This is a genomic window from Cellulomonas sp. IC4_254, assembly GCF_011603975.1.
Lineage (GTDB): Bacteria > Actinomycetota > Actinomycetes > Actinomycetales > Cellulomonadaceae > Cellulomonas.
On the sequence record NZ_JAANNB010000008.1, the window covers coordinates 1 to 43,091 of the forward strand.

Annotated in this window: 37 protein-coding genes, 3 tRNA genes and 2 pseudogenes; 25 read left to right on the plus strand and 17 right to left on the minus strand. The window is 73.5% G+C overall.

The features are described 5' to 3' along the window. The 5 genes and pseudogenes from G6556_RS01705 to G6556_RS01725 form a co-directional block, all read left to right on the plus strand. A pseudogene (locus G6556_RS01705) lies at positions 1 to 757 on the plus strand (hypothetical protein); the annotation flags it as partial. 85 nt (positions 758 to 842) lie between these two features. Next, a complete protein-coding gene (gene trxB / locus G6556_RS01710; RefSeq protein WP_166938034.1) occupies positions 843 to 1,904 on the plus strand; it encodes a thioredoxin-disulfide reductase in 1,062 nt (353 codons plus the stop codon). An 8-nt stretch (positions 1,905 to 1,912) separates the two neighbouring features. Next, the gene (gene trxA / locus G6556_RS01715) at positions 1,913 to 2,254 is read left to right on the plus strand and encodes a thioredoxin (protein ID WP_166938036.1); all 342 of its coding nucleotides are present in this window, start codon (positions 1,913 to 1,915) and stop codon (positions 2,252 to 2,254) included. A 125-nt stretch (positions 2,255 to 2,379) separates the two neighbouring features. Next, complete coding sequence (locus tag G6556_RS01720; protein ID WP_166938038.1) at positions 2,380 to 3,720, plus strand: PLP-dependent aminotransferase family protein; 1,341 nt, start codon at positions 2,380 to 2,382, stop codon at positions 3,718 to 3,720. A 143-nt stretch (positions 3,721 to 3,863) separates the two neighbouring features. Next, positions 3,864 to 4,826 (plus strand): D-alanine--D-alanine ligase, encoded by a 963-nt coding sequence (locus tag G6556_RS01725; protein WP_166938041.1) that lies wholly within the window; start codon positions 3,864 to 3,866, stop codon positions 4,824 to 4,826. Between the two features lie 123 nt (positions 4,827 to 4,949). Here G6556_RS01725 and G6556_RS01730 read toward each other — a convergent pair whose 3' ends face one another. The 8 genes from G6556_RS01730 to rpmH all read right to left on the minus strand — a co-directional run bounded on the left by G6556_RS01730 (position 4,950) and on the right by rpmH (position 12,952). Then, positions 4,950 to 6,176, minus strand: a complete 1,227-nt coding sequence (locus G6556_RS01730; protein ID WP_166938043.1) for a ParB/RepB/Spo0J family partition protein — start codon at positions 6,174 to 6,176, stop codon at positions 4,950 to 4,952. After that, entirely contained in the window at positions 6,173 to 7,162 is a 990-nt protein-coding gene (locus G6556_RS01735) for an AAA family ATPase (RefSeq protein WP_346774662.1), read from the minus strand. The genes G6556_RS01730 and G6556_RS01735 overlap by 4 nt, the downstream gene beginning before the upstream one ends. Then, the gene (gene rsmG / locus G6556_RS01740; RefSeq protein ID WP_166938045.1) at positions 7,159 to 7,935 is read right to left on the minus strand and encodes a 16S rRNA (guanine(527)-N(7))-methyltransferase RsmG; all 777 of its coding nucleotides are present in this window, start codon (positions 7,933 to 7,935) and stop codon (positions 7,159 to 7,161) included. The genes G6556_RS01735 and rsmG overlap by 4 nt, the downstream gene beginning before the upstream one ends. 2,280 nt (positions 7,936 to 10,215) lie before the next feature. Next, complete coding sequence (locus G6556_RS01745; RefSeq protein WP_166938047.1) at positions 10,216 to 10,728, minus strand: R3H domain-containing nucleic acid-binding protein; 513 nt, start codon at positions 10,726 to 10,728, stop codon at positions 10,216 to 10,218. A 51-nt stretch (positions 10,729 to 10,779) separates the two neighbouring features. Further along, positions 10,780 to 12,081, minus strand: a complete 1,302-nt coding sequence (yidC, locus tag G6556_RS01750) for a membrane protein insertase YidC (RefSeq protein WP_166938049.1) — start codon at positions 12,079 to 12,081, stop codon at positions 10,780 to 10,782. Positions 12,082 to 12,100: 19 nt separating this feature from the next. Continuing rightward, complete coding sequence (gene yidD, locus G6556_RS01755; protein WP_166938051.1) at positions 12,101 to 12,424, minus strand: membrane protein insertion efficiency factor YidD; 324 nt, start codon at positions 12,422 to 12,424, stop codon at positions 12,101 to 12,103. Beyond that, the gene (rnpA, locus tag G6556_RS01760) at positions 12,421 to 12,801 is read right to left on the minus strand and encodes a ribonuclease P protein component (RefSeq protein ID WP_166938053.1); all 381 of its coding nucleotides are present in this window, start codon (positions 12,799 to 12,801) and stop codon (positions 12,421 to 12,423) included. The genes yidD and rnpA overlap by 4 nt, the downstream gene beginning before the upstream one ends. Positions 12,802 to 12,814: 13 nt before the next feature. Next, complete coding sequence (rpmH, locus tag G6556_RS01765; RefSeq protein WP_010849920.1) at positions 12,815 to 12,952, minus strand: 50S ribosomal protein L34; 138 nt, start codon at positions 12,950 to 12,952, stop codon at positions 12,815 to 12,817. A gap of 497 nt (positions 12,953 to 13,449) precedes the next feature. On the opposite strand from rpmH, the gene dnaA reads away from it, so the two are divergent. The 12 genes and pseudogenes from dnaA (at position 13,450) to G6556_RS01820 (ending at position 26,619) form a co-directional block, all read left to right on the plus strand. Further along, complete coding sequence (gene dnaA / locus G6556_RS01770) at positions 13,450 to 14,886, plus strand: chromosomal replication initiator protein DnaA (RefSeq protein ID WP_205692882.1); 1,437 nt, start codon at positions 13,450 to 13,452, stop codon at positions 14,884 to 14,886. 747 nt (positions 14,887 to 15,633) lie between these two features. Then, positions 15,634 to 16,764, plus strand: a complete 1,131-nt coding sequence (dnaN, locus tag G6556_RS01775) for a DNA polymerase III subunit beta (protein WP_166938057.1) — start codon at positions 15,634 to 15,636, stop codon at positions 16,762 to 16,764. 133 nt (positions 16,765 to 16,897) lie between these two features. Then, positions 16,898 to 17,860: pseudogene (gene gnd, locus G6556_RS01780) on the plus strand (phosphogluconate dehydrogenase (NAD(+)-dependent, decarboxylating)); the annotation flags it as partial. A gap of 10 nt (positions 17,861 to 17,870) precedes the next feature. Continuing rightward, positions 17,871 to 19,133 carry a DNA replication/repair protein RecF gene (gene recF, locus G6556_RS01785; RefSeq protein ID WP_166938062.1) on the plus strand — a complete coding sequence of 421 codons (1,263 nt, stop codon included), beginning with the start codon at positions 17,871 to 17,873 and terminating at the stop codon, positions 19,131 to 19,133. Beyond that, a complete protein-coding gene (locus G6556_RS01790; RefSeq protein WP_346774663.1) occupies positions 19,123 to 19,758 on the plus strand; it encodes a DciA family protein in 636 nt (211 codons plus the stop codon). Before recF ends, G6556_RS01790 begins: the two co-directional genes overlap by 11 nt. Positions 19,759 to 20,036: 278 nt before the next feature. Continuing rightward, positions 20,037 to 22,037 carry a DNA topoisomerase (ATP-hydrolyzing) subunit B gene (gyrB, locus tag G6556_RS01795; protein ID WP_346774664.1) on the plus strand — a complete coding sequence of 667 codons (2,001 nt, stop codon included), beginning with the start codon at positions 20,037 to 20,039 and terminating at the stop codon, positions 22,035 to 22,037. A gap of 74 nt (positions 22,038 to 22,111) precedes the next feature. Further along, complete coding sequence (gene gyrA, locus G6556_RS01800) at positions 22,112 to 24,727, plus strand: DNA gyrase subunit A (protein WP_166938066.1); 2,616 nt, start codon at positions 22,112 to 22,114, stop codon at positions 24,725 to 24,727. Beyond that, on the plus strand, positions 24,724 to 25,458 hold the full coding sequence (locus tag G6556_RS20100; RefSeq protein ID WP_346774665.1) for a DUF3566 domain-containing protein: 735 nt from the start codon (positions 24,724 to 24,726) through the stop codon (positions 25,456 to 25,458). Before gyrA ends, G6556_RS20100 begins: the two co-directional genes overlap by 4 nt. A 70-nt stretch (positions 25,459 to 25,528) precedes the next feature. Continuing rightward, positions 25,529 to 25,602: transfer RNA gene (locus tag G6556_RS01810), tRNA-Ile, on the plus strand. Between the two features lie 25 nt (positions 25,603 to 25,627). After that, complete coding sequence (locus G6556_RS19290; protein WP_240933499.1) at positions 25,628 to 25,747, plus strand: DLW-39 family protein; 120 nt, start codon at positions 25,628 to 25,630, stop codon at positions 25,745 to 25,747. Between the two features lie 69 nt (positions 25,748 to 25,816). Further along, positions 25,817 to 25,892: transfer RNA gene (locus G6556_RS01815), tRNA-Ala, on the plus strand. 169 nt (positions 25,893 to 26,061) lie between these two features. Next, positions 26,062 to 26,619, plus strand: coding sequence for a hypothetical protein (locus tag G6556_RS01820; protein ID WP_166938068.1), 558 nt, complete (start codon positions 26,062 to 26,064; stop codon positions 26,617 to 26,619). Between the two features lie 75 nt (positions 26,620 to 26,694). Here the strand turns inward: G6556_RS01820 and G6556_RS01825 are convergent, their stop codons facing one another. Next, positions 26,695 to 27,627, minus strand: a complete 933-nt coding sequence (locus G6556_RS01825) for a hypothetical protein (RefSeq protein WP_166938069.1) — start codon at positions 27,625 to 27,627, stop codon at positions 26,695 to 26,697. 149 nt (positions 27,628 to 27,776) lie between these two features. Between G6556_RS01825 and G6556_RS01830 the strand changes: the two genes are divergently transcribed. Both G6556_RS01830 and G6556_RS01835 read left to right on the plus strand, forming a co-directional pair. Then, the gene (locus G6556_RS01830) at positions 27,777 to 28,319 is read left to right on the plus strand and encodes a peptidylprolyl isomerase (protein ID WP_166938071.1); all 543 of its coding nucleotides are present in this window, start codon (positions 27,777 to 27,779) and stop codon (positions 28,317 to 28,319) included. Positions 28,320 to 28,482: 163 nt separating this feature from the next. Further along, positions 28,483 to 29,178 carry a rhomboid family intramembrane serine protease gene (locus G6556_RS01835; protein WP_346774666.1) on the plus strand — a complete coding sequence of 232 codons (696 nt, stop codon included), beginning with the start codon at positions 28,483 to 28,485 and terminating at the stop codon, positions 29,176 to 29,178. A 246-nt stretch (positions 29,179 to 29,424) separates the two neighbouring features. Here the strand turns inward: G6556_RS01835 and G6556_RS01840 are convergent, their stop codons facing one another. Continuing rightward, positions 29,425 to 29,673, minus strand: coding sequence for a cell division protein CrgA (locus G6556_RS01840; protein WP_166938074.1), 249 nt, complete (start codon positions 29,671 to 29,673; stop codon positions 29,425 to 29,427). Between the two features lie 121 nt (positions 29,674 to 29,794). Between G6556_RS01840 and G6556_RS01845 the strand changes: the two genes are divergently transcribed. From G6556_RS01845 to G6556_RS01865, 5 genes are all read left to right on the plus strand, one after another. Beyond that, a complete protein-coding gene (locus G6556_RS01845; RefSeq protein WP_346774667.1) occupies positions 29,795 to 30,763 on the plus strand; it encodes a DUF881 domain-containing protein in 969 nt (322 codons plus the stop codon). Then, positions 30,760 to 31,539 carry a class E sortase gene (locus tag G6556_RS01850; protein WP_166938075.1) on the plus strand — a complete coding sequence of 260 codons (780 nt, stop codon included), beginning with the start codon at positions 30,760 to 30,762 and terminating at the stop codon, positions 31,537 to 31,539. The genes G6556_RS01845 and G6556_RS01850 overlap by 4 nt, the downstream gene beginning before the upstream one ends. Beyond that, positions 31,539 to 31,700, plus strand: a complete 162-nt coding sequence (locus G6556_RS01855) for a hypothetical protein (protein ID WP_166938077.1) — start codon at positions 31,539 to 31,541, stop codon at positions 31,698 to 31,700. Before G6556_RS01850 ends, G6556_RS01855 begins: the two co-directional genes overlap by 1 nt. A gap of 2 nt (positions 31,701 to 31,702) precedes the next feature. Beyond that, a complete protein-coding gene (locus tag G6556_RS01860) occupies positions 31,703 to 32,326 on the plus strand; it encodes an aminodeoxychorismate/anthranilate synthase component II (protein ID WP_166938079.1) in 624 nt (207 codons plus the stop codon). 306 nt (positions 32,327 to 32,632) lie between these two features. Beyond that, positions 32,633 to 33,553 carry a hypothetical protein gene (locus G6556_RS01865; protein WP_166938080.1) on the plus strand — a complete coding sequence of 307 codons (921 nt, stop codon included), beginning with the start codon at positions 32,633 to 32,635 and terminating at the stop codon, positions 33,551 to 33,553. A 180-nt stretch (positions 33,554 to 33,733) separates the two neighbouring features. Here G6556_RS01865 and pknB read toward each other — a convergent pair whose 3' ends face one another. From pknB to G6556_RS01900, 7 genes are read right to left on the minus strand one after another with little or no spacing between them, the layout of a single operon-like run. After that, positions 33,734 to 35,731: a Stk1 family PASTA domain-containing Ser/Thr kinase gene (pknB, locus tag G6556_RS01870; RefSeq protein WP_346774668.1), complete on the minus strand. Its 1,998-nt coding sequence runs from the start codon at positions 35,729 to 35,731 to the stop codon at positions 33,734 to 33,736. A gap of 2 nt (positions 35,732 to 35,733) precedes the next feature. After that, a complete protein-coding gene (locus G6556_RS01875; RefSeq protein ID WP_166938083.1) occupies positions 35,734 to 37,134 on the minus strand; it encodes a serine/threonine-protein kinase in 1,401 nt (466 codons plus the stop codon). Continuing rightward, complete coding sequence (locus G6556_RS01880; RefSeq protein WP_166938085.1) at positions 37,131 to 38,588, minus strand: penicillin-binding protein 2; 1,458 nt, start codon at positions 38,586 to 38,588, stop codon at positions 37,131 to 37,133. The genes G6556_RS01875 and G6556_RS01880 overlap by 4 nt, the downstream gene beginning before the upstream one ends. After that, positions 38,585 to 40,060 carry an FtsW/RodA/SpoVE family cell cycle protein gene (locus tag G6556_RS01885; RefSeq protein ID WP_166938086.1) on the minus strand — a complete coding sequence of 492 codons (1,476 nt, stop codon included), beginning with the start codon at positions 40,058 to 40,060 and terminating at the stop codon, positions 38,585 to 38,587. The genes G6556_RS01880 and G6556_RS01885 overlap by 4 nt, the downstream gene beginning before the upstream one ends. Then, positions 40,060 to 41,391 carry a Stp1/IreP family PP2C-type Ser/Thr phosphatase gene (locus tag G6556_RS01890; RefSeq protein ID WP_166938088.1) on the minus strand — a complete coding sequence of 444 codons (1,332 nt, stop codon included), beginning with the start codon at positions 41,389 to 41,391 and terminating at the stop codon, positions 40,060 to 40,062. Before G6556_RS01890 ends, G6556_RS01885 begins: the two co-directional genes overlap by 1 nt. Before the next feature lie 8 nt (positions 41,392 to 41,399). Next, complete coding sequence (locus G6556_RS01895; RefSeq protein WP_166938090.1) at positions 41,400 to 41,900, minus strand: FHA domain-containing protein; 501 nt, start codon at positions 41,898 to 41,900, stop codon at positions 41,400 to 41,402. A 21-nt stretch (positions 41,901 to 41,921) separates the two neighbouring features. After that, positions 41,922 to 42,635: a DUF3662 and FHA domain-containing protein gene (locus G6556_RS01900; RefSeq protein WP_158370984.1), complete on the minus strand. Its 714-nt coding sequence runs from the start codon at positions 42,633 to 42,635 to the stop codon at positions 41,922 to 41,924. Positions 42,636 to 42,893: 258 nt separating this feature from the next. Here G6556_RS01900 and G6556_RS01905 point away from each other — a divergent pair. Next, positions 42,894 to 42,976 (plus strand) — tRNA-Leu (locus tag G6556_RS01905). Positions 42,977 to 43,091: the final 115 nt, after the last annotated feature.

Here is a 43,091-nt window from a genome sequence, read left to right on the forward strand (position 1 = left end):
GCCCGTCCTCCCGCTGTTCGGCTCCGAGGCCCCGCCCGCGACCGACGCGCCGGCGGACCGCCCGGACTGGGACCTGCCGTTCCCGGCGGAGGAGCGCCCCGTGCCCGTCTCCCAGCGCCGGATCGACCCGACGCGCTGGGTGCTCGGCGGCGTCGCGCTCGCCGTCGTGATCGGCGTGATCATCGCGATCGGCAACGTGCTCGCGCCGTTCCGGTCGTCCGACGACGCCGGTGCCGACGCCGCGCCCGCACCGGCCACCTCCGCCCCTGCCACCGAGGCGCCCGCCGCCGAGGGTGAGGCGCCCGCCGAGGAGCAGGCGCCGGCCGCCGCACCGCCAGTGATCGCCGCGGTGAACAGCATCGACCCGTCCGACGGCGACGGGGAGCACGAGGAGCTGGTGGGCCGCCTGACCGACGGCGACCCGGCGACCTCCTGGTACACCCACACCTACAACCGGCCGGACTACGCCGGGTTCAAGGACGCGGTGGGCCTCGTGATCACGCTGCAGGCACCCGCGACGGTCACCGCGATCACGCTGGACGTCAACGGCTCGGGCGGCGCGGTGGAGGTGCGCTCGACCGACGCCGCGAACCCGACGGCGGGCGACGTGCTGGCCTCGGGGGCGCTCGCCCCGCAGACCGTCCTGACCCTCGCGCAGCCGACCGAGACGCAGAGCATCGTGCTCTGGTTCCCGTCGCTCGCGCAGACCCCGGACGGTCAGAACCGCATCGAGATCTCCAACCTCGCGGTCTCCTGACCGCACCCCGCCGGGCACGGAACAGACCGCGCCCCGGATCTGTTCTCCGCTGCAACAGCTCGTTCCCCGACCTCGAGGAAGCATCGTGACCGAGACCCCCGTCCGCGACATCGTCATCGTCGGCTCCGGCCCCGCCGGGTACACCGCCGCGATCTACGCGGCGCGCGCGGGCCTGGCCCCCTACGTGGTGGCCGGGTCGGTGACCGCCGGCGGCGCTCTCATGAACACCACGGACGTCGAGAACTTCCCGGGCTTCCCCGACGGCATCCTGGGCCCCGACCTCATGGACAACCTGCAGAAGCAGGCCGAGCGGTTCGGCGCCGAGGTGCTGTGGGACGACGCCGTCGAGCTGGACCTCGCCGGCCCGGTCAAGACCATCGTCACCGGCGGCGGCGAGACCATCCGCGCCCGCGCCGTCATCCTGTCCACCGGCTCCGCGTACCGCGAGCTCGGCCTGGACGACGAGAAGCGGCTGTCCGGCCGGGGCGTGTCCTGGTGCGCGACCTGCGACGGGTTCTTCTTCCGCGACCAGGACATCATCGTGGTCGGCGGCGGGGACTCCGCGGTCGAGGAGGCCACCTTCCTCACCCGGTTCGGCAAGTCGGTGACGATCGTGCACCGCCGCGACGAGCTCCGGGCGTCGAAGATCATGGCCGACCGCGCCAAGAACGACCCGAAGATCCAGTTCGCGTGGAACTCCGAGGTCGTCGGCATCCACGGCGACGACAAGGTCACCGGCGTCACGCTGCGCGACACCGTCACGGGCGAGACCCGCGAGCACGGCGCGACCGGCGTGTTCGTCGCGATCGGCCACGTGCCGCGCACCGAGCTGCTGGCGGGCCAGGTCGACCTGGACGAGAACGGCTACATCGTCGTCGAGGGCCGGTCGACCCGGACCAACCTGCCGGGCGTGTTCGCGGCCGGCGACGCCGTGGACCACACGTACCGCCAGGCGATCACGGCGGCCGGCTCCGGCTGCTCCGCCGCGCTGGACGCGCAGCACTACCTCGCCGCGCTCGGCGACGTGGACCCGGCCTCCCCGGCCGAGATCCCCGCCGCCGTCGAGCAGGCCGACGTCGACGCCGCGGACGCGCTCGAGGCGCAGGGCGCCGACACCGCCTCGGCCGCGGCCGCCGCCGGGCACTGAGCACCGGCGTGGCCGCCGCTCCCGCGGTGACCGCGGCCACCTTCGAGCAGGAGGTGCTGCGGTCCGAGCTGCCCGTCGTCGTCGACTTCTGGGCGGGCTGGTGCGTGCCGTGCCGCATGGTGACCCCGGTGCTCGCGGAGCTCGCGCGCACCTACGCGGGCCGGCTGCGGTTCGTCGCCGTCGACACCGAGGCGGAGCAGGACCTGGCCGCCCGGTACAACGTGGTGTCGATCCCGACGCTCTACGTGTTCCACCAGGGCGACCTGGTCCGGACGCTGGTGGGGGCGCGCGAGAAGCGCGCGTACGCCGCCGAGCTGGACGCCGCCCTCGCGGAGATCGCCACCTGGTGACGCCGGCGCGCGGCGCCGGCTGACCCCGGAGCCTCCCCGTCCCCGCGGACGGGCTTCGTGCGCGTGCGGCGCGCCCGTCGTGGACGGGACGCCGGGCGGCGGGAGTGGCGTGGCACACTCGGGAGATGACCGCTCTCGAGCGGCCCGACGGCACGGCGTCGGGCCCCCACCCGACCCCGGCCGCCGGCACGCGGCTCGACCGCTGGCTCGGCTCCTACGCCGAGCGCACGCACGGCATGCGCGCCTCGGAGATCCGCGCGCTGTTCGCCGTCGCGAACCGCCCCGAGGTGGTGTCGCTCGCGGGCGGCATGCCGTACCTCGAGGGCCTGCCCCTCGACGTGATCGGCGACCTCGCCCAGCGGGTCGTCGCCACCCGCGGCACCACGGCCCTGCAGTACGGCTCCGGCCAGGGCGACGAGACGCTGCGCGAGCAGATCCTCGAGGTGATGCGCCTGGAGGGCATCGAGGCGCACCCCGACGACGTCGTGGTGACGACCGGCTCGCAGCAGGCGCTGGACCTCGTGACCCGGCTGTTCGTCGACCCGGGCGACGTCGTGGTCGCGGAGGCCCCGTCCTACGTCGGCGCGCTCGGCGTGTTCCGCGCGTACCAGGCCGACGTGGTGCACGTGCCGCTCGACGCGGACGGGCTGATCCCCGAGGCGCTGGAGACGACGCTCGCCGACCTCGCGCGGCAGGGCCGCCGGGTCAAGCTCCTCTACACGGTCCCGAACTTCCACAACCCCGCGGGCGTCACGCTCTCGGCCGAGCGCCGGCCCCGGATCCTCGAGATCGCCGCCCGGTACGGCGTGCTCGTCCTCGAGGACAACCCGTACGGCCTGCTCGGCTTCGACCGCGAGCCGCTGCCCGCCATGCGCTCGATGAGCGACGAGGGCGTCATCTACCTCGGGTCGTTCTCCAAGACGTTCGCCCCCGGCTACCGCGTCGGCTGGGCCGTCGCCCCGCACGCCGTGCGGGAGAAGCTGGTGCTCGCGTCCGAGTCGGCGATCCTGTCGCCCTCCAACGCGTCGCAGCTCGCCATCAGCGCCTACCTCGCGACCTGCGACTGGAAGGGCCAGGTCAAGGCCTTCCGGGAGCTGTACCGCGAGCGGCGGGACGCGATGGTCGGCGCCCTGTCCGAGCACCTGCCCGACGCGTCGTGGACGGTGCCCGACGGCGGCTTCTACACCTGGGTCCGGCTGCCCGACGGCCTGGACGCCAAGGCGATGCTGCCCCGTGCGGTGACCGCCCGCGTCGCGTACGTGCCCGGCACCGCCTTCTACTTCGACGGCCAGGGCTCGGACCACATGCGGCTGTCGTTCTGCTTCCCGACCCCCGAGCGCATCCGCGAGGGCGTGCGCCGCCTCGCCGGCGTCGTGTCGGCGGAGAGCGAGCTCGTGTCGCTGTTCGGCACCGGCGGCGCCGCAGCGCGCGGCGACGTGCAGTCGCCCGGTCCCGACCTGGCCTGACCCGCCCGGGCCGGGCACCGCGCGCGCCCGGCCGCAGGCCACGACCCGGTACGGTCGAGGCGGCGCCTGCTGCCCGCGCACCTCGGCGCCACCCCGCCCGTCGACGACCGGCCGCCCGCGGCCGCACCTGGAGGACCCGAACCGTGCCGCACGACCCCGTCCCCGCCACCCCGCGCGTCGTCGTCCTGGCGGGAGGGCTGTCGCACGAGCGGGACGTCTCGCTGCGCTCGGGCCGCCGGGTCGCGGAGGCCCTGCGCTCGGCCGGGGTCGACGTGTCCGTGCACGACGTCGACGCCGACCTGGTGCCCGCCCTCGCGGAGACCCGCCCGGACCTGGTCTGGCCGCTGCTGCACGGCGCGAGCGGGGAGGACGGCTCCGTGCGCGACGTCCTGGAGCTGCTGGACGTCCCGAGCCTGGGCACCGGCCCGCGCGCGAGCCGGGTCGCCTGGAGCAAGCCCATCGCCAAGACGACCGTCACCCGCGCCGGCATCGCCACCCCCGAGTTCGTCACGCTCCCGCAGAGCCTGTTCCGCGAGCTCGGCGCCGGGCGCGTCATGGACGCCGTCGTCGCGAAGCTCGGTCTGCCGCTCGTCGTGAAGCCCTCCCGGGGCGGCTCCGCCCTCGGCGTCACGCTCGTGCGCAGCGCCGAGGAGCTGCCCGGCGCGATGGTGGCCTGCTTCGCCTACGGCGACACCGCGCTGATCGAGCGCGCCGTCGAGGGCGTCGAGGTCGCGGTCGGGGTCGTCGAGCTCGACGGCACGCCCGTGGCGCTGCCCGCCGTCGAGGTGGTCACCGACGGACCGTACGACTACGACGCCCGGTACAACCCCGGGCGCACCGAGTACTTCGCCCCGGCGCGGCTGCCGGACGACCTCGCGGCGCGCGCCGCCGAGACCGCCGTCGCCGCGCACCAGGTGCTCGGCCTGCGGCACCTGTCCCGCACCGACCTGATCATCGACGCCGACGGGCAGCCCTGGTTCCTCGAGGTGAACGTCGCGCCGGGCATGACGGAGACGTCGCTGTTCCCGCAGGGCGCGGAGGCCGGCGGCCACCACCTCCCGACGCTGTACCGGCGGCTGGTGGAGGCGGGTCTCTCGGACCGCTGAGCGCGCCGAGGGCGCACGCGACGAGGCGCCGGCTCCCCTGCCCGGGGTGCCGGCGCCTCGTGGCTGCTGAGGGGCGTGCGGCGTGGGCCCGTCGGCCCTCGCGCGGCGCCCGCCGCGGGTCGGTCAGGAGCGCAGGATGCCCGGGTCGTCCGGCGCCAGGCTCGACAGGATCCGGTTGAGGTCCTGCACCGAGGCGAACTCCACCGTGAGCTTGCCGCGCTGCTTCCCGAGGTCGACCTTCACGCGCGTCTCGAACCGGTCGGAGAGCCGGCTCGCCAGGTCGTCCAGTGCCTCGTTGCGGAGCCCGGCACGGGGACGACGCTGCTTGGGCGTGCCGTCCTCGACGCCGAGCGCCACGATCTCCTCGACCGCGCGGACCGACAGGCCCTCGGCCACGATCCGCTGCGCCAGCCGCTCGATCGCCGCGCCGTCGCTCAGGCCCAGCAGCGCGCGGGCGTGACCCGCCGACAGCACCCCCGCCGCGACCCGTCGCTGCACGAGCGGGGGCAGCCGGAGCAGCCGCAGCGTGTTGGAGATCTGCGGGCGGGACCGGTGGATCCGCTGCGCGAGCTCGTCGTGCGTGCAACCGAAGTCATCCAGCAGCTGCTGATACGCCGCCGCCTCCTCCAGCGGGTTGAGCTGCGAGCGGTGCAGGTTCTCCAGCAGCGCGTCGCGCAGCAGGTCGGCGTCCTCGGTCTGCCGGACGATCGCCGGGATCGTCTCCAGCCCGGCCGCCTGGGTCGCGCGCCAGCGCCGCTCCCCCATGATCAGCTCGTAGCCGTCGTCCACGGCGCGCACGACGACGGGCTGCAGCACGCCGATCTCCTGGATGGACCCGACCAGCTCGTCGAGCGCGTCCTCGTCGAACACCGACCGGGGCTGCCGGGGGTTCGGCCGGATCGAGCCGACCGGGAGCTCGGCGAACACCGCTCCCGGCACCGGCACGAGGTCGTCGACCTCGGCCGTCGGGGGCATCGGGGGGACCTCGGCGGCCGCAGCGGGCTCCGCCGCGGTCTGCGACCGGGTCCGCGACGGCTGCCGCACGGTGAGGGACGGGACGCCCTTGCGGCCGTTGGAGCGCGTGGCCGGCGTCGCGGGGGCCGGGGCCGCGGCGGCCGCGGTCGCCTCGGCGGCGGTCGTCACGCCGCGAGCGGCGCCGTCGACCTCGGGGTCCGCCACGCCGTTCCGCGCGTTTCTGCTGGTCAGGGCGTCGGCACGCCCCTCGCGGGCGTCCGGGGTCGTCCGGTCGGGGAAGAAGACGTCGACGGGCCGGTCCCCCTCGCGGGGCTCCGCCCCGGTGGGGATGAGCGCGCCCAGGCCGCGCCCGAGCCCTCGTCGCTTCTCGCTCACGCGTCCTCCTTCTGCCGGCCGGCCGTGGTGCCGCGCTCGGCGAGCTCTCGCGCCGCCTCCAGGTAGGCCAGCGCACCGCTCGAGCCGGGATCGTACGTCAGGACCGTCTGGCCGTAGGACGGCGCCTCCGACACGCGCACCGAGCGCGGCACGGTGGTCCGGAGCGTCTTGTCCGGGAAGTGCTCCCGGACCTCCTGCGCGACCTGCTGCGCCAGGTTGGTGCGGCCGTCGTACATCGTCAGCAGGATCGTCGACACGTGCAGGCCGCGGTTCAGGTGCGCCTGGATCAGCTCGATGGACTTCAGCAGCTGGCTCAGCCCCTCCAGCGCGTAGTACTCGCACTGGATCGGGATGAGCACCTCGTCACCGACGACGAACGCGTTGACCGTCAGCAGGCCGAGGCTCGGCGGGCAGTCCACGAGCACGTAGTCGATCCGGGGCTCTCCCCGGGCCTCGCGCTCCTCCAGGTAGGCGTGCACCGCGTTCCGGAGCCGGGTCTCGCGGGCCACCATCGAGACCAGCTCGATCTCGGCGCCCGACAGGTCGATCGTCGCCGGCGCGCACCAGAGGTTGGGCACGTCCGGGCTCGGGTACACCGCCTCCGAGAGCGGCGTCCCGTCGACGAGCACGTCGTAGACCGAGGTCACGCCCGCGCGGTGGTCCACCCCGAGCGCCGTCGAGGCGTTGCCCTGCGGGTCGTTGTCGATCACGAGGACATGCAGGCCGGACTGCGCCAGCGCGGCCGCCAGGTTCACCGTGGTCGTGGTCTTGCCGACCCCACCCTTCTGGTTGGCGACCGTGATCACGCGCGTCCGGTCCGGGCGCGGGAACGTGCGCCCCCGCAGCTCGATCCGGCGACGGGCGTCCTGGCGCAGCTCCGCCATCAGCGGGGTGTCGTCGTCTGCGGGCGGGAGGCTCTCGACGAGCGCGGCACGGCGTCGCTCGTCGGGGTCCTCGACCTCCCAGCGGCTGGGGTCCGTCGTCACGCGCCCTGTCCCTTCGTCGCGCGGCGCGGTCGTCGCGACCGGCCCTCCGTTCCACGTGAAACACGGTTGGCTGCCGGCGCCGGAGCGGTGCCCGGGCCCGTCCGCGTCACGAGCACCACGCTGGTCGACTCGAGCCCCGGCAGCGTGGGCGCGACCTCGATCGACGCGGGGCCGCCGCCGAACCGCTCCCCCACCGCGACAGCCGCCTCCGCCTCGTCCTGCGCCCGACCGCCCTTGAGAGCGACCAGCCGACCGCCGACCGCGAGCAGCGGCAGCGTCCACCCGTAGAGCTTGTCCAGCGCGGCGACGGCTCGTGCCGTGACCGCGTCCGCCCGCAGCGTGCCGATCTGGTCCTCGGCGCGGCCCCGCAGCACCCGGGCGTTCGACAGTCCGAGCGTGTCGACCACCTCGGACAGCCAGTCCGTGCGGCGCTCCATGGGCTCCAGCAGCACGACCTCTGCGTTCGGCCGCATCGCCGCGACGACGATGCCGGGCAGCCCCGCGCCGCTGCCGACGTCGACGATCGTCCCGGTCGCCGGGAGGAACGGCACCACCGCAGCCGAGTTCACGATGTGCCGCTCCCATAGCCGGGCGACCTCCCGCGGACCGACCAGCCCACGGAGAACGCCCTGGTCACGCAGCATGGCGTGGTACCCCTCGACCGCCGGCCACGCCGCACCGAAATGCTCGGGCAGGCGAGGGTCGCCGTCCAACGGGTCGACGGGCGCGTCGCGCTGCTCGTCGTCGCGCGCGGGGGCCGACTCAGGCCGCACAGGACTCCCCTGGTCTCGGGATCGGGTGGTGCGCCGGGCCGGTTCGGACCGGTGCGCACGTGAGGTCCTACGGTACCGCGCGGCTCCGACGCTCCCTTCGTGCGGGGCGGGTGTCGAGAGGGCGTGTTCCACGTGGAACGCGCTCGGATCGGCGGCTGTCGAGGAGGTTCGTCGAGCCCCCGACGCGGCACCGGTTCACTCTGGCCGCCGTCACGGCACCTGACGTGCGCCAGGTGGCCCGTCTCGCCTCCTGCCCCGAGCGCCTGCCGATGCGTGCCATCCGGACGCCTCCCGGTGGCGTTCCACGTGGAACCGATGACCGACGTCGAGTCGCAGGTCCACGCGGCCTTGAGCAACGGTCGACGCGACTCGCGTGCCGCACCCCCACGGGCCCGCCTACGGCGCCGGACGGCGCGGTCGGCTACGCGTGCGGTGCAAACCTTGCGGAGGTCGGCGCGGACGATGGCTCGAGGTACCCGTACCCGCCCGCGTTGACAGCGAAGGCCGCACGCATGACGCCGTTCGGCGAGCCGGTTCTCCGGCGTCGCGCTCGGTCGCCGACCGCCCGCGTTCCACGTGAAGCAGGACTCGGACCATGTGGCACCCCCGCGAGTCCCTTCCGCGCTCTGGCTTCGACGGGCGTCGTCCGACGGTTCGACCGGGGGTAGAGCACCGGGCACCGCTCGGGGGCGCATCGCCACCGTTCCCGAGTCCGGCTGATACGCCTGGGCTGCAGCCGGGACGTCGACTGGGTACCCGAGCGTCGGTCCCGCGGCCGGTCCGCGCGCCTTCTGCATCGGGGTGGTCGCTGTGGTCAACGTTTCACGTGCAACAGGGGCATCCGCCCTTTGTGCAGTCCACTGCGTATCGCCACGCCGCTCTCACCCGTGCGCCGAAGTCACGTACAGGTCGGTCGGTCGCATGCATTCCCCCGATCCAGTCGTCGGCGGTGCCGCCCCGAGGGCGCTGCGGGCCGCCTTCGTCGTCGGTGCCGCCCCGAGGGCGCTGCGGGCCGCCTTCGTCGTCGGCTCGCCCCTGCCGCCCCCGGCCGCAGGCGGCCCCTTCACGGCCCGACCCCACTCTCCTGCCCGTCCGCGGCGAACCAGCCCGCCGCCTGCGGGGCGCGGCTGCCGAGCCAGAATCGCGGCTGCCGAGCCAGACGTCCCCGTGCACAAAGCAGACGGCAGCACCTCATGGGACCGCCTGTCGTGGGACCCAGGGGGGTTCCACGTGAAACGTCTTTCCGGTGACCAGGAACACGCGGGGCTCGATGAACACCCGAGCGCTTGCCCGCTTCCCGGATGCTCTCTGCCACCGCGTGCGTCGCCGCGAGCTGAACCCGACCGAACCACCTCCCGCGGGTGACTCTCCCGGGACCGCGCAGGTCAAGACCAGCTGGGGACGTCCGTCGCATGGCCGGGCGAGCCGGCCAGCGGTCCCCTCGCAGTCGGCCCTATCTCTCTCGCCTACAGCACCGGGCACGAACTTCCGACTGCCACGCGGCTGCGCCGACATAGGGCCCCCGGGCCGGCGTAGGACCGTCGGCGGCCCTATCTCGGCCCCCGGAACCTACCTCGGTGCATTTGTCGCTCGGGTTCGCACGCCGCCCGGGGGTGTACACGCACCATGCCGCCGCGGCAGTTCTCGGGACCTCGTGCCACTGCCCTCGGACCCGGAGATCCGGCCGCGCATCCGCGATGCAGCCGGCGCTCGGAGACGACCGGACGGGACGCAAGGCCACGTGGGTGGACGCGCTGGTGCACCCGCAGCCACCGATCGACAGGCCAGCGCTCCGCCGGAAGCGACCCGCGGCTCGCGCCATCCCGCCACCACGTGGCCAGCACATCCCGCACTCCACCGGCGTCGGCACGTCACGCGCTCCAACGGGGTCGGCTCATCCTGCACCCCTACCGCACGGTGCGACCGGCACCCCAACCGTGTCCGGCACACCGCCCGCTCCGACCGCGTCCGGTGCGTCCCGCAGTCCAACCGTGTCCTGTCCCGCCCGCGCTTCACCCGGGCCGGGGAGGCTCCCGACGACGCGCCACTGCCGGTCGGCCATCTCGCGTCCCGAGCCGGTCGGCGCGGCCGCCGACCGCTGCTCGATCCGTGCCGTCAGCCCACGTGGCACTTTCCGCACGCCCACGCACATCGTGCCGTTCCTTCGCGCAGAAACGACTTCGCCCAAAGCCACCGAGAGGCGCGCGGCCGGAAGCGCGAGAGGCCGGTCCCTCCCGGGACCGGCCTCTCGTCGGCTCCTGCCGAAGCGTCGAACGAGCCTCAGCTCGCCGGCTTCACCACCACGTACCGCGCGGGCTCGACGCCCTCGGAGTCGGAGGTGAGCCCGGCGGCGGCCACGGCGTCGTGGACGACCTTGCGCTCGAACGGGTTCATCGCGTCGAGCGAGACCTCGGCGCCGGACGACCGCACCTCCGCGATCGCCTGCTCGGCGACGGCGACGAGCTCGGTCTTGCGCCCGGCCCGGTACCCGGCGATGTCGAGCATCAGCCGGCTGCGGTCGCCGGTCTTCGCCTGGACGGCGAGCCGGGTCAGCTCCTGCAGCGCGTCGAGCACTTCGCCGTCCTCGCCGACCAGCTTGCGGAGGGCGCGCTCGGTGCCCTCCTCCGCGACGATCTCCACGGCGGCGCGACCGTGGTCGACGTCGATGTCGATGTCACCGTCCAGGTCGGCGATGTCGAGCAGCTCCTCGAGGTAGTCGGCCGCGATCTCGCCCTCCTCCTCGAGGCGGGTCACGGCGCCGGCTTCACCGGATGCGTCGGTGGGAGTGGTCATGTGGGGCTCTCCTTGCTGGGAGGGTCGGGGTCGCGCCGGGGCGCGGAGGTCTCAGTCGTCGGTCGCGCTGCCCGACGGGGTGGAGCCGGGCCGGCTCTGCGCCGAGCCGCCGGCGCCCTGGCCGGAGCCGCTCCGCTTCTTCTTGCCCGAGGAGGGCTGACCCGAGCCGGCGCCGCCGGCGGGCTTGCCGCCCTGCGCGCTGCCCGAGCCGGACGCGCCGGTGCCGGAGGCCTTCGGCGAACCGCCCTTGACACCTGCCGCGGGGGTCGTGCCGGACCCGGCCTTCGTCGCGCCCACCGACCCCGTCTTCGCCGCACCGGCCGCACCAGCCGCGGACGTCCCAGTGGCGGCACCCGTGGCCGCACCCGGCGCACCGGCCGGGCGCTGCTTCTTCGCGCGGGCCTTGCCGACCGGCTGCTGCCGCTGACCGCTGACCGGCTTCTCCTCGATGGTGAGGGTGTCGGACTCCTCGATCGACAGGCCCTTGTGCGAGGCCTTCTTGGCCTGGCGCGCCTTGAGCGCGGCCTCGGCCTGGGACCCGGGGGCCGGCATCCGGCGGATCGTGTAGAACTGCTGGCCCATCGACCACAGGTTGGTGGTGGTCCAGTAGATGAGGACACCGATCGGGAAGTTCACGCCGGAGAAGGCGAAGATCAGCGGGAAGACGTACATGAGCATCTTCTGCTGCTGCGCCATCGGGCCCTCGAGGGCGGCCGGCGGCATGTTCTTCATCGTGAGCTGGCGCTGCGTCGTGAACGTGGTCAGCGACATCGCGACGACGAGGATGATCGTGACGACGCGCACGTTCGCGGCGGCGTCGCCGAACTGCGCGGCATTCATGAACGTCGCCGACAGCGGGGCGCCGAGGATCGTGGCGCTCTCGGCCTGGGCGGCGAGGTCCTGGGTGAGCGGGCCGAGGTTCGGGCGCGGGTAGTCCCCGCTCGCCAGCTGCGGGAGCGAGTTGAGCACCCGGAACAGCGCGAAGAAGATCGGCGACTGGGCCAGGATCGGCAGGCAGGACGAGAACGGGTTCGTGCCGTGCTTGCGGTAGAGCTCCATGGTCTCGCGGCTCATGGCCTCGCGGGACGCCGGGTCGGTCTTGCCCTTGTACTTCGCCTGGATCTTCTTCATGTCCGGCGCGAGCATCTGCATGCCGCGGGACGCCTTGATCTGCTTGAAGAACAGCGGGATCAGGATGATCCGCATCACGATCACGAGGCCGACGATGGAGAAGCCCCACGCGGCGCCGCCGGCCGGGTCGAGGCCCAGCCACGTCAGCAGCGAGTGGAACTGGACCATGATCCAGGCGACAGCGACCATGATCGGGTACAGCAGGCCGTCGAACCAGCTCATCGGGGAACTCTCCAGGTGATCAGTGCGCGGAGGCGACCGCGCCGTGCGGGTGTCGACGGTGCGACCCCGCCGGTGGAACGTCGTCGACGCCGCCCGGGTTCCACGGGTTGCAACGCAGGATCCGCCAGACGGCCAGCCGCGTGCCCCGGATCACGCCGTGCCGCTCGAGGGCGATCACGGCGTACGCGGAGCACGACGGGTAGAACCGGCACGTCGGCGGGGTGAGCGGGGACAGGAAACGCTGGTACCCGCGGATCAGCAGGACGAGCAGCCGGCGCGGCAGCCGCACCGCCGCGCGCAGGACGCGGACGACGGCGCCCGGCTCCTCCCGCACGGTGCTCATCGCGGCCCGCCCGAGGCGGGAGCGGCCCGCTCGGCACGCCGCCGGGACGCCGTCCGCAGCGCCCCGTCGAGCTCGCGCCCGAGGGTGGCGTAGTCGGCCTGGGCCGCTGGCGCGAGCGCGCGCACGACGAGGTCCGCGTCGGCCGGCAGCGAGCCCACCCGCTCGGTGGCCAGGGCGCGGAGCCGCCGCTTGACCCGGTTGCGGGTCACAGCGTTGCCCACGCCCTTGGACACGACGAAACCGACCGCCGGACCAGGTCCGGGGTCGGTTCGCGTCACGAGGTGCACCACCAGCGTGTTCCGCCCGGCGCGCGCACCGCCGCGCACGGCCCGCTCGAAGTCGGCGGACCGGCGCATCCGGTGCGCGGCGGGCAGCACCGCGTCGGGTGGGTCAGGCCGACAGCTCGGCGCGACCCTTGCGCCGACGGGCGGCGAGGATCGCGCGGCCGGCACGCGTCCGCATGCGCAGACGGAAGCCGTGGGTCTTGGCGCGACGCCGGTTGTTCGGCTGGAAGGTCCGCTTGCTCACGATGGTCTCCAAGTACTTCGGTACATCGGCCGACGTCCGGCCAGGTCTCGGTGCCCGTTGCTCGACTGCTCCGGTACCCACGTCGTCGGACGCGGCCGACGTCAGGGCACGCCAGCAGGAGCCATCTCAAGGCTGGTCAACGTTACGTCGCCCGCGCGCAGGGGTCAAACCGCGAGGCCCGCGGCCCGGCGTCGGGAGGGCGACCCTCTCCCGCGCGGTCCGGTCGGCCACTAGCATCGTCCCCCGACGCGTCCCGCAGCAACCCGGTCCCCACCCCGTGGACAGAGCCGGCCGAGCCTGTGGACGACGCCGCACAAGGGGACCGGACACGCCACGGCGAGCCCGACATCCAGCGTGATCCACCGTCACGCACAGGTGTGGACAAGTCTGTGGACACGTCACCGGGGCGTGCGACACTCGACCACGCGACTCACGACGGCAGCGAGGTACAGGTGTCAGGACAGGACGATCAGCTCACGCAGGTCTGGTCGGCCGCGATGGCGCAGCTCGAGGTGAGCCCCGACATCACGCCGCGCCAGCTCGCCTTCGTGCGCCTGGCCAAGCCGCTGGGCCTGCTCGACGGCACGATGCTGCTCGCGGTCGGCAACGACCTCACGAAGGACTACCTGGAGACCCGGGTCCGCCAGGAGGTGTCGGACGCCCTGGCGGCCGCGCTGGGCCGCGAGGCCCGGTTCGCGATCACGGTGGACCCGTCGATCGAGACCGGGGACGCCGGGCTGGCGACCGCTCCCCCCGCCCGCGGCCCGGAGTCCGGGCCGACGCCCGTCGTCGCGCACGCCGCGACCGGCCACCCGAGCACCGGCGACTCCGCGCAGGTCGAGCCGGCGCGCGCCGAGCCGTTCCGCCGCGAGCCCGCCGGGCCGACCCCGAGCGTCGAGCCGGCGCGGCTGAACCCGAAGTACCTGTTCGAGACGTTCGTCATCGGCTCGTCCAACCGGTTCGCCCACGCCGCGGCGGTGGCGGTCGCCGAGGCGCCGGCGAAGGCCTACAACCCGCTGTTCATCTACGGCGACTCGGGTCTGGGCAAGACCCACCTGCTGCACGCGATCGGGCACTACGCCCGCAACCTGTACCCCTCGGTGCGCGTGCGCTACGTGAACTCCGAGGAGTTCACCAACGACTTCATCAACTCCATCTCGGAGGGCAAGGCGGGCGCGTTCCAGCGCCGCTACCGCGAGGTGGACGTGCTCCTCATCGACGACATCCAGTTCCTGCAGGGCAAGGAGCAGACGATGGAGGAGTTCTTCCACACGTTCAACACCCTGCACAACGCGAACAAGCAGATCGTCCTGACGTCCGACCTGCCGCCCAAGCAGCTCAACGGCTTCGAGGACCGGATGCGCTCCCGCTTCGAGTGGGGCCTCATCACGGACGTCCAGCCGCCGGACCTCGAGACCCGCATCGCGATCCTGCGGAAGAAGTCGGCGAACGACAAGCTCCAGGCGCCCGACGACGTGCACGAGTACATCGCGTCCAAGATCTCGACGAACATCCGCGAGCTCGAGGGCGCGCTCATCCGCGTCACGGCCTTCGCGAACCTCAACCGGCAGCAGGTCGATCTGTCGCTGGCCGAGATCGTGCTCAAGGACCTCATCACCGACGACGACCAGGCGGACATCACCGCGACCGCCGTCATCGGCCAGACCGCGGCGTACTTCGGCCTCACCATCGAGGACCTGTGCGGCTCCTCGCGGTCCCGCGTGCTGGTGACCGCCCGGCAGATCGCGATGTACCTGTGCCGCGAGCTGACCGACCTGTCGCTGCCGAAGATCGGCCAGGCGTTCGGCGGCCGCGACCACACCACCGTCATGCACGCGAACCGCAAGATCCGCGAGCTCATGGCGGAGCGCCGCTCGATCTTCAACCAGGTGACGGAGCTGACCAACCGGATCAAGCAGGAGAGCCGCGGCTGACCGCCGCCGCGCCCGGCGCCCGAGCGCCCGGCGCCCGCAGCAGCACCCCGACGACCCGCCCCGGCACCGGCCGGCGGCGGGTCGTCGCGTTCTGGTGCCCGCAGGGCGCACGAATCAGGCCTGGGACGAATGTGCACACCTGTGGACACGTCTGTGGAAACCGGTGGATGACCCCCAGGATTCGTGTGGACGGATCCTGGGGTCGTCGTGGACGGAGAAGGACGCCTGGAGCACTGTCCACGTCCGGCCGCGTCGTCCCCAGCCGGTCCACAGCCGTCGTGCACACGCCCTCCGACACGCTGACCAGCGCGAAGACCCGCAATCCCCAGAGTGCACAGAAGCGACGATGACGACGACTGATCCCTAGGAAGAAGATCCACAGCCCGTCAAGGCTCTGCGAGCCGGCTGCTGGACGACCGGCCGGCCGTGCCGGTGCCCGGCTCGCAGACGAGGCCCGGGACGACAGCGGCTGTGCACGACCTCCGAGGCCCCGAATCGTTCGCCCAGCGTCCTCGTGCGCCGGCGGCGCCACGCACGCCCCGCCCGGGCGGCCGCTCCCGGCACCCTCTCGTCGCGTCCTGACGAACGTTCCGGCCCCTCGGAGCGCATCCACAGCCCACCCCCGGTTCGGTACCGGACCCCTGGTCACTCGCGTAGTGTTCGGGGCGACCCCTGCCCTCCCACGGCCGGGGTCGTTCAGCACCGCGCACGGGATCCCCGCGATCCCCCAGATCGAGAGGGTGGGGCATGAAGTTCCGCGTCGAACGTGACGTCCTCGCAGAAGCCGTCACGTGGATCGCTCGCAGCCTGCCCACCCGCCCGCCGGTCCCGGTCCTGGCCGGTGTCCGCATCGAGGCCGAGGCCGACGGCACGCTCCGCCTGGCCTCCTTCGACTACGAGGTGTCGGCGCGCTCCGAGATCCCCGCGGACGTCAGCGAGCCCGGCACCGTCCTGGTCTCCGGCCGCCTGCTCGCCGAGATCTCCCGCGCCCTGCCGAACAAGCCGGTCGACGTGCAGCTCGACGGCACCAAGGTGTCCGTCACCTGCGGCGCGAGCCGGTTCACGCTCCTCACCATGCCGGTCGAGGACTACCCGCAGCTGCCGGCCATGCCGGCGCTCACCGGCACCGTCGACGGCGACGAGCTGACCCGCGCGGTCGCCCAGGTCACCGTCGCCGCGAGCCGCGACGACACCCTCCCGCTGCTCACCGGCGTCCGCGTCGAGATCGAGGGCGAGAAGGTCACGCTGCTCGCCACCGACCGGTACCGCCTGGCGCTGCGCGAGCTCACCTGGCACCCGTCCGACCCGGGCCTCTCCGAGGTCGCGCTGGTCCGCGCCCGCACGCTCTCGGACGCCGCGAAGTCGCTCGGCGCCTCCGGCTCGGTCAACGTCGGCCTCGCGACCGGCCAGGGCGTCGACCTCATCGGCTTCGAGGCCGGCGGCCGGCACACCACGTCGCTGCTGGTCGACGGCGACTACCCGGCCGTGCGCCGGCTGTTCCCGGACGAGTCGCCGATCCACGCCGTCGTCAACACGCAGCTGCTGGCGGACGCCGCCAAGCGCGTCGCGCTCGTCGCCGAGCGGAACACCCCGATCCGGCTGACGTTCACCGACGGCCAGGTCGTCCTCGACGCCGGCCAGGGCGACGACGCGCAGGCCTCCGAGGCGCTCGAGGCCACCCTCGTCGGCGAGGACATCGCCGTGGCGTTCAACCCGCAGTTCCTGCTCGACGGCCTGGGCGCCCTGACGACGTCGTTCGTGCGGCTGTCGTTCACGCACCCGAACAAGCCGGTCGAGTTCACCGGCCAGGAGTCGCTGGAGGGCGAGGACCTCAAGGAGTACCGCTACCTCCTGGTCCCCATCCGCTTCGCGTCCTGAGGCCGGGGCGCGCCGGTCCCGGCCGGCGCGCACCCGGGTGTGACCTGCGAGACGGGCCCACCGGTCGTCAGCACCCGCGTCGCAGCAGGAGAATGGCGGGCGACAAGGACGCCGCGGGACGCGAAGCCGTCCCCGCGGCGGTCGGGCGAGGAGAGGTGGAGCGATGCAGATCGGCCTGGTGGGTCTCGGCAGGATGGGCGCGAACATGCGCGACCGGATGCGGAACGCGGGGATCGAGGTCACCGGCTACGACCGGAACCCCGAGGTCACCGACGTCGCGTCGCTCGCCGACCTGGTCGCGGCGCTCCCCGCCGGCGAGCGCGTCGTGTGGGTCATGGTCCCGGCCGGTGCCGTCACCCACGCGGTGGTCGAGGAGCTCGGCGGCCTGCTGACCGAGGGCGACCTCGTCATCGACGGCGGCAACTCGTACTTCGGCGACGACAAGGGCCACGCCGAGCAGCTGGGCGCCAAGGGCATCCACTTCCTCGACGTCGGCGTCTCCGGCGGCGTCTGGGGCCTCGCCAACGGCTACGGCCTGATGGTCGGCGGCGACGCCGCGCAGGTCGAGCGGGTCATGCCGGTGTTCGACGCGCTGCGCCCCGAGGGCCCGCGCGAGGAGGGCTTCGTGCACGCCGGCGACGTCGGCGCCGGGCACTACGCCAAGATGGTGCACAACGGCATCGAGTACGGCCTCATGCAGGCGTACGCCGAGGGCTACGAGCTCCTGGCCGCCAAGGACATCGTCACCGACGTCGCCGGCACCATGAAGGCCTGGCAGCGCGGCACCGTCGTGCGCTCCTGGCTGCTCGAGCTGCTGGTCAAGGCGCTCGAGGAGGACCAGGCGTTCGAGGCGATCGACGACTGGGTCGCGGACTCGGGCGAGGGCCGCTGGACCGTGGACGAGGCGATCGAGGCCGCCGTGCCGCTGCCGGTCATCACGGCCGCGCTGTTCGCCCGGTTCCAGTCCCGCCAGGAGCAGTCCCCCGCGATGAAGGCGGTCGCCGCGCTGCGCCAGCAGTTCGGCGGGCACGCGGTGAAGGCCGCGGGTGCCCCCATCTCCGGCGACGCCCCCGCGGGCGTGCGCTCGGAGGGCTGACGCCCCGCCGATGTACGTCTCGCACCTGTCCCTGACGGACTTCCGGTCGTACCACCAGGTCGACCTCACCTTCGAGCCGGGGATCACCGCGCTCGTCGGTCCGAACGGGCAGGGCAAGACCAACCTGGTCGAGGCGATCGGCTACGTCTCCACGTTCAGCAGCCACCGTGTGCCGACCGACGCCCCGCTCGTGCGAGCCGGGGCGTCGGCGGCCGTGGTGCGCTCGCGCATCGTCCGGGCGCAGGACGACGGCTCCGAGCGGGCGCTCGTCATCGAGGCGCAGCTCGGCTCCGGCCGGTCGAACCGCGTGAAGCTCAACGGCGCCCCGTCCCGGGCCCGCGACGTGGTGGGCGCGCTGCGCTCCGTGCTGTTCGCGCCCGAAGACCTGGCGCTGGTGAAGGGCGACCCGGACGGCCGCCGGCGGTTCGTGGACGAGCTCGCCGTGCAGGTGACGCCCCGGCTCGCCGGGGTGTTCTCCGAGTACGACCGCGTCGTGAAGCAGCGCACCGCCCTGCTGAAGTCCGCGGCCGGGTTCCGGGGCTCCCGCTCGAACCTCGACCTCAGCACCCTGGACGTCTGGGACGCGAAGCTGGCCGAGCTCGGCGCGCACGTGATCGTCGCCCGGCAGGCGGTCGTCGCGGCCCTGGACCCGTACGTCGGCGACGCGTACGAGCGGGTCAGCGACGGCCAGGGCGCCGCGCAGGTGGGCTACCGGTCCTCGCTCGCGGCGGCGCTGGCCGGTGCGGACGCCGATCGCGACACGCTCCCGCCCGCGCCCGGTCCGGCCCAGCCCGGTGCGGACTCCGCGACTCCCGCCCGAGCCGTCGAGGCGCAGATGCTCGAGGCGCTGGCCCGGGTGCGGCCCAAGGAGCTCGAGCGCGGCGTCTGCCTGGTCGGGCCGCACCGGGACGACCTGGTGCTGACGCTCGGCGACCTGCCCGCCAAGGGCTACGCGAGCCACGGCGAGTCCTGGTCGGTCGCCCTGGCGCTGCGCCTCGCGTCCTACGAGCTGCTCACGAACGGCCCGCAGGCCGGCACCACCGAGGACGCCGCGCAGCTCTGGGTCGCCGACTCCGGGCCGGACGGCGAGCCGGTGCTGATGCTCGACGACGTGTTTGCCGAGCTCGACGCGAAGCGGCGGGAGCGGCTGGCCGAGATGGTCGCCGGGGCGCGCCAGGTGTTCGTCACGGCGGCGGTCCCGGGCGACGTGCCCGAGCGGCTGGCCGGCTCGCGCTACGACGTGCTGGCGTCGGAGGTCGCCCGTGTCGCCTGACGACCCCACCTCCCCCGGGCGCGCCGGCGCGGCCGGTCCGGCCCCGGACCCCGCGCCGACCGCCGCTCCCGAGGCCGACGACGCCCCGACGTTCGACCCCGCCGTCCCGGTCTCCGAGCAGCTCGACGTCACCCCGGCCGCGCAGATGGCCCGCCTGTCCCTCGCCCGGTTCCGCTCCGTCGCCCGGTCCAAGGGCTACCGCCCCGGCCAGGCGCCCCGCGGCCGGTCACCGCTCTCCCCCGCCGAGCTCGGCGGCGCCGGTGTGCACCCGCGCGACCCGCTGACCGTGTCCGCGACGATGGCGTCGCTGTTCCGGGACCGCGGCTGGGTGCAGGAGGTGTCGGTCGGCGGCGTGGTGGGACGGTGGCGCGAGGTCGTCGGGGACCAGATCGCCGACCACTGCACGCCCGAGACGTTCGCCGAGGGGGTCCTCGTGGTGCGGACGGACTCCTCCGCGTGGGCGCAGCAGCTCAAGATGCTGGCGCCGCAGCTGGTCCGCCGGATGGCCGAGGACGTCGGCGAGGGCGTGGTCAAGGACGTGCGGGTGCTCGGTCCGCAGGGGCCCGGGTTCGGCAAGGGCCGGCGCTCGGTCAAGGGCCGGGGGCCCCGGGACACCTGGGGCTGACGGGACCGCTCCCTCCGCCGCGGCACCACGCGGCCGGACGCGTCCGCAGCACGGCCCGTTGACAGGGGTTTCCGGCGCGGGTCCGGGTACACTGGGAATCGACAGCTCTGGCGCGTCTGCGCCGGTCCAGGACGCACGATCTCCGTCGTCGTGGAGTGATCCGCCCTCCCGCCCGGAGGACGGGCGCCTCCGCCGCGTGTGAGAACTGAGGAGCACCACCGCCCGTGGCTGACTTGAGCCCCTCCACCGGACCTGACTCCTCCGCACCCGGGGGGACGGTGAACGGGACTCCCGCCTACGACGCGTCCGCGATCACCGTGCTCGAGGGTCTCGAGGCGGTCCGCAAGCGTCCCGGCATGTACATCGGCTCCACCGGTGAGCGCGGCCTGCACCACCTCGTCTACGAGGTCGTCGACAACTCCGTCGACGAGGCCCTCGCCGGCTACTGCGACCACATCGAGGTCACCCTGCTGGCCGACGGCGGCGTGCGCGTGGTCGACAACGGCCGCGGCATCCCCGTCGCGATCCACCCCACCGAGGGCAGGCCGACCGTCGAGGTCGTCATGACGATCCTGCACGCCGGCGGCAAGTTCGGCGGTGGCGGCTACGCGGTGTCAGGCGGCCTGCACGGCGTCGGCATCTCCGTGGTGAACGCGCTGTCCACGCGGGTGCAGACCGTCGTCAAGCGCGACGGCTTCGCCTGGGAGATGGACTTCGCGGACGGCGGCAAGCCGGCGAGCGAGCTCCGCAAGGGCGAGGCGACCACGGAGACCGGCACGTCGCAGACGTTCTGGGCGGACCCCAGCATCTTCGAGACGGTCGAGTTCGACTTCGAGACGCTGCGCTCCCGGTTCCAGCAGATGGCCTTCCTCAACAAGGGCCTGCAGATCTCGCTGACGGACGAGCGCCCGCAGCACGGCGACACCGAGGACGAGGTCGCCGGCGACGACACCCCGGCCGTGGACGTGCCCGCCGCGCGCACCGTCACCTACAAGTACGACGGCGGCCTGGTCGACTACGTGAAGCACGTGAACTCGGCCAAGAAGGTCGACCTGGTGCACCCGGACGTCATCGACTTCGAGGCCGAGGACACCGAGCGCAAGATCTCGGTCGAGGTCGCGATGCAGTGGACCAGCGCCTACTCCGAGTCGGTGCACACGTACGCGAACACCATCTCCACCACCGAGGGCGGCACGCACGAGGAGGGCTTCCGCGCGGCGATGACCTCGCTGGTCAACCGCTACGCGCGCGACAAGGGCATCCTCAAGGAGAAGGACGACAACCTCACCGGCGACGACATCCGCGAGGGCCTGACCGCCGTCGTGTCGATCAAGCTCGGCGAGCCGCAGTTCGAGGGCCAGACCAAGACCAAGCTCGGTAACACGGAGGCGAAGACCTTCGTGCAGCGGGTGGTCAACGAGCAGTTCGGCGACTGGCTCGACTCGCACCCGAACGAGGCCAAGGACGTCATCCGCAAGGCGATCCAGGCGTCCCAGGCCCGGCTCGCCGCCCGCAAGGCGCGCGAGGCAACCCGGCGCAAGGGCCTGCTCGAGTCCAACTCGATGCCCGGCAAGCTCAAGGACTGCCAGTCGAACAACCCCGCCGAGTGCGAGGTGTTCATCGTCGAGGGCGACTCCGCCGGCGGCTCCGCCGTCCGCGGCCGCAACCCGCAGACGCAGGCGATCCTGCCGATCCGCGGCAAGATCCTCAACGTCGAGCGGGCGCGCCTCGACCGCGCGCTCGGCAACGCCGAGGTCCAGGCGCTGATCACCGCGTTCGGCACCGGCATCGGCGAGGACTTCGACCTCTCGAAGCTCCGCTACCACAAGATCGTGCTCATGGCCGACGCCGACGTCGACGGCCAGCACATCCGGACGCTGCTGCTCACGCTGCTCTACCGGTACATGCCGGAGCTGATCCTCAAGGGCCACGTCTACATGGCGCAGCCGCCGCTGTTCCGCATCAAGTGGTCCAACGCCCCGCACGACTACGTGTACTCGGACCGGGAGCGGGACGCCGTGCTCGCCGACGGCCAGGCCAACGGCAAGCGGATCCCGAAGGACAACGGCATCCAGCGGTACAAGGGTCTGGGCGAGATGGACTACTCCGAGCTGTGGGAGACCACCATGGCGCCGGAGCACCGCACGCTGCTGCAGGTCACGCTCGACGAGGCGGCCGCGGCGGACGAGATCTTCTCGGTGCTCATGGGCGAGGACGTCGAGTCCCGCCGCTCGTTCATCCAGCGCAACGCGCGCGACGTGCGGTTCCTGGACATCTGACCGAGCCCCGACCCCTCCGCACGACCCCGGCGCACGCCGCGCGCCGGGTCCGTCCCACCGAAGGACCCTGACCTGTGACTGAGCTGACCGGCGACAACATCGAGCACGGCCGCATCGACCAGGTGGACCTGCAGCTCGAGATGCAGCGGTCCTACCTGGACTACGCGATGGCCGTCATCGTGGGCCGCGCGCTCCCGGACGTCCGCGACGGCCTCAAGCCCGTGCACCGCCGCGTCCTGTACGCCATGTACGACGGCGGCTACCGGCCCGACCGGCAGTTCTCCAAGTGCTCCCGCGTCGTCGGCGACGTCATGGGCAAGTACCACCCGCACGGCGACACGGCGATCTACGACGCCCTGGTCCGCCTGGTGCAGGACTGGTCGCTGCGCTACCCGCTGGTCGCCGGCCAGGGCAACTTCGGCTCCCCCGGCGACGACCCCGCCGCCGCCCCGCGGTACACCGAGTGCAAGATGGCGCCGCTGGCCATGGAGATGGTCCGGGACATCGACGAGGACACCGTCGACTTCCAGGACAACTACGACGGCCGCACCCAGGAGCCGTCGATCCTCCCGTCGCGGTTCCCGAACCTGCTGGTGAACGGCTCCGCCGGCATCGCGGTCGGCATGGCGACCAACATCCCGCCGCACAACCTGCGGGAGGTCGCCGAGGGCGTCCGCTGGCACCTGGACAACCCGGAGGCGTCGAAGGAGGAGCTGCTCGCCGCGCTGCTCACCCGCGTCAAGGGCCCCGACTTCCCCACCGGCGCGACGATCCTCGGCCACCGGGGCATCGAGGAGGCGTACCGCACCGGCCGCGGCTCGATCACGATGCGCGCGGTCGTGGAGGTCGAGGAGATCCAGGGCCGGATCTGCCTCGTCGTCACCGAGCTGCCGTACCAGGTCAACCCGGACACGCTGGCCAAGAAGATCGCTGACCTGGTCCGCGAGAACCGCGTCCAGGGCATCGCGGACATCCGCGACGAGACCTCGGGCCGCACCGGCCAGCGCCTGGTCATCGTGCTCAAGCGCGACGCGGTCGCCAAGGTCGTGCTGAACAACCTCTACAAGCACACCCAGCTGCAGGACACGTTCGGCGCCAACATGCTCGCGCTGGTCGACGGCGTGCCGCGCACGCTCAGCCTCGACGCGTTCATCCGGCACTGGACGACCCACCAGCTCGACGTCATCGTCCGGCGGACCAACTTCCGGCTGCGCAAGGCCGAGGAGCAGATCCACATCTACCGCGGCTACCTCAAGGCGCTGGACGCGCTGGACGAGGTCATCGCGCTCATCCGCCGCTCCCCCGACGCCGACGAGGCCCGCACCGGCCTGATGGCCCTCCTCGACATCGACGAGGTCCAGGCGAACGCGATCCTCACCCTCCAGCTGCGCCGGCTGGCCGCGCTCGAGCGCCAGAAGATCCTCGACGACTACGCCAAGCTCGAGCAGGAGATCCTTGGCTACCGCGCGATCCTCGAGTCCCCCGAGCGCCAGCGCGGCATCGTCCGCGAGGAGATGGACGAGATCGTCGACAGGTACGGCGACGAGCGCCGCACGACGATCCTGCCGTTCGACGGCGAGGTGTCCGTCGAGGACCTCATCGCCGAGGAGGAGATGGTCGTCACCATCACCCGCGGCGGCTACGCCAAGCGGACCCGGTCGGACAACTACCGGGCACAGCGCCGTGGCGGCAAGGGCGTGCGCGGCGCGCAGCTGCGCGAGGACGACATCGTCGACCACTTCTTCGTGACGACGACGCACCACTGGCTGCTGTTCTTCACCAACCTCGGCCGGGTGTACCGCGCCAAGGCGTACGAGCTGCCCGAGGGCGGCCGCGACGCCAAGGGCCAGCACGTCGCCAACCTGCTGGCGTTCCAGCCGGGCGAGAAGATCGCCCAGGTCCTGGACCTGCGCGACTACGAGCAGGCCGAGTTCCTGGTGCTCGCGACCAAGCGCGGCCTGGTCAAGAAGACCCGGCTGGCGGAGTACGACTCCAACCGCTCCGGCGGCGTCATCGCGATCAACCTGCGCGAGGACGAGGACGGCCTGCCCGACGAGCTCGTGTCGGCCCGCATCGTCGACTCCGTGAACGACTTGATCCTCGTCTCCCGCAAGGGCCAGTCGCTGCGGTTCACCGCGACCGACGAGGCGCTGCGCCCGATGGGCCGCGCCACCTCCGGCGTCACGGGCATGAAGTTCCGCGCCGACGACGAGCTGCTCGCGATGGACGTCGTCCGCGAGGAGGCGTTCCTGTTCACGGTGACCCAGGGCGGCATCGCCAAGCGCACCGCGCTCACCGTCGAGAACTACCGCGTCCAGGGCCGCGGCGGCCTCGGCATCAAGGTCGCCAACCTCCCCGAGGCGAACGGCGACCTGGTCGGCGCGCTGGTGACGGACGCCGACGACGAGGTGCTCGTCATCATGGAGCGCGGCAAGATCGTGCGCTCCGCCACCTCCGAGGTGAACGCGACCGGCCGCACGACGCAGGGCGTCATCTTCGCCAAGCCCGACAACGGGGACCGGATCATCGCGGTCGCTCGCAACATCGAGCGTCACCTCGGTGACGAGGCGGGTACCGTGGGTGAGTCGGGCGAGCCGGACGTGACCACGTCCGCGGCCCTCGAGGACACCAGCGCCACCACAGCTCCGGACGCCCCGGTGGCTGACGAGACCTCCGAGGAGGACGCGTGACCGACACGCCTCCGTCGATCCCGCCCCGCAAGGGCGACGCCGGCGACAAGCCGGCCGGCCGCACCGCCACCGAGCAGGCCGAGCGCGCCACCGCGCCCGCCGCCAAGGCTCCGGCCGCCACGAGCCCCGCGACCAAGGCCACCCCGGCCGCCGCCAAGAGCGGCTCCGGGCGCACCTCCGCCCCCGCCGCGGCGACCACCACGACGCAGGAGCCGGTCCGCCCGGCCGCGTCGGGCGGGTCGGCCGCGACCGGCGCCGGTGCGGGTGCGGCGGCCGGTGCCGCCGCCGGCGCGGCGACGGGCAAGACGGGCTCCGGCACGGCGACCGCCACCGCGGCGCGCCCCTCCGGCACCTCGGCGCTCGGCGGCTCCGGCCCGCGCCGCGTGCGGCTCGCGATCTCGCGCGTCGACCCGTGGTCGGTCATGAAGCTGTCGTTCCTCATGTCCGTCGCGATCGGCATCATGATCGTCGTCGCGACCGCCGTCGTGTGGATCACGCTGGACTCGCTGCACGTGTTCGCGACGATCAACGACCTCGTCACCGAGATCCTGGCCGACTCGGACATCAACCTCATGCGGTACGTCGAGTTCGACCGCGTGCTGTCGATCGCCACCCTGGTCGCCGTCGTCGACATCTTCCTCATCACGGCGCTCGCCACCATCGGCGCGTTCCTGTACAACATCACCGCCGCGCTGGTCGGTGGCGTGCACGTCACGATGACGGACGAGTGACCCCCGGTTTGGGCGGGACGCCCCGGCTGGGGTAGTCTCGTCCGGCACGCCAGCGCGCCTGGTGTGCGGAGGGCCTATAGCTCAGACGGTTAGAGCGCTTCCCTGATAAGGAAGAGGTCAGAGGTTCAAGTCCTCTTAGGCCCACTCCCGAAGCCCCGTGGAGGAATCCATGAAGAAGCTGCTGCTCCTCACGGCGGTCGCCGCCGCGGGTTACGTCCTCTGGACGCGGTACGCCGCCGAGCGCGACGACCGCGACCTGTGGGCCGAGGTCACCGACTCGGTCGAGTAGACCACCGCTCCTCTCCTCCGCCGCCAGCTGCGCGGCCGGAACCCGCCGCTGCGCACCGCGCGGTCGCACGGGGCCATGGCGCAATTGGTAGCGCACCTGCTTTGCAAGCAGGGGGTTAGGGGTTCGAGTCCCCTTGGCTCCACCACGCACGAACCACGACGGCCCGGCACCCTGGTGCCGGGCCGTCGTCGTCGGCGCGGTCACCGTCACCCGGATGCGCGCGCGAAGCCGCACGGTCGGGGCGTCGCCGCTGCTACGTTCCCGCTCACGGCCCGTGCGTCCGGCGCCGCCACCTGCCGATCCTGAGGACACCCGTGACCGCTCCGACGCCGTACCCGCCCACCGAGGCCCGGCTGCGCCGGCGGCAGGACGCGCAGGACGCGTGGGGCGTCGTCGTGCGGTGCGAGGTGATCCTGGCCGGGCTGGCGGTGGTCGCGGCGGTGGTCGTGGTCGTGGCGCAGCCCGGTGAGCTCGGCGGTGCGCTCGCGATCGTGGGCCTGGCCTGGGCGGTGCACGCGCTGCTCACGGTCACCGTCGGTTACGCGGTCGGCGTGGTCGTGACGCACCGGCTGCCGTCCCGGCCGGCCCGCGGGACAGCAGGCGCGGCCTACGCGGTCGCGGGCGGGGCGACGGCGGCGTTGCTCGTGCTCCTCGGCGGGATGGGCCTCGCGGCCGTCGCCTGGGCCGTGCTCGGTGCGGTGACCGCCGGCTCCGCACGCGTGTGGGCGGACAGGCCGATCCGGTCCCGGGCGCTGCGCCGGGAGGCCGCGGCCCTCGTGGGGCTCGCGGTGCCGACCGGGTCCCCGTGGCCGACCGCCGCCGGCGCGCCGCCGCCGCACCCCGGCGACCCGGGCGCTCCCGGACGGCCGTAGCCCGGGCCCGGGCACGACGACGGCCCGGCACCCCCGCAGGGGTGACCGGGCCGTTGTCGGCTGGTCCGGGGCCGCTCAGGCGCCGGTGCTGCCCTCGTCGGTGCTCGGCGCGCCCTCGGTGCCCTCGGTCGGCGCCGCGTCCGGCTTCTTCGGCGCCGCGCGGCGCGGGGTCGCCTTCTTCGCCGCCTCGGTGACCTTCTCGGTCGCCTCGGCCACGCGCTCCTCGGCGGCCTCGCGGACCTCCGCGACGCGCTCGGCGGCCTTGTGGGTGGCCTCGCGGCCGCGGGCCACGGCCTCGCCGGCCGCCTGGCCGACCGCGTCGGCGGCGTCGCCCGCGCGGGCGCGGAGCTGGTCGCCGGTCGGGGCCTCGGGCTCCCACGGCTCGGCCCACGGGTCGGTGGTCGTGCGCGAGCGGGTCCAGGCGAACACCGCGGCGCCGGCACCGAGGATCGTGGCGAACAGAAAGAACCGCTTGGCACCCTTGTGCTGCTTCTTCTCGGCCTTCTTGGCGGCGGCGGCCGCAGCGGCAGCAGCGGCGGCGGCGCGGGCCTTCTTCTTGCCCGCCTCCTTGTCCGCGACGTGCTCGACGGCGGAGCCGGCGCGCTCGGCGGCCTCGTTCACGGCCTGCACGAGCTTGGGCAGCAGGTCGTCGACGAGCTTGTCGTGCGCGGTGTCGATGACCGGGCTCGCCTTCTCGGCGGCCTTCTCCACGCGCGGGGCCGCGGCCTTGACGCTCTCCTTGTAGAGGTGGTCGATGCGCGGGATCAGCCACTCGACGGCCGCCTCCACGCGGGGCTGCGTCCACTCGACCGCCTGGCCGGCGGCGCCCTTGGCGAGGACGGCGGCCTCGCCGGCCTGGACCTTGGCGGTCGCCGCGAGCTTGCCGGCGCCCTCGGCGGCCTTGCTGCCCGCGTCCGCGAGGGCTGCGGCGGCCTGGCCCTTGAGGCGCTCGGACGTCAGGTGGTCGGTGACGGCTTCGATCTTGCTCCGTCGGGTCAGGAAGGCCATGTCCACACTCTCCTGCTCGGGCTGGTCAGGTGGCTCCCCACTCTGCCACCGTCCGGCCTCCCGCGCAGGTGGCAGCGGTGTGTTCGTCCGGGGAGAACACCGGTTCCTCACCCGGCCGACCCACACGTCCGCGTGACAGGATGGCGGGCATGCACGCGACCCTGCACACGAACCGTGGCGACATCCGCCTGGAGCTCTTCGAGAACCACGCCCCGAAGACCGTGGAGAACTTCCGCGGCCTCGCGACCGGTGAGAAGGAGTGGACCGACCCGGCGACGGGCGAGAAGCGCACCGGCGCCCCGCTGTACGACGGCGTCATCTTCCACCGCGTCATCGACGGCTTCATGATCCAGGGCGGCGACCCGCTCGGGCGTGGGACCGGCGGCCCCGGCTACACCTTCGACGACGAGATCCACCCCGAGCTGCGGTTCTCCGAGCCGTACCTGCTCGCGATGGCGAACGCCGGTCTGCGCCGCGACCCGATCACCGGCCAGGTCGGCGGCACGAACGGCTCGCAGTTCTTCATCACCGTGACCGAGACGCCGCACCTCAACGGCAAGCACACGATCTTCGGCAAGGTCGTCGACGCGGAGAGCCGCGCCGTCGTGGACGCGATCGCGACCACCCGCACCCGCCCGGGCGACCGCCCGGTCGAGGACGTGGTGATCGAGTCGATCTCGTTCGAGTCCTGACGCCTCGATGACCCAACCGCAGCCGGGCCCTGCGCCCACACCTCCGCCCGTCTGCCCGCGGCACCCCGACCGCATCGCCTACGTGCGGTGCCAGCGGTGCGGCCGGCCGACCTGCCCGGAGTGCCAGCGCCCGGCTGCGGTGGGCATCCAGTGCGTCGACTGCGTGCGTGAGGGGCAGCGCCAGCAGCGCCCCGCGCGGACCGCGTTCGGCGGCCGCGTGACCGGCGGCCGGCCGGTCGTCACGCTCACCCTCATCGGCCTGTGCGTGGTCAGCTACGTGCTCCAGCTCACGAGCGCCACCTGGACCCGGGACCTGGCGTTCGCGCCGTTCATCGGCGAGACCGAGCCGTGGCGATTCCTCACGGCCGCGTTCCTGCACTCCACGGGCAACATCGCGCACATCGCGTTCAACATGATCGCGCTGTGGTCGGTCGGCCCGTTCCTCGAGGCCTCGCTCGGTCGCTGGCGCTTCCTCGCGCTGTACCTGCTGAGCGCCATCGGGGGCTCCGTCATGGTGCTGCTGCCGGCCTCGCCCCTGGAGCTGTCCTGGGTGACCGGGGTCGTGGGTGCCTCGGGCGCCGTCTTCGGCCTGTTCGGGGCGGTGCTGGTCGTGCTGCGGCGCGTGGGGCGGTCCGCGGGCGGCATCGTCGCCGTCATCGCGATCAACGCCGTCCTGGGCTTCGTGCTCCCCGGCGTGGCCTGGCAGGCGCACCTCGGCGGCCTGGTCGTCGGCGCCGCGCTGGGCGCCGCCTTCGCGTACGCGCCGCGGGAGCGGCGCACGCTGGTCGCCGTCGGGTCCTGCGTGGCGGTCGCCGTGCTGCTCGTCGGGGCAGCCGTGGTGACCTACTCCGGGGTCTGAGGCCGATCCCCAGCGTTGCTCACAGGTGTGGAATTACACCGGTGTAGTTATCCACAGGGTTGTGCACCGCTGGGGACACGGCGCCCGATCGCCCGGATCTTCCGCGAGATCATCGGGGGACGGGCTGGGGACAACCGGCGCCGACCTGGGGACGACGCGCCTGCGAGGCACGCGGGCCGGTGGTCCCGGGCACGGACGGGTGCCGGGCCGGGTGACGTCGACGTCGACCCGGCCGCGGCGCTCCGGTCACTTCCAGCGGGTGGCCATCCCGAGCCCGACGAGCGCGAACGCGAAGCCGATCGCGAGGTTCCACGACCCGATGCCGGGGATCGGGAAGTCGAAGTTCGTCAGGTAGGTGACGACGATCCACAGCAGACCGGCGACGAGCAGGCCGCCCAGCACGGGCACGAACCACGGCGGGTTGACCGTGGGGCCGGCCGAGCGCTCGGCGGGCGCGGTGTAGTGCGACTTCTGCCGCGTCCTGGACTTGGGCACGGGATGCTCCTGACGTCGACCGTCTGGCTCGGCGGATCCGGACCGCGCCGCGCTGCGGACGCACGCACGGACCCGCGTGGACGTGGCCTAGCGTAGTGGCGGAGAACCGAGGGGGATGAGCGTGCCCGAGCAGCACCCAGAGCACCGGCCCCACGGGGCCCACGCGGCGCCGGCCGCGCCGGACGGCCCGGGCGCGCCCGCGGCACCCTCCTCCGCCGAGCCGTCCGCCCGGCTGCGCGCCGCCCGCGAGCACGCCCAGCACCGGATCCAGCGGCACCGCCGCGGCCGCGCGCTGCGCGGGACGCTGTCGATCGGCCTGGTGATGGCCCTCGCCGGCGCCCTGTTCACCGCGAACGCCCGGCTCGCCAGCGGCACCGACACCCGGCAGCCGCAGGACCTCGCCGGGCTGCAGTCCAACGAGGACGCCCGACGGGAGCGCCTGGCGGACCAGGTGGCCGCGCTGCGCTCCGAGGTGGACGCGCTGACCCAGGCCCAGACCGACACGGTCGGTCTGGAGTGGCAGTCCGCGGGGGAGGCGTTCGACATCGCCTCGGGCAAGGTCGCCGTCACCGGGACCGGGATCACGGTGAGCCTCGACGACGCCCCCGCCGACGGGCCGCGCGTCGCCGGCGCCGGCCCCGACGACCTCGTCGTGCACCAGCAGGACCTCCAGGCGGTCATCAACGCGCTGTGGGCCGGGGGAGCGGAGGCGATGGCCCTCATGGACCAGCGCGTCATCTCCACCAGCGCGTTCCAGTGCATCGGCAACGTGCTGTCGCTCCAGGGTCGCCGGTACTCCCCGCCGTACGTCGTCACCGCCGTCGGGGACCCCGAGGAGCTGCTCGACGCGCTCGCTGCCGACCCGGCCGTGCGCGCGTACCGGTCCTGGGTCGACGCCGTCGGGCTCGGTTACCAGGTCACCCGTCCGGACCAGGGCGTCCGGGTGCCCGCCTACGATGGCTCGGTCGACATGCGGTACGCGAGCGTGCCGGCCGGCACGGAGGTCCTCCCGGGTCTCGTCGCCGACGAGAGCACCGCCACGAGCACCGGGACGAGCAGCGCCGCGCGCCAGGAGGACACCGAGCGATGAGCGGGACCGAGGTGACCCGGACGCGGCGCCGGTCGCGCGACCGCGAGCCCGCCCGCGGCGGCGGTGCCGTGTTCGGCGCCGTCGGCGTGCTCGGCGAGCTGCTCATCACCGCCGGCGTGCTGCTCCTGGCGTTCCTCGCCTGGCAGCTCTGGTGGACCGACGTGGAGTCCAACCGCGAGCAGGCGCAGCTCGTCCAGGAGCAGGGCTGGGACGAGCCGCTGGCGCCGCTGGAGGAGCCCGACGGCCCGGCGATCGTCACCCCGCGGTACGACGAGCCGCCCGTGCTGGCCGAGCCCGACTACCTCACGACGTTCGCCTCGATGCGGGTCCCGCGCTGGGACGGCGAGCCCACCCGGACCATCACGCAGGGCACCGACCGGCCGAACGTGCTCAACCCGCTCGGCGTCGGGCACTACGAGGGCACCGCGATGCCCGGCGGCGTCGGGAACTTCGCGCTCGCCGCGCACCGCACCACGTACGGCAAGCCGTTCAACCGGATCGCGGAGCTCCAGGAGGGCGACCCGATCGTCGTCTGGACCGCCGACACCTGGTACGTCTACCGCGTGACGTCGTCGCAGATCGTCATGCCCGACGACGTGCAGGTGATCGCGCCCGTGCCCGACCAGCCGGGCGTCGAGCCGACCGAGCGCGTCATCACCCTGACCACCTGCCACCCGATGTTCTCCGCGAGGGAGCGGTACATCGTGCACGGCGTCCTGGACTACTGGGCCCCCGTCTCCGAGGGCGTGCCCGCCGAGCTCGCGGAGGTCTCCTGATGTACGGGTGGCTGTGGCGGCACCTGCCCGGGCCGGCCCTGGTGCGGGTCCTGATCCTGCTTGTCCTCGCCGTGGCCGTCCTGGCCGCGTGCTTCGTGTGGGTGTTCCCCTGGCTCGCCCCGTACATGCCGTTCAACGACACCACCGTGGGGGAGGGCTGACGATGAGCCGCATCCTGGTCGTCGACAACTACGACTCGTTCGTCTACACGATCGTCGGGTACCTGGACCAGCTCGGCGCCGAGACCGTCGTCGTGCGCAACGACGCCGTGCCGCCGGTGTCCGAGCGGTCGGAGTTCGACGGGGTCCTCGTGTCGCCCGGCCCCGGCACGCCGTCCGAGGCGGGCGCGTCGATGCAGGTCATCCGCGACTGCGCCGAGTCGGGCACGCCCATGCTCGGGGTCTGCCTCGGGCACCAGGCGCTCGGCGAGGTCTTCGGCGGCACCGTCACGCACGCGCCGGAGCTCATGCACGGCAAGACGAGCCTCGTGGCGCACGAGGGGCACGGCGTGTTCGAGGGGCTGCCGACGCCGTTCACCGCGACCCGGTACCACTCGCTGGCCGTCGTCGACGGCACCGTCCCCGACGAGCTCGAGGTCACCGCCCGCGCGAACGGGATCATCATGGGCCTGCAGCACCGCACGCTGCCCCTGCACGGGGTCCAGTTCCACCCGGAGAGCGTGCTGACCGAGGGTGGCCACCGGCTGTTGGCCAACTGGCTGGCCCTGACCGGCGAGCCGGACGCGGTCGCCCGCTCCGCGGACCTGCACCCCCTGGTCCGGCCGTAGCCGCCGCACCGAGTTCGGTGCTCACCGCCGAGTTCGGTGGCGGGACGCACCGAACTCGGCTCTGACCACCGAACTCGGCGCGTCGACTCCTCCACAGGCGGTCGAGCGTGCGGATGCCGCCCGTTCTGGGGACCGCGGCGGCGCTCTCCGGGGCCGAGCGGGGAACGTGGGCGGATGAACGATCCGCGCCGACCCGACCAGGACGATCGATCCGCTCACCTCCCCTCGACCCGGTCGAACGCATCAACCGGACCGTCGCCCTCCCGTCGTCGTCTCGACCTGCCGCCGGGACGGGCGTGGGTCCCGGTGGTCAGACCGGCCGTCCCCGACCTCGTGCACGCGTCCACGACGCCGCCCGAGGAGCTCCAGCGACGGGTGCGCCGGGGCGAGCTGGTGCGGGTCGGACGAGGGTCCTACGTCGTCCCGGTGGCGGGGCTCGAGCCGTGGGCGATCGACCAGCAGGTGCTCCTCAGCCGTGCCGCGGCGCTGCACCACCGACGCAGCGGGCCGCACTGGTTCAGCCATGCCACCGCCGCCGTGCTGTGGGGTTGTCCGCCCGGGACCGTGCCGCGGACCGTGGACGTCACCGCTCCCGTGCGCCGCCGGACGACGCCCGGCGAGCGCGACGGTGCCGTACGGGAGCACTACTCGCCCGCGTCGGACGGCGACGTGTGCGATGTGCTCGCGCTGCCGACGACGTCACTGGAGCGCACGGCGGTGGACTGCGCGGCCGTGCTTCCCGGATCCGAGGGTCTCGCGGTCGCCGACTCCGCCCTGCGCGCGGGAGCCGACCCGGCCGAGCTGGACCGGGTCCTGGGACGACGGGCGGGCCGTCCCGGGGTCCGGCGAGCGCGCGCGGTGCTCGGGATGGCCGACCCGCGGGCCGAGTCGGTGGGCGAGTCCCGGCTCCGCTGGCTCCTGCGCACATCGGGGCTGCCGGGTCCCGAGCTGCAGGTGCCCGTGCGGACTGCCGCGGGGTGGCGGTGGCTCGACCTCGGCTGGCCGGACGAGCGCGTGGCCGTCGAGTTCGACGGGAGGCTGAAGTACGGCCGGGACGGGCGAGAGGCGGCGGACGCGATCTTCGCCGAGAAGCGCCGGCAGGACGCCATCGAGGACGAGGGCTGGACGGTGGTCAGGGTGACGTGGCGGGACCTCGACCGCCCCGCCGAGACCGTCGCGCGGATCCGTCGGGCCCTGCGTGCCGCCGGTCGTCGACGACGACGCTGACCGGGTCGCGGCGCCGGTTCGGTGCGTACAGCCGAGTTCGGTGCCTACAGCCACCGAACTCGGCCCGAGGCACCGAACCCGAGAGCGCTCGGCGGCGGCGTACGGGAAGCCGGCGGCTCGGGGACGGGAACGGGCCCCGCCCCCCGGGAGGGGACGGGGCCCGCGCGGGCTGGCGGCGGGTCAGTCGCCGCCGTTGCCGTTGCCGTTCCCGTTGCCCTCGTTGCCGCCCGTCGGGTTGGGGCCCGAGGACAGGGTCAGGGTCACGGTGCTGCCGATGGGGACGGTCTGACCGACGCGCGGGTCGGACGAGATGACCGTGCCGGCCGGCTGGCTGGACGGGTCGTCCGAGGACACCGCGTCGACGACGAGCCCGAGGCCCTGGAGCTGGGCGGTGGCGTCCGCCTCGCTCTTGCCCACGATGTCGTTCGGGATGGTCACCGTGGTCGGCGCCTTGGCGACCGTCAGCGTCACCTGGGTGCCCTGCGGCACGACGCCGGGGGAACGATCCTGCCGGATCACGATCCCCGGGGCGACGTCCGCGCTCTCCTCCTGCACGACGTTCGACGTGAGCTTGAGGTCGTTGAGCGCCTTCACGGCGGCGTCCTGGGGCTGGCCGGCCAGGTCGGGGAGCGACACCAGTCCGGAGGAGATCACCAGCGCGACGGGGGTGCCCTCGGCGACGGACTGGGCCCCGGCCGGGTCGGTCCGCAGGACACGACCCTCCGGCTGGGTCGCGTCGTCCTCCTCGGTCACCGTGGACACGGTCAACCCGGCGGCCTCGAGCTGCGACCGCGCCTGGTCCTGGGTGAGCCCGGACACGTCCGGCACGGTGACGGCGTTCGGCCCGGTGGACACCCACATCGTGACCGTGGAGCCGTCCTCGGCCTCCTCGCCGCCGGCGGGGTCGGTGCGCGTGACGGAGCCTTCGGGGACGTCCGGACTGGCCTCCGCCTGCCGGGACACCTCGAAGCCCTTGTCGGTCAGGGCGGCCGAGGCGTCCGCCTCCGCCTGCCCCACCACGCTGGGCACGGTGACCATCTCCACGGGGGGTGTGGTGTCCCGCATCAGCAGCCAGATGATGCCGCCGACCGCGAGGGCCGCGATCACGCTCAGCGTGATCCAGAGCCACCGCTTGGACTTCTGCTCCTCCTCGGGCTCCTCGTCGGTCTGCGCGGGCAGCACGGAGGTGCCGGGGCCGGTCGGCGCCCACGCGGGCGCGTCGCCGGGCATGACCTGGGTCGCGGCGGCGTCGGGGGCGAGCACCTGGGTCGCGGCGCCGGCGCCGAGCGCGGCGGCGGCGACGGCAGGGGCCGACACGGCACCGCCGCGGGCGGCGGCCTCGAGGTCGGCGCGGAACTCGGCGGCGGAGGAGTAGCGGGCGTCCCGCTCCTTCGCCAGCGCCTTCGCGGTGATCCGGTCGAGCACCTCGGGCACGTCGGAGGCGACCGAGGACGGCGCCGGGGCGATCTCGCGGACGTGCTGGTAGGCGACGGCCACGGGGGAGTCGCCGATGAACGGCGGCCGGCCGGTGAGCAGCTCGAACAGCAGGCAGCCGGCGGAGTACAGGTCGGAGCGGGCGTCGACGGTCTCGCCGCGGGCCTGCTCGGGCGACAGGTACTGCGCGGTGCCGATGACGGCCTGGGTCTGCGTCATGGTGGCCGCGGAGTCGGCGACGGCGCGCGCGATGCCGAAGTCCATGACCTTGACCGCGCCCGTGGGGGTCAGCATGACGTTCGCCGGCTTGATGTCGCGGTGCACGATGCCCGCGTGGTGGGAGTACTCGAGCGCCGACAGCACGCCGGCGGTGATCTCGATGGCCTCCTCGATCGGCACGGCCTGGCCGTCGCGGAGGATGTCGCGGACCGTGTGGCCCTCGACGTACTCCATGACGATGAACGGCACGTGCGCGGTCGCGCCGGTCGGCTCGGTGTAGACGTCCTCGCCGGTGTCGTACACGGCGACGATCGACGGGTGGTTGAGGCCCGCCGCGGCCTGCGCCTCGCGGCGGAACCGCGCCTGGAACGACGGGTCGCGCGCGAGGTCGGAGCGCAGGATCTTGATCGCCACGGTGCGCCCGAGGCGCGTGTCGTGCCCGATGTGCACCTCGGCCATGCCACCACGGCCGATGAGCTCACCGACCTCGTACCGTCCGGCGAGGATCCGGGATCCGTCGTCCACCACTAGGCGTCCTTCGCTGTCGTCGTCTGCGCGTCCGGTGCGGTTGCGCCGGACTGTGCTCGCCAGATCATCCCACCCTCGGTGGCCGCCCGGGTGTACTCGCTCGTACCCACCGGCACCAGCGAGCCCGGGTCACCCGTCAGGCGGTCGGCCAGCGCGGCGCCGAGGAGGGCCACGACCAGCACGGCGAGGACGAGGAGCGGCCAGCGGACGTGGAACCGCCCGTCACCGGCCCCGCGCTGCACGCGGGCGTGCGCCCGGGTGGTCGGGCTGCTGTGCGCGCCGCCCCGGCCGGCGGTCGCGCGGTAGGTCGGTGCGGGTGCCCCCGTGCCGCTGGTCGGCCGGCCGGTGCGCGGGTCGAACGACGGCGGGGCGCCGGTCGCGGTCGCCGCGGGGGAGGCGGCGGACGCCGCGGACCCGCGGACGCGCATCGCGCCCGCCTCGCTGGGCCGGGAGCCGGACGTCCGCGACGCGCGGGAGTCGCCGGCCGCCGCCGTGTCCCGCGCGGCGGCCCGGGTGCCCGAGGCACCGCTCGACGCCCCGCGCCCGGGCACGATCGACACCGGCGGGCTGCCGCCGGCGGGGGTGTGCGGGACCAGGGCGTCGAACAGGTCGGCGAGCTCCTCGGCGGTCCGCGGCCGGTCGGCCGGGTCCTTCGCGAGCAGCCGCATGACGAGCCGCGCGATCTGCCGGTCGACCGACGGCGGCAGCGGCGGGACGGGCGTGTTGACGTGCGCGACCGCGATGTCGACGGCGGTCGGCCCGGTGAACGGCCGGTGCCCGACCAGCGCCTCGTACGCGACGATGCCGAGCGCGTACATGTCGGAGGCCGCCGTGGCGGGACCGCCGACGGCCTGCTCGGGCGACAGGTACTGCGCGGTGCCCATCACCATGCCGGTGGCGGTCATCGGGACCTGGTTGCTGGACAGCGAGACGCCGAAGTCGGTGATCTTCACCTTGCCCGTGGGCGTGATGAGGATGTTGCCGGGCTTCACGTCCCGGTGCACCACCCCGGCCTCGTGGGCGGCGTGCAGGGCTCGGGCGGTCTGCGCCAGGATCGGCAGCAGCCGGCGCGGGGGGAGCACGGGCTCGCGCTCGAGCAGGTCGCTCATGGGCTCGCCGACGATGAGCTCCATCGCGAGGAACGCGGACCCGTCCTGCTCGCCGTAGTCGAACAGGGCCGCGATCCCGGCGTGCGACAGGCTGCCGGCGTTTCGGGCCTCGGTGCGGAACCGCTCGAGGAACCCGGTGTCGCCGGCGTACTCCTCGCGGAGCACCTTGATGGCGATGTCGCGGGCCAGGGACTCGTCGTGCGCGGCCCAGACCTCGCCCATGCCGCCGACGGCGATCTGGCGGGTCAGCCGGTAGCGCCCGCCCAGCACGACGCCCGGTGCCGGCCTCACTGGTTGATCACCGCCTCCATGACGGCCTTGGCGATCGGCGCGGCGACCCGGCCGCCGGTGGCCTCGGAGCCGACGGACCCGCCGTGCTCGACGATGACCGCGACCGCGACCTGCGGGTCGTCGGCGGGCGCGAAACCGGTGAACCAGGCGTGCGGCGCGTCGCCCTCGACGCCGGTCTGCGCGGTGCCGGTCTTGCCGGCGACGGTCACGCCGGGGATCTGCGCGGACGTGCCGGAGCCGGACTGCACGACGCCGACCATCATGTCGGTGAGCTGCTGCGCCGTCGCGGCCGAGACCGACTGGGACAGCTCGGTGGGGTCCGCCTCGCTGACGACGTCGAGGTTCGCGGTCCGGACCGTCTGCACCAGGTACGGCGTCATCAGCGTGCCGCCGTTCGCGATCGCGGACGCGACCATCGCCATCTGGATCGGCGTGGCGCGCACGGACTCCTGGCCGATCGCCGACAGCGCGGTCTGCGCCTCGTTCGGGTCCTCCGGGTACCGCGAGGCGGCGACCCGCATGGGCACGGTGAGGTCGGTCTGGTCGAAGCCGAACTTCTCGGCCTGCTCGCGGATCGCGTCGTCGCCCAGGTCCACGCCGAGCGACGCGAACGCCGTGTTGCAGGAGATCCGCAGCGCGTCGGCCAGCGTGGTCTGCTGGTTCGCCCCGCAGGACTCGCCGCCGAAGTTCGGCAGCGTCGTCCGGGTGCCGGGCAGCGTGTAAAGGTCGGGCGCGGACAGCACGGACTCCGGGGTGTACGAGCCGGACTCGAGCGCGGCCGCGGCGGTGACCAGCTTGAACGTCGACCCGGGCGGGTAGTTCTCGCTGGTCGTCTTGTTGATGAGCGGGTCGCCGTCGGCCGCCAGCAGCTGCTGGTACGCCGCGTTCGCCGCCGTCGTGTCGTGGGTGGCCAGCGCGTTCGGGTCGAAGCCGGGCGTCGACACCATCGCGAGGATCTTGCCGGTCGACGGCTCGACCGCCACGACCGCGCCCCGCTGGTCGCCGAGCGCGTCGAGGGCCGCCTGCTGCGCCGCCGGGTCGATGGTGAGCTCGATGGACGAGCCCTGGGGCTGCGCACCGGTGATGAGGTCCTGGATGCGCGTCCAGAACAGCGAGTCCGCCTGGCCGGTGAGCACGTCGTTCATCGACCGCTCCAGCTGCGAGCCGCCGTTGACGACCGAGTAGAACCCGGTGACGGTCGAGTAGAGCTCCGGCTGGCTGTACGAGCGCTGGTAGCCGAACGGGTCGTCGACGGCCGTCGACTGCGCGACCGGCTGACCGGCGACGATGATCGGCCCGCGGGGCTTGCCGTACTCCCGGTAGAGGGTCCGCACGTTGCGCGGGTCGTTGTTCAGCGCGGACGCCTGCCCGAACTGCACCCAGGTGGTGCCGGCCAGCAGGGCCAGGAACATGACGACGACGACGGTCGCCAGGCGGCGGAGGGCGGTGTTCACGCGCGACCACCTCCGGATGTGCGGCGCAGCTGCTCGGTGGGCTGGTCGTCGCCGGCGACGGCGACGGGGTTCCGGGCTTCCTCGTCGAGCGGCAGGCCGCCGGCCGGGGTGGACAGCAGCTCGCCGCCCGGCTCGGGTGCGGGGCGGCGCGCGTCGTCGGAGATCCGCAGCAGCAGGGCCGCGACGATCCAGTTCGCGAGCAGCGACGACCCCCCGTACGCCAGGAACGGCGTGGTCAGGCCGGTGAGCGGGATGATCCGGGTGATGCCGCCGACCACGACGAAGCACTGGAACGCGATGACGAACGCGAGGCCGGCCGCGAGCAGCTTGCCGAAGCCGTCCCGGACGCCGATCGCCGTGCGCAGGCCGCGCTGGCACAGCACCAGGTAGACCGTGAGGATCGCCATGAGGCCGGTCAGGCCGAGCTCCTCGCCGAGCGACGCGATGATGAAGTCCGACTCGGCGAACGGCACCAGGTCGGGCCGGCCCTGGCCCCAGCCGGTGCCGAACAGCCCGCCGCTGGCCAGGCCGAACAGCCCGCGCACGAGCTGGCCGGAGCCGCCGGGGGACCGCTCGAAGACGTCCTGGTCGAGCGCGTGCTGCCAGATGTGGAACCGGGCGGCGACGTGCCCGAACGTGGCGGTCGCGACAGCGACGCCGCCGGCGAACATGATCAGGCCGATGACGATCCAGGACAGCCGCTCGGTCGCGACGTAGAGCATCGCGACGAACAGGCCGAACAGGAGCAGCGACGTGCCGAGGTCGCTCTGCAGCACCAGGACCGCGATCGACGCCGCCCAGACGACGACGATCGGGCCGAGGTCGCGCAGGCGGGGCAGCTGCAGGCCGAGCACCTTGGGCCCGGCCAGCGCCAGCGTGTCGCGGTGCGTGACCAGGTAGCCGGCGAAGAACACGGCGAGCGCGATCTTGGCGAGCTCGGCCGGCTGCAGGGAGAACCCGAGGGCGCGGATCCAGATGCGCGCGCCGTTGATGGTGACCCCGAGGCCCGGGACCAGCGGCAGCAGGATCAGCGCGAGGCCGACGACCATCGCCGTGTAGGTGTAGCGGCGCAGGGTGCGGTGGTCGCGCAGCACGACCAGCACGACGCACGCGAGGACGACCGAGATCGCCGACCACGCCAGCTGCCGGCCGGCGAACATGTCCGTGCCGCCGCGGGCCTCGCGGGCCAGGTCGATCCGGTAGATCATCGCCAGCCCGATGCCGTTGAGCGCGATCACCGACGGCAGGATCACCGGGTCCGCGTACGGCGCGCGCCAGCGCAGCACGACGTGCACGACCAGCGCCAGGCCGGCGAGGCCGGCGCCGTAGCCGAGCACGTCGGCCGGCAGCTCGTCGGTCGCGCCGAGCCCGACCAGCGCGTACGCCGCGATCGCGATCGCCAGGGCCAGGACCAGCAGGGCCAGCTCGGTGCCGCGGCCGGCGCGCACGCGGTGCGCCTCCACCGTCGCCATCAGGGGCCCGCCGGCGGGGCGGTGGCACCGGTCGTGGCGGCCGGGGCCGCGGGCGTCGTCGGGGTCGGCGTCGGCGTGGGCTCCGGCTCGGCGTCCTCGGCCAGGGACTCCACCCGCTCCCGGGCGTCGGCGAGCGTCGCGGTGTGGATGGTCTGCTGGAGGCGCTCGCGCACGAAGGCCGGCAGGTCGTCGACGACGACGTCGCTGGTCTCGACGACCTCCGACAGCGACACCGGCCCGACCGACTGCGGGATGCCGCGGTAGATCGCGACGACCTCGCCGTCCACGCCCACGTAGTACTGGGTCTGCGTCCACCGGTAGAACCCGAACGCCGCCCCGGCGACCACGACGACCGCGAGCAGGCTCAGCAGGATCCGGCGCACCCGCCGCCGGCGGCGCGTGCGGCGCTCGTCGGCGTCGTCCTCCTCGTCGTCGTCGGCGTCCACCACCGCGACGCCGCCGCCGGGGGTGCTGGCCTGGCGGGACAGCTCGGCGGCGCGGGCGGCGGGGCCGTCCTGCGCGGCCGTCGGGCGGTTGCGGGACACGGCCGCGGAGCCGACGACCACGGCGTTCGTGGTCGGCCCGGCGCCGTCGCGGACGTCGTTCAGCTCCAGCACGTCGGCGACGACCACGGTGACGTTGTCCCCACCGCCGGCGCGCAGCGCCAGCTGGACCAGCCGCTCCGCGCAGGTGTCGACGTCGGGCAGCTCGTACAGGGTGCGCGCGATCGTCTCGCCGCTCACGAAGCCGGACAGGCCGTCGGAGCACAGCAGCCAGCGGTCGCCGGCGCGCGCCTCGCGGACGGACAGGTCGGGCGCGATGTCGACGTCGAAGTCGCCCAGCACCCGCATGACGACCGAGCGCTGCGGGTGCGTCTCGGCCTCCTCCGGTGTGATCTTGCCGGTGTTGACGAGGTGCTGGACGAACGTGTGGTCGGTCGTGACCTGCGTCAGCACGCCGTCGCGGAGCAGGTAGCCGCGCGAGTCGCCGAGGTGCACCATCGCGAGCTTGTTGCCGGCCCGCAGGATCGCGGTGACCGTCGTGCCCATCCCGGCGAGCTCCGGGTTCGACTCCGAGCGGCTGATGATCTCCTCGCGGGCCTCCTCGAGCGCGCGCTCGAGCTCGTCGAGCGCGTCGTCGGGGCCGTGCGACTCGCCGTCCAGCGGGGCGAGGGCCGCGATCGCCACGGACGACGCCACGTCACCGCCGGCGTGCCCGCCCATGCCGTCGGCGACGACCAGCAGGTGCGGACCGGCGTACGCGGAGTCCTGGTTGTTCGACCGGACCAGCCCCACGTCGGACCGGGCGGCGTAGCGCAGCGCGATGCCCACGATCCCCGCTACCCCTGCAGCTCGAGGACGCTCTGGCCGATGCGGATCTGCGCACCGGGGCGGACGGGGACCGCAGCCGTCACCTTCTGGTCGTCCAGGAAGGTGCCGTTCGTGGAGCCCATGTCCTCGACCAGCCACTGGCCGCCCTCGGGGTACACCCGGGCGTGGCGGGAGGACGAGTAGTCGTCGTCGAGCACCAGGGTGCACGAGGGTGCGCGGCCGATCAGCACGGCCGACGACCCGAGCGGCAGCGTCGTGCCGCGCAGCGGGCCCTCGGTGACGACCAGGCGGGTCGGGCCGCTGCGGCGACCACGGCCCCGGTCGGGGGTCGGCGCAGCGGCGGCGGCGCCGGCGGGCGGCGCAGGGTTCCCGGCGGCGCGCGGGCGGCGGCGGCTCGTGATCCGGGTCCCGTACAGGTCCCGGCGCAGCACGCCGATCGCGGACAGCACGAAGGCCCACAGGAGCACGAGGTACCCCAGGCGGAGCAGGGTGACCGTCAGCTCACTCATGCGTGCCTTGCGTGCCGTGGCTCACTCGTCCTGGTCCTGTCCGTCGCCGTCGCCCGTCCAGAACATGATGCGGGTCCGGCCGATGGTGAGCGTGTTCCCGTCCAGGAGTGTCGCGGCCGGGACCTGGTGGCCCTCGACGAACAACCCGTTCGTGGAGCCCAGGTCCGAGGCCACGACGCCCTGCGGGGAGACCCGGATCTCGAGGTGCCGGCGGGACACGCCCGGGTCGTCCACGACGATGTCGGCCTCCGAGCCGCGGCCGATGACCGTCACCGGGCCGGTCAGCAGGTACCGCTGGCCGTCGATGTCGATGAGCGGGTGCCGGGGGCTCGGGGCGGCGGTCGTCGCCGGGGCGGCCGCGCCGCGCACCGTCGCCGACTTCACCCGGAACCGGCCCGTCTCGAGGTCCTCGTACTCGTGGAACGCCACCGTCACGGGGCCGACGAACGCGTACCGCTGACCCGTCGCGTGCTCCGTGACGTTCGCGGCCAGCTCGTCGGCGAGCGCCTCGGCGCCCCACGCCTCGACCTGGTCGTAGTCCGAGGGCGACAGCTCCAACGTGAACTCGTTCGGCACGACCGTCCGGTCGCGGCCGACGACGGCCGCCCGGTCGTCGACCTCGCGACGCAGCGCGCTCGCCAGCTCGACGGGCTTCACCTCGCTGCGGAAGGCCTTGGCGAACGCGGTGTTCACCACGCGCTCCACACCGTGCTCGAACCGGTCCAGGATGCCCACGCCCACCACCTCCTCACCGCACGCGCGAAACGGTCGGGCGCGAACCTGCACCCGACACACTGCGTCGATGGTAGCCGCGGAGCAGGTCCGGAGGCTCTCCCTGTGGACGACGGGTGTGGCGTGGCCTCGGTGGAGACGTTGCGACCGGGTGTGCACGGGGCGTGGAGGAGCGCATCTGACGGGGGTCCGGCGGGTCGCGGCGTGGGCCGCGAGGAGGTGGTCAGGAGCGACCTCGGAATCGTGTTAATCTTCTGCGGCGCGCGAGTGGCGGAACGGCAGACGCGCTGGCTTCAGGTGCCAGTGTCCGAAAGGGCGTGGGGGTTCAAATCCCCCCTCGCGCACACAGGCTTGTTCGTCTAGAACAGGCAGAGCAGTTCGGGTAGCCCCCGGTCGGAGAGTCTCCGGCCGGGGGTTCTTCGTTTGTGGGTCTGACCTGCGGTTTCGCTAGCACGCTGG

Coding starts and splice junctions, on each gene's coding strand:
- G6556_RS01860 (WP_166938079.1), top strand. CDS start 31,703: ATGAGCCGCATCCTGGTCGTCGACAACTACGACTCGTTCGTCTACACG.
- G6556_RS01895 (WP_166938090.1), bottom strand. CDS start 41,900: ATGAGTGAGCTGACGGTCACCCTGCTCCGCCTGGGGTACCTCGTGCTC.
- G6556_RS01850 (WP_166938075.1), top strand. CDS start 30,760: ATGAGCGGGACCGAGGTGACCCGGACGCGGCGCCGGTCGCGCGACCGC.
- G6556_RS19290 (WP_240933499.1), top strand. CDS start 25,628: ATGAAGAAGCTGCTGCTCCTCACGGCGGTCGCCGCCGCGGGTTACGTC.
- G6556_RS01720 (WP_166938038.1), top strand. CDS start 2,380: ATGACCGCTCTCGAGCGGCCCGACGGCACGGCGTCGGGCCCCCACCCG.
- G6556_RS01745 (WP_166938047.1), bottom strand. CDS start 10,728: ATGACCACTCCCACCGACGCATCCGGTGAAGCCGGCGCCGTGACCCGC.
- recF (WP_166938062.1), top strand. CDS start 17,871: ATGTACGTCTCGCACCTGTCCCTGACGGACTTCCGGTCGTACCACCAG.
- dnaA (WP_205692882.1), top strand. CDS start 13,450: ATGGCGCAGCTCGAGGTGAGCCCCGACATCACGCCGCGCCAGCTCGCC.
- yidC (WP_166938049.1), bottom strand. CDS start 12,081: ATGAGCTGGTTCGACGGCCTGCTGTACCCGATCATGGTCGCTGTCGCC.
- G6556_RS01855 (WP_166938077.1), top strand. CDS start 31,539: ATGTACGGGTGGCTGTGGCGGCACCTGCCCGGGCCGGCCCTGGTGCGG.
- G6556_RS01885 (WP_166938086.1), bottom strand. CDS start 40,060: ATGGCGACGGTGGAGGCGCACCGCGTGCGCGCCGGCCGCGGCACCGAG.
- dnaN (WP_166938057.1), top strand. CDS start 15,634: ATGAAGTTCCGCGTCGAACGTGACGTCCTCGCAGAAGCCGTCACGTGG.
- G6556_RS01825 (WP_166938069.1), bottom strand. CDS start 27,627: ATGGCCTTCCTGACCCGACGGAGCAAGATCGAAGCCGTCACCGACCAC.
- G6556_RS01830 (WP_166938071.1), top strand. CDS start 27,777: ATGCACGCGACCCTGCACACGAACCGTGGCGACATCCGCCTGGAGCTC.
- yidD (WP_166938051.1), bottom strand. CDS start 12,424: ATGAGCACCGTGCGGGAGGAGCCGGGCGCCGTCGTCCGCGTCCTGCGC.